This is a genomic window from uncultured Eubacterium sp., from assembly GCF_934295145.1.
In the GTDB taxonomy this organism is placed as follows: Bacteria; Bacillota; Clostridia; order Lachnospirales; family Lachnospiraceae; genus Eubacterium_I.
Genome location: NZ_CAKRAS010000010.1, coordinates 1 through 57671, shown reverse-complemented (window position 1 = coordinate 57671; position 57671 = coordinate 1). Strand labels below are relative to the sequence as shown.

Sequence of the window (57671 nt, the reverse complement as noted above, 5' to 3'; positions counted from 1 at the left end):
CCGGACTATGAGAAAATCAGGACAGCAACAACGTTTGAAGCAAGATATGGAGGAAGTGAAGCAAATGTGGCGCTTTCCCTTGCAAATCTTGGAATAGATGCATCATTTTTTACAGTAGTTCCGGGAAATAGTCTTGGAAAAAGCGCTGTTCGTATGATGCGAAGCAATGATGTAAATTGCGACAGTGTAGTTTATTCGACAGAAGAAGAGACACCGACACATCGTCTTGGAACATATTATCTGGAGACAGGTTACGGAATCCGCCCAAGTAAAGTAGTGTATGACAGAAAACATAGTGCGTTTTCTGAATATGACTTCAGCAAAACAGATGTAAAAAAACTTCTGGAAGGTTACACCTGGCTTCATTTGAGTGGTATCACACCTGCACTTGGCAAAAACTGTCAAGAATTGATTCTGACCTGTTTGAAAACGGCAAAAGAGAGTGGAATGACAGTCAGTTTTGACGGAAATTTCAGAAGTACATTATGGAGTTGGGAGGAAGCACGAGATTTCTGCACCCTTTGCCTTCCGTATGTAGATGTTCTTTTTGGAATTGAACCATATCATATCTGGAAAAACGAAGAAAATCATAACGCCGGTGATGTAAAAGATGACATCCCGTTTCAGCCGGATCGTGATCAGCAGGAAAAAGTTTTCAAAGCTTTTGTGGAGAGATATCCAAATATTAAATGCATTGCAAGACATGTGCGCTTTGCGCATAGCTGCAGTGAGAACAGTCTTTCAGCATATCTCTGGCTGAACGGACAGATTTATGAAAGTAACCGACTGACATTTCATATCCTTGACCGTGTCGGAGGTGGTGATGCATTTGTAAGTGGTATTATTTATGCTCTGATGAATGACTATACACCGGAAGATATTGTAAACTTTGGTGTCGCAGCAAGTGCAGTGAAACATACGATTCATGGCGATGGAAATATAACAGATGACGTTTCCCTGATCAGACACGTGATGGAAATGAATTTTGATATAAAAAGATAAAAATTGTGAGTGAAAGGAAATTTAAATGATGGATATAGCAGAGAAGTTTCAGAAACTTGGAGTTGTTCCGGTAGTTGTATTGGATGATACAAAAGATGCAGTACCGCTTGCAAAGGCACTTGTTGAAGGTGGTCTTCCGTGTGCGGAAGTGACTTTCCGTACAGAGGCAGCTGAAGAATCTATCCGTCTGATGACAGAACAGTTTCCGGAGATGCTTGTAGGAGCAGGAACTGTTCTTACAACAAAGCAGGTGGATGCAGCTGTTGCTTCCGGTGCAAAGTTCATTGTAAGTCCTGGATTTGATCCGGAGATCGTAGACTACTGTCTGGAAAAAGAAATTCCTGTTTTTCCAGGATGTATTTCACCATCTGAGGTTGCACAGGCAGTAAAAAGAGGTCTTAAAGTCGTAAAATTTTTCCCGGCAGAACCGGCAGGCGGAGTTGCTATGATCAAAGCGATGGCAGCACCTTATACAGATGTTAAGTTTATGCCAACCGGTGGGATCAATTCAAAAAATCTGGAAGAATATCTTTCCTGTGATAAGATCATCTGCTGTGGCGGCAGCTGGATGGTAAAAGCGGATCTTGTAAAATCAGGAGAATTTGATAAAATCAAAGATTTGACCGCAGAAGCACGAAAACTTGTTGATTCCATCCGGAAATAATCAAGTCTATTATTTAAACGAATAGCAGAATCTTGCGTTAATGCAGGGTTCTGCTTTTTTTGTTTGATAGGAAATTACGATGAATTTCCTATCAAACAAAAGCACTTCGTGCAAACGATGCGCACTCGCACGAGAAGAGATTCTTGCTTTGCAAGCGTGCTCGGCGCGGGCAAGAAAGATGTGCTATTGACAATTTTAAACGCGTAAGTGTGTGCTAGCACACTTTCTTGTTATTTTGCATAAAAATAATAAAAAACTGTTGAAATTTTGCGTAAAGTGTGCTAATTTACAATAAAATACAAACGAAACAACAAAACGTTTATGAAAACCATAAACGAATATATAAAACATAACTAAATAAGAGCGACATAAAGTGTATACAGTATATGGAAGAGAAAGGACGCCTGAATATGGAATTCAAAGAGCTTACGTTGGAGGAATTAACCAGGGGGTATGTCTGGTCGGAAGAAGAACAGCTATATCAGTGCATTTTCTGTGGGGATAAATTTGAAGAGGGACTGATTTATTCTTCCAGGGGCAAATCCGTGAATGCACATCGTGCGATGCAGGAGCATATTTTTGATGAGCACGGCAGTGTATTTGAGTGTCTTCTGGATCTGGACAAGCAAATGAACGGGCTTTCTGATGCGCAGAAGGATGTACTGGAAGGTTTATATTATGAAAAGGACAATAAAGAAATCGGTGAAGAAATGGGGATCAGCGATGCTACTGTCCGGACATATAAATTTAATCTGCAGAAAATGAAGAGGAGAGCAAGGATTTTTCTGGCGATGATGGAGCAGATTGAAAATGAAGAAATCATTGCCATGCGCAAACGTCTCGAACCGGAACAGAATATGGAGAATATCCGTAAACCACACTTTGATACACAATTTGGAGCAAATCTGCTTCATCCGTTTTTTACACAGTATAATCTCAAATAACTATTGAACGGCTTTTTACAGAAAAGGAAGGAAGAAATCATGAATGGGGACATACATATACAGCAGGTTCAACTCAGACAGAAAAGGAATTTGATTTTATTTATTATCAGTTATGTTATTAACAATCTTGCCAGCGGCATTTTGTATGATACTTATGTAAATTATCTGCAGGAAGTGTCATTGCCGACGGCGACATCTTTTTGGGCGTTTTACGGATATGCAACATTTTTGAGCGCATTGATTTTGCTGCTTGTTCCGAAAAGTGGATATAAAAAATTGCTGTTGTTCTGTGCGGCATCGACATCCGCAGCATTTTTCTGCGTTGTGTTTGTAAAGTCGGCAACAATTTTTTATCTGTCAACGCTTCTGGCACTGACCGGAGTACAGCTGCATTTCATTATGTTGGCTCCTTATGTGGCAGCCTATGCCGGCAGCGCAGGCGGCAAAAGTATTGATTGGTATACGCGTACATATTATATGGGATATGTTGGATATTTCCTGACGACATTCCTTGGTGGTGCAGCAACTGTTAAACTGTTTTCTTCGCATGCAGGTATTTCTTTTGAAAGAGCAAGAAAATTAACGGAATATATCGCAGATACGACTGGCAGCACCCGTGATGCTTACCTGGCTGGAAACAGAGATGTCTTGATCATTACCGGTGTTGTGACATTGCTGTCCATCATACCGATCCTCTTCATTCGTGAAGAAAAATCAGATTATATCTCTGTGGATGAAACGCAGACAAAGAAGCAGAGCCTGCCGGAGAGGGCACGCGATATCTTGAGCGTGCTGTTTCGGAAAGATGCCATGATGTATTTGATCTACTGGGCACTGATCTCCTTTGCAATGGGCTTATTTACTTCTTACTATACTGTATTCCTGAACCGCAACCTGCATATAGATAAAGCGACATCTTCTCTGCTGGTATCTATTTCTTACGCGGCAATCGTGTTATTTATGTTATTTACACCATTTGTCGTGAAAAAGTTGGGAACAGTGGGAACCATTTGTTTTACAGTGCTTTTATCGATACCGTTTATGCTGATCATTGCAAACGGCAATCATTTTGGAAAAGCCATGATCCCAATGGTAGGAATTGGTCTGTTTATGAGAGCAGGCCTTGCCAATCTCGGAAGTCCTGCAGACAGCGCACTTTCGATGATGCTTGCACCGAAAAATCTGCGTCCGGCTTTCACTTCGGTTGTGAACTTTATTGCCGGGATTGTCAGTATCATCAGCGGTCATTTTACAGGAAGCATCCTTTTTACGACACAGGAAGGATATCGGACAGCCTATTATATTGCTGCCGGTTTATATTTCGTCGCAGCGCTTGTAATCATTACTTTGTTTAAGAAATATAACAGAAAAGAGGCAGAAGAATGACCTATCAGTCACAGCTTACAGAGCTGAGGGGAATGATTGAAAAAATAGAATATTACAAATATACCACAGATGCGCTCATTTACTGGGATAAAATTACTTACATGCCCAGAAATGCGATTGAATATCGAAGCAAGGTCATGTCATTTCTGGCCGGAGAGCAGTATCGGCTGCTTTCCGATAGCAGGTTTCAGAAGCTCATTCGATATTTTAAAGGAAATGCGCAAAATGATTTTGTCACCAATGCCATGATCAGAAGATTAGTTCGCAATTCTGAAAGTATTCGTGCAGTTCCGGAAGCAGAGTATCAGAAGTATGTGGAGCTGATTGCAGTTTCAGAACAGGTATGGGCAGAAGCGAAGGAAAAGAATGACTTTGCCTGCTTTCGTCCGTATCTTGCCCGGATTTTCAAAACTTTCCGCAATTTTGCGGAATACTGGGGATATGAAAAAGATCCGTACGATGCACTTTTGGGCTATTATGCGGAGGAACTTACGACAGAAACGATCGATACGATGACCGCTCAGTTAAAGCCGGTTTTGATTGAACTTCTGAATCAGGTTGAGGAAAGAAATAAAAACGGGTCAGCACCGAAAAAGATTGATATCGGACCGGTCAGCCGTGAAAAACAGCAGGCCGTATGGACGATGATCTTAGAAAAAATAGGTTTCAACTTTGACAGCGGAAGGGTGGATATCGGTTCACATCCGACCATCCTGGCAAATTCTCCTGATGATATAAGAGTAGTAAATACATTTTCCGAAAATGGTTTCTGGGGAGGAATTTTTAATATATTACACTGTGGTGGACGAGGGGTCTATAAGCAGTCAATCAGCAGGGAACTTATGGGAACCCTGCTTGCCGAATCACCGACATTTGCGGTAGAGGAAGCAATCGGAAGATTTTACGAAAATATCATCGGACGGAGCAAGGGGTTCTGGCAATACATTTATGAGCCACTTACAGACATCCTTCCGCAGTTGAAAACATATACACCGCAGGATTTATTTGAGGCGGTCAATCATGCACAACCGTCTCTGATCCGGCTGGAAGCAGATGAGCTGACCTATCTGCTTCATATCATTATCCGATATGAATTGGAAAAGGATCTGATCAGTGGTGCGTTGGATATCGATGATCTGCCAGATGCATGGAGCAGCAAATATGAAGAATATCTTGGTATCCGACCGGAGCATGATGGGGAAGGCGTGCTGCAGGATATCCACTGGGCAGCTGGCTATGTTGGTTTTTTTCCATCATATTTTATGGCAAATGTTACAGCTGCACAGATGGCAGCAGTCATGTCACAGGAAATTGGAGATCTGGATCAACTAATGCAGCAGCAGTCATTTGATAAGATCAATGAATGGCTTACACAGAATATGTATCGCTATGGCGCAGTTTATTCTGGGCGGGAACTGATGGAAAATGTCTGCCGCGGAACTTTTTCATCCACTTATTATATTGATTACTTACGGAATAAATTTTCCGAAGTATATAAACTGTTCTAAAAATAAACAAAAAGGAGAAGAATTATGAACAAGTTACTTGCAAAAATTGGCTTGGGCGAAAAAATGTCCAAAAACTTTCTGGCAATCCTGATTGTTGCTTTTGGAGGTGCAATTATCTATGGATTACCGTATTTCCGTTTTGACTACTATGATGTTTATCTGGAAACTTACCACCTGACTAATACACAGATGGGTGTTTTCGGAAGCGTACTTGGAGTTTTCGGAATGATTTCTTACTTATTTGGTGGTGTCGTAGCTGACCGTATTTCCACACGAATTATCCTGACAGTATCTTTGATCGGAACAGGTCTCGGTGGATTCTTACATCTGCTTCCACTTGGCTTTAAAGCACTTGTATGTCTGTATGCATTCTGGGGAATCAGTTCTTTGTTTGCATTCTGGCCGGCTTGTGTAAAAGCAGTTCGTATCCTTTCAGATTCCGGAGATCAGGGAAAAGCGTTCGGTTTCTTTGAAGGTGGAAGAGGTATCGCTGCTGCTCTGATGGCAATCGCTGCTGTTGCTGCATTCAGAATTGGTGCTGGAAAAATGGAAAACCAGGCACAGGGTATGAGATATGTTATTATTTTCTATTCTGTACTGACAATTGTAATGGGTATTCTTGCATTCTTTACAGTAAAAGATCAGAAAATGGAAGCCAGCGAGAGAATTTCTTTCAAAGGAATTGGAGAGGTTCTGAAACTTCCGGCAGTTTGGATCATCGCATTTGTTACATTCTGCAACTATGTATTTACACTGTCTCTTTACTACTTCACACCATATGCAACAAGTATCCTTGGCGCAACTGTAACATTCGCAGCTACACTTGCAGCAATGAAGAGATGGTTCTCTCTGTTTGGTAATGTTGGTGGTGGTTTCATCACAGATAAAGTAGGTACAGGAAGAATGTTACTGATCTCCTTTATCGTTATGGCTGCAGGTACTCTGGGAATCGTACTCCTTCCGACAAATGCAGGAAGTATCATTGCATTTACAATTCTGTTTATTGTAATTTACATTTTCTATAACGTAAACTACGCAATGACATGGGCAATGATGGATGAAGGTGCTATTCCGGAGAAATACTCTGGTACAGCTGCAGGTATTATTTCAACCATCGGATTCCTTCCGGAAATCTTCTGCTCTCTGTTAGCAGGATCACTGATCGATGGTCATCCGGGCGTAACAGGATACAGACAGTATTTTGGATTCCTGATCGCAATGCTTGTTTTAGGTGTTGTTTTCGTATGTATCTGGATGAAATTTTTGAAAAAAAGAAAAGCAAAGGAAACAGATAAATAATATGAATCAAAAACCTTATATCATAGAAAAAGTATATGTTGAAACACCGGTAGATACCGATGGTGATGGAAAAAAAGATCTCATTGCCGTATATCTCAGACTTCCGAAAGAAGTAGAGGAAGGCAAGAAAGTTCCGGCAATTTATGTTGCAAATCCATATATGCTGACATGTAACGAAGACTGGTATGTGCCGCACAATGTAGATTGTGAAGTGAAAGCTTTTCCGGCACAGGATATCAAAGAAGAAGATATCTGCTTCGATTATGAGGCTTATGAGAAAAAAATTACATCCGCTGCATTTGAGGAACGTCCGACGATGGGGTGTGTAGAGCATGCTCCAATTGACGCAGAACCGGAATTTGAATGTGTATGCGAAGCATATGAATATTTCAATGAAAGAGGCTATGCGACTGTTCTTTGTGGTGGTCTCGGAACCCGTGATTCAGAAGGATTTACACTGACCGGATCCAGAGAAGAAGTACTTGCATTCAAATCTGTTATTGACTGGCTGAATGGCAGATGCCGCGCATTTACTAACAAGACAGACAATATTGAAATTTTGGCATCCTGGTGTACAGGAAGCGTGGCAATGACAGCAAAATCCTATCTTGGTACCATGTGTATCGGTGTAGCTGCAACAGGAGTAGAAGGGCTTAAAACAATTATTCCGGAAGCAGCCATTTCCAACTGGTATGCATATTATCGTACAGGAGGATTGAATCTTCCGGCTATTGGCTGGCAGGGAGATGACGTGAATATTCTTGCAAAATACTGTTTCAGCCGTGCAAAAGATCCAGAAGATTATGAAAGTATCAAAGAAGCATATGCAAAAGCTCAGGATGAAATGATCCAGGCACAGGATCGTGCAAGCGGAAATTATAACCGTTTCTGGGATGAGCGTAATTACCTGAATCTGGTTGATAAAATCAAAGCATCTGTTTTTATTGTTCATGGAATCAATGACTGGAATGTAAAGACAAATCAGTGTATCCCGTTCTTTGAGGCACTGGAGAAACAGGGAATTCCTGCAAAGATGATGTTGCATCAGGGAGAGCATGTTTATATCCACACATTGAAAGATTCCAACATGCTTGATATTATGTATCGCTGGCTGGAGCATTATCTGAAAGGGGTAGATAATGGTATTGAGAAAGAGCCTGCAGTTCTGGTAGAGAGCGGCAGTGACCAGTCCGTATGGATGGCATCTGATACATTTCCACCGAAAGGATGGGAGGCAGAGACATTCCCAATCAGTGAAACAGGTGAAGGCGTGATCGTGGATGATCTTTCCAGCACTGTTTATGACAGATCAGCAGATAATCTTGGGGAATGGCTTGATGAACTTGTATTAAATGAGGACGCTGAGTACAAAAACCGTATAAAATATATCTGGGATCCGTTTGCTGAAAAAGGAACATCTGCTCATACAAAAGAGGCAGGGGAGAATATCAGAATCTCCGGTACAGTAAAAGTATCCTTCGATGCTGCGATCGATCGGGAAACAGCTATCCTGAGTGCTATGTTGGTTGATCTGGGGGATGCAAAGCGTATTACCGCAGAAGAGATCAAACATCCGGACGGAACATATTCCTTTGGTCTTGAGGCAGAACCTTCAAAATATAAAGTAATTTCCCGCGGATGGATAAATGCACAGAACAGATCCTGCATCTGGAAAAAGGAAGAGATCAAACCGGGTGTATCTTATCATTATGAGATTGATATGGTTCCGACTGATCACGTTCTGGACGAAGGACATGAACTTGCATTGATCCTTTATGGTATTGATGCACAGGCAACACAGAGACCGGATACAGTAACAACGATTACCGTAGACCAGGCAAGCATTCATGCAATTGTGCCAATCATCAGATAGAATAACTGTATTTTTAAGAACGACTGACCATTTTTTTGCGGCAGTCGTTCTTTTATTTTCCCCTGCGCTTTTGATGATTTCATTATATTATATAAAATAAAAAAAGTAAAACGAATGTATCTTCTTGTTACATTAAGTAAAACTTAAGGAAAGAAGTGTTAACAGTTTGAGGGGCTTCTTTGAAATCATGTATTGATACCGGGAAACATAACTTTTTGTGTAAAAGAGATTGCATTTACCTGCAGACAGTTCTATAATAGCTGTATAACTGGTAAGACCAGATGGAAAGAAAAACAGAAGATACGGAAAATGAAGCGCAGCGGAAGAAAAAAATTCTAAAGCGCTATGATAAAACAGTTTCTGTATCTGACAGAATTGATAAGATGAAAAGATTGCTTGAGAGGAGAAGAACAATGAAGATCGTTGTGTGTATCAAACAGGTTCCGGGTACCAGTCAGGTAGAGATCGATCCGGAAACAGGTGTATTAAAACGTGATGGTGCAGCAGCCAAGATCAACCCATATGATCTGTATGCATTAGAGACTGCAATGCGCCTGAAAGAGCGCTGCGGTGGAACTGTAACCGCAGTTACAATGGGACCGCCTCAGGCAGAGGCTATGATGAAAGAAGCTTATATGATGGGGGTAGATCAGGCGTATGTATTTACAGACCGTACTTTTGCAGGTGCGGACGTGCTGGCAACTTCCTATACGTTGGCACAGGGGATTACATCCATTTGCAATTATGACATTATCATCTGTGGAAAACAGACCACAGACGGTGATACCGCTCAGGTAGGACCTGCCATGGCAGAGTACCTTGGAATTCCGTGTGCAGCATGGGTTGGCGAGATCGCTGATGTGAATGAAGACGCTGTTACTGTCGGACAGGATTTCGTTAATGTACGTCAGCTGGCAAAAATGAAACTGCCATGTCTGATCACTGTGGAAAAAGATATTTACACGCCGCGTCTTCCGTCCTACCGTCTGAAAGCAGCAACAAAAGACCGCAAAGTAGAGATGATCACATTTGCAGACTTCAAAGATCAGGATGTGACACATTACGGACTGAAAGGTTCCGCTACTTCTGTAGAGCGTATTTTCCCGCCGGAAAGTCACGACGGACAGATTTTTATGAAAGGATCTGCTGAACAGGCAGCCGGTGAACTGGCAGATATTTTTGCAGAGAGAAAATACATATAACAGTTCGAAAATAAAAGGAAGTCGGAAAAAGGCATGGATTGTAATGTATGAAAGCTATACGGAGGCTTATCATTCGGAGGAGTAAAAGATGGCAACATTAAATTTTAATCAGGATCAGTGTATCCTCTGTGGACAGTGTGTGGAAAAATGTCCCTTCGGAGCACTGGAGATCAAAGATAACAAAATAGAAATCAACGCATCCTGCAAGATGTGTAAATTGTGTGTAAAATCATGCCCGGTGCAGGCAGTTTCCCTGGTAGAGGATGAAGTGAAAAAGACCGTGGACAAAGATGCATGGAAAGGTGTCATGGTTTTTGTGGAGCAGGAAGAAAGCGGCATCCATCCGGTAGCGTTCGAACTGATCGGCAAAGCAAGAGAGCTGGCTGCAAAAATCAATCACCCGGTTTATGCGGTACTGATCGGTGGTGAGCAGGCCAAAGAGCAGGCGCAGAGCTTACTGGAGTACGGTGTGGATAAAGTATATGTGTATGCACATAAAGCGCTGGCACATTTCCGTGGCGATGTATATACAAACATTATGGAAGACTGTATCAAAACCGTAAAACCGACGGTTGTTCTGGTTGGAGCAACTTCTCTGGGACGTTCCCTGGCTCCGGCCTGTGCCACACGTTTTCGCACCGGTCTGACCGCAGACTGTACCGTACTTGATATGAAAGAAAATACTGATCTGGTGCAGATTCGTCCGGCTTTCGGTGGAAATATCATGGCACAGATCATCACAACAAATACAAGACCGCAGTTCGCAACTGTTCGTTATAAAGTGATGAATGTTGCAGAGAAAACAAAACCAAACGGTGAGGTCGTAACCTGTGAAGTGACCGATGAAATGCTGAAATCCGGTATGGAAGTGATCAGCACAGAGATCGTGGAAAAGACAAAAGGCATCGAGGAAGAAGATGTACTGGTTGTCGCAGGCCGTGGCGTGAAAAAACAGGAAGATCTTGCGATGCTGCAGGAGCTGGCAGATGCCCTTGGCGGACAGCTTGCAACCACACGTCCGCTGGTAGAAAAAGGATGGAATGACGTAACAAAACAGATCGGACTTTCCGGACGTACCGTAAAACCGAAACTGATCATTACCTGTGGGGTTTCCGGTGCGGTGCAGTTTGCCGCAGGTATGGACGGCGCTGAGTGCATCGTAGCCATCAACACCGATGCGGAAGCACCAATCTTTAAGATCGCAAACTATTGTATTACCGAAGATTTGTACAGTGTAGTACCGGCACTGACAGCAGCAGTGCAGGCAAAACAGCAGTAAAGGGGGACGTCGAAAATGGAATATCAGGTAATTACACCGGAAGGTGTGGAATATTTAAAAAGTGTGACAGCCCCGGACCGTGTTTTTTACGGGGATGAGATCGAGTCCGATTACGCGCATGATGAGATGCCGGATTTCGGAACCCATGCGCCGGATGTGCTGGTAGAGGTTTTGAGCACCGAGGAAGTATCTAAAGTGATGCGTTATGCTTACGAGCATTGTATTCCGGTCACTCCCCGGGGAGCCGGAACCGGTCTGTCCGGTGGTGCGGTACCGATTTACGGAGGCATCCTTCTCTGTACCGAAAAAATGAACAAAATTCTGGAGTGGGACCTGGATACTATGACGGTTGTCATCGAGCCGGGGGTGCTTGTTATGGAACTGGCCAATGCCGCACAGGAAAAAGGCGTCTTTTATCCGCCGGAGCCGGGAGAAAAGACAGCTTCCGTTGGTGGAAACGTTATGACAAATGCCGGTGGTATGAAAGCCGTAGGATATGGTGTTACAAGAAATTATGTTGTTTCCATGGAATGCGTGATGCCAAACGGAGATATCATGCAGTTTGGAAGTAATGTAGCAAAAAATACATCCGGATATGATATCAAAGATCTGGTGATCGGTTCTGAGGGAACTTTATGTATCGCAACAAAACTGCGTATGCGCGTCATTCCGCAGCCGAAAGTATCTTATACCTTGCTTGTACCGTATCCGTCACTGGATCAGTGCGTGGGAACGGTGCCGAAATTTATCAATTCCGATCTGAATCCGACCGCCATCGAGTATATGCCGAAGTCTCTGCTGGATGAAGCAGCAGAGTATCTGAACAAGATCATGCCGCACCGTACGGCAGATTCTTATCTGATCCTGATGTTTGACGGAAGTACCGTGGAAGATGTGGAGCGCAGATGTGACGCCGCTGCACAGATCTGTTTGGACAACGGAGCAGAGGACGTGTTCCTGTGCAATACCGATGAGCGAAAAGAAGCAGTATGGAGTGTGCGTGGTGCATCCCTTGAGGCACTGAAAGCATCCACAACGGATATGGATGAGTGTGATATCGTTGTTCCGAGAAATCGTATTGCAGACTTTTCCAAATTTGCGGGAACCAAGATGGAAGAGACTGGTATCCGCATTTCCATCCAGGGTCATGCCGGCGACGGAAACATGCATATCCAGCTGATGCGTGACGATATGGATAAAAAACTCTTCGAGGAGCGCTGCCCGAAACTGATGGAAGAGCTGTATGCACAGGCAAAAATCATGGGTGGCCAGGTATCCGGTGAGCATGGAATCGGTCATGCCCGCGTCGGTGCACTGGAAACATTCATGGGACCGCAGATGATTGCTTTGTATCAGGCAATTAAAAATGCGTTTGATGAGAAGCACATTCTGAATCCGGGGAAGGTTATTCGTTAGGATGTATTGAGTTTCAGAAAAGTTTTTCTTCAGATCCAGTCAGAGGGCTGCCTTTGACCGGGATAAAAATGGGTTAGGTTTATATAGGTGTAACGTGAAATGCAGAAATTCTCAGAGCGAGGATTTCTGCATTTTTTGTAGGAAATACTGGGATTGCAATGCTTTTTGTAACAGGTGGAATGATAAAATAATATATTAAGAAGATAACAAATGAGTTTAACAGGGAGAAGGAGCTGGGGAGAATGTCAAAGGGGAAAAATAATCTGAATACGATTTACATATCGGAACGGCTGCAGGAATCGCTTCGTCCCATTGCCCACTGTGCATTGACGACAGTGACAGCTCCCATGGGATATGGAAAAACAACCGCAGTAAATTGGTATCTGGCGCGCCAATCAAAAGCGGATGGGGCAGTGATCATCCGTATCAGTATTTATTCCGATAATCTGTCTATATTTTGGAAAAGTGTGCAGCAGGCCTTTGCATTTTCCGGTCTGACAGTTCTGGAAGATTATGATTGTCCGACAGACATGGCATCAGCGGGATTTCTGATGGATACACTTTGCTATATGTTGCTGGGAGAGACTCCATATTATATTTTTATTGATGATTTTCATCTGCTGGGGGATGCGCGGGTTACGATATTTTTGCGTGATCTGGCCAGAAGGTTACCGGGAAATGTGCATTTGGTCGTTGCCAGCCGTGGAACCGTTCTGCCGGGAGAAGCGGTTATGCAGCTTGGGGGAAAACTCTGCCAGATTGCAATGGAAAACCTGTGTCTGAATCATACGGAGCTTTCAGCTTATGTATATCGTTGCGGAATGGAATTGAATGACAGGCAGATTGAACAGCTGCTTCATACCAGTGAAGGATGGTTTTCAGCTGTCTATCTGAACCTGTGTGCTTTTTTGAAGTATGGGCAGCTGCCGGATAGTAAATCTGATATTTATGAAATGTTTGCGTCGGCTATGATTGATCCGTTGCCCGAAGAGCGGCGGGAATTTTTGATTGTTATGGGACTTGCAGACGAATTCACGCTCAGGATGGCGAAATATATTACCCAAAATACGCATGCGGAAGCAATTGTGGCGGCGTTGACGGAAAATAATGCTTTTGTCAGTCGACTGGCAGATCATCAGACGTTTCGCTTTCACCATATGATGAAGGAATGTGCGGAGCGTGCTTTTTTATCATTGTCCCCGCAAAAGCAGATAATGTACCGGAATCGATATGGTGCATGGTATGAGGCAGAAAAAATGTATCTGCATGCGCTGCGCTTTTACAGGGAAAATCAGAATTATGCTGCTGTTTTGCGTGTGATACAAAGTGATGCGGGAATTTTGCTGGCCTCAATGAAACCGAAGGAAGTGATGGCACTTCTGGAGCAGTGTCCGGTGGAGGTGTTAAAAGAGCATCCACTGGCGATTCTTGTGCTGATGCGCAGAATGTTTACATGGCATCAGGTGCCGAAGATGATGGAGTTAAAAGAAGTGCTGATGTCCTCAATTTTGGAGCATCCGGATATGACGCAGGAAGAGCGGGGAAACCTGTTGGGAGAATGTGATCTGATCATGAGTTTTCTCATGTACAATGATATTTCTAAAATGAGTCAGTTCCACCGCAGTGCCAGTGCCCAGATGTCGCGTCCGGCGATCAGTATCCGAAATGAAGGCGGCTGGACGTTTGGTTCACCATCGGTACTGATGATGTTTCACCGTACACCGGGAAGCCTGGAGAAGGAATTGCAGGAGATGAATGACTGTATGCCGCATTATTATCGGATCACGAATGGGCATGGGCAGGGCGCGGAACGGATCATGAGTGCGGAGGCAGCATTTATGCAGGGGCATTTTGTGGATGCACAAATCCGGTTGGAAAATACATATGCGCATATTGCGGAAAATGGACAGGAAAATATGGCGTTGTGTTGTGATTTCCTTGCATTGAGACTCTTACTTTGTACCGAACTGGATCTTTGCTATACAATTTCGGAGCGACGCAGTAATCTGAGGCGATGGCACAATATCACATGGGTAACACTGTTTGACAGTGCATGTGCCTACTATTATGCGCTGGCAGGGCAGACGGAACAGATTCCGGAGCTTTTCCGGGAACACAGACTTTCCACTGTGAATTTTCTGGCACCGGGCAGACCGATGATGGAGATGATTGAAAATCAGGTATATCTTGCACAGGGCGCATATACGAAAGTGGTTGGAAGAAGCGAACAATTGCTTGCTCTATGTGAAAACATGCATTATGCTCTGGTTGCATTGCATATCAGAATCCAGACTGCGGCTGCCTGTGAGCAGTTGGGCAAGCGCAGGGAGGCAAGAAAATTTCTGCGGACTGCGGTTGCGGACGCTTTGCAGGATCAGTTTTATCTGCCGTTTGCGGAAAATTATGGCTATATGCCTAAACTTCTGGAACAGGAAATCAGGACTTCAGAAGCAAAAACAGCTGTTTTTCTGGAAAAGGTGGCAGAACTTGGAAAAACCTGTCAGAGACGATATGCGTGCATGAAAAAAGAAGAGGCATATCCGGAGAAATTTGCAGAGCTGACTGAGCAGGAAAAACAGATAATAAAATTAGTGGGAGAAAGATTAAGCAACAAGGAAATTGCAGACAGAATGTTTTTTACAGAAGGGACCGTAAAGCAATATATTAACCGGATCTATGCAAAGTTACAGATCACCGGAGATGTGAGGACGAAGCGAAAGGAACTTCTGGAATTGCTGGAACATGATCAGAATGTGGAATAATGCATTCGATAAAAACTAACTTTTAGTTAATATTAATCTTAGTAAATCCATCGTACATTACAATTGTACGGTGGATTTTTTCTTTGCCGGGAAATTACGTCAAATCTCCTGGCAAACATATAATACTTCGTACAGACGATGTGCATCTGCACGGGAAAAAAACAGGGAGGAGGATGGTTCATGGAAGAAAAAAGAACCCTTTCCGATGAACAGCTTACATCGGAATTAAGAAATAAGCGAACCGTAGGAAGAAGCGGAAAGGCATTGGAAATAGTCGGCATTATCTTTGTGCTTATAGGATTTCTGACAACGCTGATTCCAGTTGCCATATTAGGAGGTATTCTCTGTCTGGTTGGTGTGCTTGTTATGAATAACGGCGAAAAAGCAATGAAACAGCAGATCGGTGATCAGCTGGTAAGAGGATTGCTGGAACAGACTTTTGAACAGGTGGAATATGAACCGACAGGGCATATTACTTCGTCTGCAATGGGGCGGGGGAGAACGATGCTGCCGACAGATTTTTCTGAGATAGAGGGCAGTAATCATGTCAAAGCACTTTATAAAGGAATGCACATTGAGATGAGTGCTATTTCACTGGTGCTGGAGGAAGATTATTATAATGATGATGCCGGTATGTGGGAAAAAATCAAGAAAACAGTGTTTAAGGGGCAGTGGCTGGTGTGTGATTTTGGTCATGAACTATCTACGGAGTTAAAGATTGTGGCGCGCAGTGGGCAAAACCGCCTGTTTTCCGGTTCAGTGATAAAAACCGGAAATGAGGAATTTGACCGAAGATTTATCATTCAGCCAGAGCAGGAGCAGGAGGCAGGGTATATTCTGACACCAAATATCATGGCGCACATTCTTCATATGTCATCCAAATATGGCGGAAAAATTTATATGAGTTTTCTGCGGGAAGGAAAACTGCATATTGCGATTGAAACAAATCGGGAATTTTTTGCAATTGGCAGAGGAAGCGTGGATGTGGAATTGCTGAGAAACCGCTATGCGGATGAGATTCGCTGGTTCACAGGTTTTATTGATCAATTGAGTTGGGTAGACACATTTTATCAGACTGGTGCAGGGGGCAGCAGAGAATGAGAGGAGAAAAGGTTATGAATAAGATACGAAAAATAATGACATTAATACTTTTGACGGTACTGAGTGTTATGCTGATCAGTTGTGGAAATCAGGAGGATGGCTCTGCAGATCCGGGAGCGATTTCTGCATATACCGGTTTCTGGAAATATGAGACGCAACCGATGTATTTGACAATTGACGAACAGTATCAGTGGACGATGACAGATTTTTATGGAAATCAGACAGATGGAGGAACCGTGGATGCCGAGGCAGATGCAATCACGCTGTACACAGAGGATGGTTCATTAAAGGAGATGATGACACTGTCGGATACAGGACTGATCGATGAATCAGGAAACACGCTGGTGGCCAGTGAAGCACTGGTATATTTGCCAACACCTTCCGATGAACTGAATCTGACAGCCACATTTCCGGGAAATTTTGCAAGTGTACAGATCAATTATCCGGTGCAGCTGATTTCATCCGTTCACGGAACCTATACAGATAGCCTTGGATTTGATGCACAGATGAAGGATGGAACAGATGATGCGCATACCAATATTATCATCGGATTTCAGCCGATTTCCGGTTATGATGACAATATGACAAAAGGAATTGAAGTAGCAAAACCGCAGATGGAGCAGATGATGCAGACTCTTTTGAACAATATGTATGGCGGCAATGTGATACAGATCATAGGATCTGAGTGCACAGACTGCGGAAGTTATTATCGTATCGTTGGATCTGTGTGGATGAACAGCGGTATTTTCGGGGATGGTTCCTCAGATCAGATCCGCGGAAATTTTGAGGTGCGCTATTATGGGCCAACTAATTATGCACTGGTGGCAATGACGATTGCACCGGAGAGTCGTATTGACAATTATGTAGGTATTACGAATAATATGCTGAATACATGTACGTATACTGCCGGATGGAGTACAGCACCGAAAGCGGTTCCGGAAGCTCCGCCACAGGACGCAAAGAAAAAGTCTGATGGCGCAAGTGATGATGGAGTTGCATATTACTGGTATGACAGTGATGGTGATCTCTGGTACTGGGATGGATCCGATAATTACTTTATCGGCTATGGAGATGCCGGTTACGATGCCGATTATTATGAGGCAAATGATTATGATCCATGGTCAGATCCGGGAGATTATGGCGACGATTATTATGATTACGATGATGATGATTATGACTATGGAGATGATGACTGGGATTATTATGATAATAATGATGATTATGCGTATGATGATGACGGCTGGGGAGATTATTTTGACTGAGACAGGTACAGCAGTGAGCAAGTAGCGAAAGCGGATTGCAAATGTCCGCTTTAGAAAACAGAAAAGCAGGGAAAAGAAAATGGATGTACGGAAACGGTACATCCGTTTTCTTTTCGGGTCATTTCACGAATTGCAAATTGCCTGAATGACTGCTTCATGGTATGATAATCATATTGAGTAAGAGATAGAAATTATTGATTATTATACATTGTGAAATAGGAGGCTGTTGCGATGAAAGAAATAAATATTCCTGTTGGAATTTCTGATTTTAAAGAGATTCGCAAGAATGGTTATTACTATGTAGATAAAACCTTTTTGATCAAAGAATTACTGAAGACAACAGCGACCAAAGTTACATTGATCACAAGACCGCGCCGCTTTGGAAAGACCATGGCAATGAGTATGCTGGCGGATTATTTTGATATAAGAGAAAACAGTCAGGATCTGTTTGATGGTCTTGAAATTTCAAAAGAAACGGATTTATGCAGAGAATGGATGAACCGGTGGCCGGTAGTATTTTTGTCTTTGAAAGACATTGATGGATTGAATTTTGAAGATGCTTATGAACGATTGGCTGTTCAGATTTCTAATTTATACAAAAATTACACATATCTGCTTGAATGCGACAAAATTGATCCGGATGATAGACAGATTTTCCTTGATCTGAAAGCTGGAAAAGCCGAAAAAGCACAGGTTTTTCAGGCACTTCGCACGCTGATGCGAATGTTGCAGATTTATCATCAGAAGAAAGTGATTTTGTTGTTGGATGAATATGATGTACCAATCGCAAAGGCAAGCAGTAATGGTTATTACAATCAGATGCTGGATGTGATGAAAGGTATTATGAGTACGGCATTAAAAGATAATACGTCACTGCAATTTTCAGTTGTGACAGGATGTCTGCGTATTGCGAAAGAAAGCGTTTTTACCGGAACGAATAATTTTGTGACAGACAGTATTACGGATTCCCGATATAATGAATTTTTTGGATTTACGCAGGCAGAGGTAGATCAAATTTTAGAATATGCAGATGCAGGCAGACAAGCAGAAAGTGTAAAACACTGGTATGATGGATATCATTTTGGAAATGTGGATGTTTATTGTCCATGGGATCTGATGAATTATCTGTGTGATCTGCAGCGTAATTCGGAAGCAAAACCAGATAGCTATTGGAAAAACACAAGTGATAATGCAATTATCCGTTCTTTTATTGATTATGCAGGAAGCAGCATTACGAAAAAACTGGAGACACTGCTTGCAGGTGGCTATATCGTAGAGCAGATTGATGAGAGTCTGACCTATGATTATCTGCATTCTTCAGAGGAAAATCTGTGGAGCATTTTGTATCTGACTGGTTATCTGACAACGGTACGAGAAGAAGATTTGTTAGTTTCTGTACCAGAAGGATTATCGGCGTTGGTGATTCCAAATGCGGAGATTCAGGAAATTTTCGAAACTACGGTAATGAAATGGTTCAGCGATAGTGCAAAAACATGGAGCCGTCAGACTTTGTTTGATGCTGTATGGAAAAATGACTGCGAATTACTGACACAGGAAATGAATAAACTGTTGCGAAAAACAATCAGTTATCACGACTATAAAGAGGATTTTTATCATGCGTTTCTTGCCGGTATTTTCGCAGGAGCAGGATATTCGGTAGAATCCAATAAAGAACATGGGGAAGGGCGCAGTGATATCGTAGTCAGTGACATTGTCAATGGGCGCGTGGCAGTGTTTGAAGTTAAAAAGTCAGATGTACTGGCAGATTTAATATCAGATTGTGAATCAGCACTTGCTCAGATTGATGATCGGATGTATGCGCGGGAATTTGAGGATGATTACGACGAGGTATTCTGTTATGGTATTTCATTTTTCAAGAAGCGGTGTCTGGTGAAAGGGATAAACTGTCAGCAATAATACGATTTGTAGCATAGATGATAGAACGATTTAGACAGGAGGAAATCATGTCAAAAGTATTCAATACAACTGCTGTATGTATACCAGAAGAACATTATATGGTAAACATTGCACAGCGTTTACAGGAGATAAAAGCACTTGTAGATGATGGGAAATACTTTACAATCAATAAAGCGCGTCAGTATGGAAAGACTACGACATTGATCGCATTAAAGCGTTTGCTGGAATCAGAATATTATGTTGTATTGATGGATTTTCAGACATTTGGCAGCGCTGATTTTGCAAACGAAAACGTTTTTGCACTTTCTTTCTGTAATTCATTTTTACGGCTGTTCAAAAAGTGCAAGCCAACATTAAATGGTGATTTAAAAGAAACACTGAATGATTTGAAAAATCATGTGGACAACAGGCATGGTTATTTTACATTAAAGCCATTATTTGAGGGACTGGGTGATATCTGTCAATTTTCTGATAAGCCGATTGTTTTGATGATCGATGAGGTAGACAGTGCATCGAATAATCAGGTTTTTCTGGATTTTTTAGGACAACTTCGTGCTCAGTATATCAATCGTTTTCAGCAAACCGCATTCAAATCAGTTATTTTAGCCGGAGTGTATGATGTGAAAAATCTCCGACATAAAATCAGACCAGATGAGGAACATAAATATAACAGTCCATGGAATATTGCGGCAGATTTTAAAATTGATATGAGTTTTTCAGAAACAGAAATTGCAGGTATGCTTAGAGATTACGAACAGGATCATCATACCGGAATGAATGTTGATGAAATAGCAGCATTGCTGTACCAATATACATCAGGATATCCGTTTCTCATTTCACGATTGTGCCAGATTATGGATGAAGATATTGATATAAATAATGGTGAAAACAGATTGAAAAATGTGTGGACCAGACATGGATTTTTTACAGCAGTCCGTATGTTGCTGGCGGAGAAGAATACATTGTTCGAATCATTGAGTGAGAAGCTGAATCGTTACCCGGAATTAAATGATATGTTACAGTCATTATTATTTACCGGAAAAGCAATTGCTTACAATTATTATGAACCGGCGATCAGTGTGGCAACTATGTTTGGATTTGTGAAAAATAATCATGGCGTGCTGGCGATTGCAAATCGTATTTTTGAAACATGGTTATATAATTTATATCTGTCAACTTCAGAAATGCAGAAGCAGCAGATTTATTCGGATGCTTTGTTGGACAAAAGCCAGTTTATTGTAAATGGTCATTTGAATATGCGTCAGATTTTGGACCGTTTTGTAATACATTTTAATGACTTATACGGAAATTGTGATGAGACGTTTATCGAACAGGAAGGTAGAAAATACTTTTTGTTGTATTTGCGTCCGATCATTAATGGCACTGGAAATTATTACATTGAAGCGGAAACCCGCGAACAGAAACGGACGGATGTGATCGTGGATTATCGTGGAGAACAATATATCATTGAAATGAAGATATGGCATGGTCAGGAATATAATACCAGAGGGGAGAAACAGCTGGCAGAATATCTGGATGCCTATCATGTGAACCAGGGATATATGATCAGTTTCAATTTCAATCAGAAAAAAGAAATCGGAGTACATGAGATTCTGATTGATGATAAAAAAATTATTGAAGCAGTGGTATAAAAAATATCGCAGAGTCAAAACCTGGATTCGGCTGCGAAAACTTAATTAAGGCTACCGGCAGTTACTGCCGGTAGCCTTAAAACATGAAGAGGGTTAAAATGTATAAAAAATGGTTAGGAAAATTTTTATGTTAGTTTTGCCTTGTTATCTCTGAACACGTCCGGCACCATCTGTATTCATCAGATTCAGAACTTCTTCTGCTGAGATAAAATTCAGATCTCCCGGAATGGTGTGCTTAATGGCAGCAGCAGCAAGTCCAAATTCAAGTGCCTTTTCGGCTCCCATCTCTGCGAGGATTCCGTGGAGCACACCGGCAGCAAAGGCATCGCCGCCACCGACACGGTCTACAATGTGCAGGTCGTAGGTTCTTCCATGGTAAAGTCCGGAATCGGTACAGATTGCTCCGGACCATCCGTTGTCAGAAGCGCTGATACTGTTTCGCAAGGTTGTGATCAGGTGCGTAAATCCATAATGTTTCATGACATTGGTCATATGAATTTCATCCACGCAGATGCTGTAATCACCATTGATAAAATCGATACCGTTTTCTGTATAGCCAAGGCATTTTGCTGCATCTCTGGCATTTCCAAAACAAATATCGACATATGGCATCATGTCGGAGAGCATCTGCTGTTTTTCTTCAATATGATCCGTCCATAATTTGGCACGGTAGTTTAAATCAAAGGAAACGGTAACGCCGTGTTCTTTTGCTTTTTTCAGTGCAGCTAAGGTAAGAACTGCAGCATCCTGACTTAATACAGGTGTGATTCCGGAAACATGGAATAAATCCACACCATCAAAAATCTCATCAAAATCAAATTCGTCCGCTTTTGCCTGTGTGACAGATGAATCGGCACGGTCATATACCACGCTGGAAGGACGGATAGAGGCACCGTTTTCCAGAAAATAAATGCCGAGGCGTTTTCCACCGCGTGCGATATATTGGCAATTTACACCAAGGCTTTTTAACGTGGCGATAGCGGCATCACCAATCGCATTTGCCGGGATTTTTGATAAAAAAGCAGCATCATTTCCAAACTGAGCCAGGGAAGCGGCTACATTTGCTTCTGCACCACCATAATTGATATCGAAGCTGGAGGCCTGCACAAAGCGTTCATATCCGGGCGGGGAGAGACGGAGCATGATTTCTCCGAGTGTGACAACTTTAGCCATTATTTCACCTCCCGTGCTGAACGGACAAGAGAAACAGCTTCTTTTGTTAAAGTAGTGATCTCATCAAATTTTCCTTCTTTGATAAGATCGCTTTTTACCATCCAGCTTCCACCGCACGCAATGATTTTGTCGTATTGTAGATAAGGTAAAGCATTTTTTGCGTTGATTCCGCCGGTTGGCATGAATCTTAATTTATTATATGGTGCGGCGACAGCCTTAATCATGGCGAGACCGCCGGATGGTTCAGCAGGGAAAAATTTTACAACATCAAGCCCTAATTCAATCGCTTTTGCGATTTCACTCGGTGTAACAACACCCGGAGTGATCGGTATATTTTTCTTGATGCAGTATGTTACAATTTTTGGATCAAGCCCCGGGCTTACGATAAATTTTGCACCGGCAGCAATTGCACGATCTACCTGATCGGTTGTAAGAACCGTTCCGGCACCGACAACCATATCAGGATATTCTGTTGTCATAATGCGGATGGATTCTTCGGCTGCAGCTGTACGGAACGTAACTTCCGCACAGGCAAGACCACCGTCATAGAGTGCTTTTGCCAGAGGAGCAGCATCTGCTGCATCATCCAGTACAACGACTGGGACAATACCAAATTGTTCAAGTTTTTGTAATGTAGCGTTCATTTTTATTCTCCTCGTATAACGATAAAACTGTGTTTATTTCAGTAAAGTTTTCATAGCGGCATAGGTGCCATTCTCATTAATCTGTGTCAGATAAGTGCATACAGCTGCTTCAAATCCTTCTAATTTTGTGAGATCCTCACCCCAGAAATCGGTATTTGTGCAGACAGCATGAACCAGATCTTTCACAGAGTCATCTTTGTGTGCCAGATAGAAATCCAGTACTGCCTGATCGTCTTTAATCGTATAATCATTTCCGGTTCTGCTGCCGGTGAGTCCGTCTGCAGTCATGGTATGACCGTTAAAGAATGCGATATAAAAGGCAAAAGATGCTGTGATGCAGGAAGGAAGTGTTCCTTTGCGTTTGATATATTCTTTCAGGGATGGCATAACACGTGCTTTCCATTTAGAGGTTGAGTTCAGGGAAATTGCAAGTAATGCGTGGTCGATAAATGGATTTTTAAATCGTTCGGTCACAGCTGCTGCAAATTCTTTTAATTCTTCCTGTGGAAGATCCAGGGTAGGGATGATCTCGTCATAAATGGTTTTATTCATAAATCCACAGATGACATCATCATTCATACAATCTCTTACGATATCCTGACCGGCAAGGTAAGCGCCCAGTACAAAAGAAGTGTGTGCTCCGTTTAAAATGCGGACTTTACGCTGTTTATACGGTTTGTGGTTGTCTGTGATCAGGATTGGAAGACCTGCTTTATCAACAGGGAATTCGTCTTTGATGGACTGCGGACCTTCAATCACCCAGAAACCGAAAATTTCTCCGGTATCGATCAGGTTGTCTTTGTATCCGAGTTCTTCGCAGATGGCATCAGCTTCACTGCGTGGGTAGCCAGTAACGATGCGGTCTACCAGGGTAGAACAGAACGTGTTTTCAGCTTTTACCCATGCGATGAAATCTTCACCGAGATTCCACTGTTTTGCATATTCTAATACACATTTCTCAAGTTCTTTTCCGTTGTCATCGATAAGTTCGCAGGAAAGAATGATAAAACCTTTTCCCGGAACGGTTCCGAATTTCTCAAATCTGCGATACAAAAACTGTGTCAGTTTTCCCGGATAAGAAGAAGCAGGGATATCTGTAAACTGACAGGAAGGATCATATGCGATACCGGCCTCTGTTGTGTTGCATGCGATAAATCTCAGATCCGGATTGGAAGCACAGTCAAGAACTGCATCAAAATCCTGATATGGGTTCAGGCAGCGGCTGACACAGGAAATGACACGTTTTTTGTTGACTTTCTGACCATCCTGAAATCCACGGAGAAATAAGGTATAAAGACCTTCCTGCTCATTGATCATGTCTGCAAGTCCCGGTGCGATTGGCTGACAGAGGACAACTTTGGAGTTAAATCCTGCTTTTTCATTCATGACATCGATAAAATAATCTACAAAAGCACGAAGAAAGTTTCCTTCGCCAAATTGAAGTACGCGTTCTGGCGCTGATTCCAGAAGATATCCGGAATAGTTCTGTTCTTTTAATGTTTGATAAGAGAGTTGTTTCATTTTTATACCACCTTTCAACTAGTGACAAAGATTACAGTGTTACACCCTGCTTGAAGATTGCCATATCATGGAATCCTGCTTCTTCGGATTTTGCCTGTTTTCCGGAAGCAATTTCAATTACAAAATCAAGTAACTGATCTGCAAGTTCATCTGCGGGAACGTCATCGACCAGAACACCGCAGTTAAAATCAATCCAGTTTTGCTTTTTTTGTGCAAGTGTATTATTAGAAGAAATTTTTACCGTCGGTACCGGACAGGCAAAAGGGGTTCCGCGTCCTGTGGTAAAAAGTACAATGTGTGCACCTGATGCAGCAAGGGCAGTTGCCGCGACAAGGTCATTTCCCGGGGCGCTCAACAGATTCAGACCTCTGGTGCTGACCGGTTCACCATAGGCAAGCACTCCTTTTACCGGGGCTGTACCGGATTTCTGTGTGCAGCCAAGTGATTTGTCTTCCAGTGTGGAAATGCCGCCTTTTTTATTTCCCGGAGAAGGATTTTCATAAATGGTCTGATCGTGACGCTTAAAATAAGCCTTAAAGTCATTGATCAGTGCCACTGTTTTCTGAAACAGAGACTCGTTTTCGCATCGATTCATGAGGAGTGTTTCAGCACCAAACATCTCAGGTACTTCGGTGAGGATCGTTGAGCCGCCCATGGCGATCAGGCGGTCGGAAAAACCACCAACGGTTGGATTTGCTGTGATGCCGGATAATCCATCGGATCCGCCGCACTTCATGCCGATTACCAGTTCACTGCAGCTGATGGGCTGTCTGCGAAATTGAGAAGCATAATCAATCAGTTCGCGAACAATTTCAGTTCCGGTCGCAATCTCATCTTCACATTCCTGTGCAACAAGAAATCGTACCCGTTCCGGATCATATTCACCGATATAATTTTTCAGGACATCAATATTGCTGTTTTCACAGCCAAGTCCGAGGACAAGAACTGCGGCTGCATTTGGATGATTGATCAGATCAGCAAGAATCTGTCTGGTATGTTCCTGATCATCACCCATCTGAGAACAACCATAAGGATGGGTAAAAGCAATGACACCGTCAACGTTATCTGCAATATCATTCTGGGCAGATTTTTCAATGGCCTGAGCAACATTGTTCACACAGCCGACGGTTGGGATGATCCAGACTTCATTTCGTACTGCGGCACGTCCGTCTTTGCGGCGATATCCCTGGAAATAGCGTTCCGGCTGTTTTTGCTCTGTGATATCTTCTTTCTGATAGGTATATGTCAGCAGGTCACCCAGACCTGTTTTCATATTATGGGTATGGATCCATGCACCTTTGCAGATGGGCTGAGTAGCAACGCCGATGGGATTTCCATATTTAATAATGGAAGAACCTTCTGCAAGATCGGCCAGTGCAAATTTGTGTCCCTGTGGAATATCTTCCGTTAATGTAATGGTAGTGTTGTCATCAATCGGAAGAACGCTGCCTTTTTTTAATGGAGTTAATGCAACGGCAACCGTATCTGTGGGATGGATTTTAATAAAGGTTTTCAATGGTTAAATACCGTCCTTTCATTTCTAAAGAAAGTTTGAATGTAATGTTCCTCACACAAAATGTAAGGGCTTACACAAAAAATACATCGGATGTTAGAATGTGTCAATGAAAAAATGTGAAAAAAAGCATGATTGTAAAAAGTGCATAAAAATGAGGTAAAAATATTGTTTAATAATAAGTGAAATAGAGGTTGCAACAGGGTGGTTACCAGTGATATACTGCAAACATCAATGTAAGGGCTTACACAAAAATGAAACAGGTAACATAAAAAATAAAGCTGAGCAAAATCAGATAGGCAGCTCAGAAATGAAAGGAAAGGTTATGAGAAACAAAATCAGAAAAATACTCTGTGTGGTTCTCTGTGTTGGGCTTATTGCTGGAATGACAACTGGATGCAGTGGAACCAAACAGGCAAGCGGAGGGAAAAAAATTATACGTGTTGCTCTTTCACAGTCAGAAACACATCCGGAATATACCGGAATGGAAAAGTTTAAAGAATATGTGGAAGAAAAACTAGGGGATAAATATGAAGTACAGATTTATCCGAATGAACTTCTTGGATCGCAGACAAAAGCAATTGAGCTTACACAGACAGGTGCAATTGATTTTGTTGTTGTAGGAACGCCGAATCTTGAAATTTTTGCAGATGTATATGAAGTATTCAGTATGCCATATTTATTTACTTCTCAGGAAGCTTATTATGCGGCTATGAATGATACAGATTATATGGAAAAAGTTTATGAATCAACGGATGAGACAGGACTTCGTGTTGTGACATGGTTTGATGTTGGTACAAGAAACTTTTATGCAAAAAAAGCAATCAATACACCAGATGATCTGAAAGGTTTGAAAATGCGTGTGCAGCAGAGCCCGGCCAGTGTAAAAATGGCAAATGCATTTGGCGCAGCAGCTTCCCCGATGAGTTTCGGAGAAGTGTATACCGCGATTCAGCAGGGCGTTATAGATGGAGCAGAAAATAATGAGCTTGCGTTAACGGACAATAAGCACGGTGAGGTTGCTAAATATTATTCTTATACAATGCATCAGATGATCCCGGATGTACTGATTGCGAATTTGAAGTTTTTAAATGGTTTGAGTGAAGAGGAACGTCAGGTGTTTTATGATGCAGCAGAAGTTGCAAGTGAGACAGAAAGAGATGCCTGGACTACAGAGGTAGAGAAGGCCAAGAAAACAGCAGAAGAGGATATGGGAGTTACGTTTATTTATCCGGATATCAGTCTGTTTAAGGAAAAAGTAAGCAACGTACAGAATGAAATGCTTGATGCAAACCCGGATATCCGTGATTTGTATGATCATATTCAGTTATATAATAAGCAGTACGCAGATACAAAGGAGGAAAATTAGATGGATGCATTACATCAACTCAGAAAAGGGATTAATAAAGTCCTCGGTACCGTCTGTATTGTGCTGTTTGCAATAATGGTAATCGTTGGAACTTATCAGATTGTAACACGTTTTGTTTTTAACAGTCCAAGTACTGTATCAGAAGAGCTTCTTACTTATACATTTGCATGGATGGCAATGTTTGCAACAGCATATGTATTTGGAAAACGCGATCATATGAAAATGACTTTTGTGGTAGACAAACTTTCATCGGAGAAAAGAAAAGTTCTGGATATTGCGATTGAAGTGCTTATTATTGTTTTTGCTGCTGCTGTGCTGATTTATGGAGGCTTTACAATTATGGATCTGACCATGACACAGAAAACAGCATCACTTGGAGTATCTATGGGTGTCATTTATTCTGTAATGCCGGTCAGCGGTATCCTGATCGCAGTGTATGGCGTACTGAACATTGCAGATATGTGTGCCGGAAATTATATACAGAAAACAGAGGAATAGGGGGAATTAGAAAATGAACATAGCAATTGTATCCGGATTAATTATTTTAGTCCTTTTGGTTGTCATGCTGATCGCAGGTGTACCGATTGCTGTAGCACTCGGAATATCTTCTGTATGTGCGATCCTTCCGGTAATGAACATGGATGTTGCGGTACTGACCGGTTCACAGCGTATCTTTTCCGGTATTTCAGTATTCAGTCTTCTTGCCATTCCGTTTTTTATTCTTGCCGGAAATATTATGAATAAAGGTGGAATTGCTGTTCGTCTGATTAATTTTGCAAAATTGATCACAGGACGTGCGCCGGGAGCTTTAGCGCAGACAAACGTCCTGGCGAATATGTTGTTTGGTTCCATTTCCGGATCTGGTACAGCAGCAGCGTCTGCAATGGGATCTATCATTGGACCAATTGAAAAAGAAGAGGGATATGATCCAAACTTTTCCGCAGCTGTAAATATCGCAACAGCGCCGACCGGTCTGCTTATTCCGCCGAGTAACGTAATGATCACATTTTCACTTGTAAGTGGAGGTACTTCCGTAGCAGCACTTTTTATGGCTGGTTATATTCCGGGAATTCTATGGGGACTTGCATGTATGCTGGTAATCTTTGTCATTGCAAAGAGAAAAGGGTACCGTGCAAAGGCAAAATTTACAGCAAAAGAAGCAGGAAAAGTAGTTCTTCAGGCAATTCCGTGTCTGCTGCTTATTGTAATTGTAATTGGTGGAATTATTTTGGGTATCTTTACAGCGACAGAGGGATCCGTTGTGGCAGTTGTATACAGTCTGATCCTCTCCCTGTTTGTATATAAATCTATCAAACTGAAAGATCTTCCGCAGATTTTTAAAGAAAGCGCAGAAATGACAGGAATCATTATTTTCCTGATCGGAGTATCAAGCATTATGTCATGGGTTATGGCATTTACAAATATCCCGGCTATTGTATCCGCAGGTCTCCTTTCCATCAGCAGTAATAAATATGTGATCTTCCTTCTGATCAATGTAATTCTTCTGCTTGTTGGTACCTTTATGGATATGACACCTGCCTGCCTGATTTTTACACCGATCTTCCTTCCGGTTTGTACTGCACTTGGAATGAATACTATTCATTTTGGAATTATGATGATATTCAATTTGTGTATCGGAACCATTACTCCGCCTGTTGGAACAACACTCTTTGTTGGAGTAAAAGTTGGCGGTGTAAAGATAGAGACAGTATTCCGTCAGTTATTAGTTTACTTTGCTGCGATTTTCGTAGTATTAATGCTTGTAACTTATATACCATCACTGAGTCTGACATTACCGAAGTTACTTGGTTACATTTAAAATGCATCATTGGATAACGTATCGTAATTTGTCAGTGGCCTAAGATAGTTAGTAAAAAAGGAGTTTAATTAATTATGAAAGCATTTATGGATCAGGATTTTTTATTATCCTCAGAAACATCACAGAAACTTTTTCATGAGTATGCAGAAAATATGCCGATCGTGGATTACCATTGCCATATCAATCCGCAGGAAATAGCAGAAGATCGTAAATTTGAAAATATTACACAGGTGTGGCTTGGCGGTGATCATTACAAATGGCGTCAGATGCGTTCAAATGGTGTAGATGAGTATTATATTACAGGAGATGCCAGTGATCGCGAAAAGTTCCAGAAGTGGGCTGAGACGTTAGAAAAAGCAATTGGAAATCCATTATATCACTGGAGTCATCTGGAATTACAGAGATACTTTGGCTATAATGGACATTTGTCCGGAGAGACAGCAGAAGAAGTTTGGAATTTATGTAATGCGAAACTGCAGGAAGATGGTATGTCTGTCCGTAATCTGATCCGTCAGTCAAACGTAAAGCTGATCTGTACAACAGATGATCCGGTAGATTCTCTGGAATGGCATAAAAAACTGGCAGAAGATGACAGCTTTGAAGTAAAAGTTCTTCCTGCATGGAGACCGGACAAGGCAATGAATCTGGAAAAACCGGATTATAAAGAGTATATCGAAAAACTGTCAGATGTGAGCGGAGTTGAGATTGTAGATTTTTCATCTATGAAAAAAGCAATTTTAAACAGAATGGATTTCTTTGCATCTATGGGATGCTCTGTTTCGGATCATGCACTGGAATATATTATGTATGCACCGGCTTCTGAGGCAGAAGTAGATGATATTTTCCAAAAAGCATTACAGGGATCTGAGATTACAAGAGAAGAAGAAATGAAGTTCAAAATGGCTTTTATGCAGTTTGTTGCGAAAGAATATCATAAGAGAAACTGGGTAATGCAGATTCATTATGGATGTAAACGTGATAATAATGCTCTTATGTATGCAAAACTAGGTCCGGATACAGGATATGATTGTATCAATAACTATGCTCCGAGTGCACAGACAGCAGATTTCTTAAATTCACTGATTGCCACAGATGAACTTCCAAAAACAATTTTATATTCATTGAATCCATGTGATAATGAAGCAATTGGAACAATTCTTGGATGTTTCCAGGGAACGGAAGCAGCAGGTAAGATCCAGCAGGGAAGTGCATGGTGGTTCAATGATAACAAAACAGGAATGATAGCACAGATGACATCACTGGCAAATCTTGGACTGTTATCTAATTTTGTGGGAATGTTGACGGATTCCAGAAGCTTTTTGTCTTATACAAGACATGAGTATTTCCGGAGAATTCTCTGTGAATTAATCGGTGGTTGGGTTGAAAATGGAGAATATCCGGCAGATTACAAAGCATTGGAGAAGATTGTAAAGGGAATTTCTTACGATAATGCTGTAAAATATTTTGCATTTGAGATTTGACCAGGAGTGATTTTGTGTGATAGAATACACACAATCAGAAATGGAAAATGATAATAAGTCTAACGCAATTAGATACCGCATGGGAAATTCCTGAGCGGTATCTTTCTGTATTATGGAAATTTTAAAGAGACATTTTTAATAAGGGAGAAATATGGCTGTTAATATTTATGATATAGCAAAATTGGCGGGAGTATCCATAGCAACCGTATCACGCGTAGTTAATGGAAGTCCGAAAGTCAGTGAAAAGACAAAGCAGAAAGTGCTTGCGGTAATGAAGGAATATGATTACACGCCAAATGTTTTTGCGAGAGGTCTGGGACTTGATTCTATGAAAACAGTAGGCATTTTATGCCCAAATATAGCAGACAATTATATGGCAAGAGCAGTTGCATATCTGGAAAGCAGCTTCCATGAACATGGGTATAATTGCATCCTTGGCTGTAGCGGATTTGCACAGGATGAGAAAGAAAAGTATGTCAATATGCTGTTGTCAAAACGTATTGATGCACTGGTATTGGTAGGTTCCACTTATGCAGGAACCGGAAGAGATGAATATGATACGGATTATATAAGGGAAGCAGCTGCACAGGTGCCGGTGTTTCTGATTAACGGACGTGTCAGCGGAGAGAATGTGTATTGTATATGTGCCGATGATTACCACGCGACCTATGAAGTGACACGGGCATTGATCCGGCGTGGAAGAAAAAAAATCCTGTTTTTATATGATTCAGATTCTTTCAGCGGCAAAATGAAAAGAGAAGGATATGAGGCAGCACTGACAGATGCAGATTATCCTGTGATCGGACAGTTGAAATTCCGGAGCAAAAACGATATTGAGTATACGAAAAATATGCTTCTGGAATATAATAGAACACTGGATTTTGACAGTGTGGTTGCCACGGATGACATGATGGCAGTCGGAGCATTGAAATATGCAAAAATACAGGAGATGAAAGTGCCGGAAGATCTTTCCGTGATAGGATATAATGATTCGCTGGTAGCTGTGAGCTGCGAACCGGAACTGACATCGGTAGATAGTAAGTTGGATGTGCTTTGCAGGACGACGGTGGAGCACATGATCGATCTCTTGGAAAAGCAAAAGCAAATAGAACAAAATAAGGTTGTTCCATGCGAAATTGTAAAACGTTGCACATCGGATTTTTAAAAAAGAGCAGGGTGCATGCATTTTATACGACAGCTGCAGAAAGCGGGGATGAAGTTATGTGGATTTTATTTGCATTTGGTTCTGCGATTTTTGCGGGATTGACAGCGATTCTTGCAAAATGCGGAATCAGAAAGACGGATTCGGATGCGGCAACCGCGATTCGAACAATCGTTGTATTGATTTTTTCCTGGATCATGGTGCTGATCACAGGATCCATCGGAACAATCGGCTCCTTAAGTGGAAAGACATGGATTTTTCTTGTTTTATCCGGTATGGCCACGGGAGCCTCATGGCTGTGTTATTTCAAAGCATTACAGCTGGGGGATGTCAATAAAGTTGTGCCGATTGACAAATCAAGCACGATTCTGACGATCATACTTGCCTTTATTTTCCTTGGTGAGCCGATCACGCTGGTGAAAGGTATTGCGGTGCTTCTGATCGGTGTCGGTACGTTTATGATGATTCAGAAAAAGGAAGTGACAGATGAGTCGGAGAAACCAAAGAGTCGTTCCTGGCTGATTTATGCATTACTTTCCACCGTGTTTGCCAGTCTGACTGCTATCCTTGGAAAAGTCGGCATCGAAGGCGTGGAATCAAACCTTGGAACGGCCATCAGAACCTGCGTTGTCCTGGTGATGGCATGGGTGGTTGTATTTGTCAAAGGCAAACAGCATACAATCCGGGAAATTCCGAAAAATGAGCTTGGATTTATCTGTTTGTCCGGTCTGGCAACCGGCGGATCCTGGCTGTGCTATTATAAGGCACTGCATGACGGAATGGCGAGCGTAGTCGTGCCGATCGACAAGCTGAGTATTTTGGTATCAATCGCGTTTTCCTTCATTGTATTTAAGGAGCATCTGACGAAAAAAGCAGTGGTTGGTTTGTGTCTGATCGTGGCAGGAACGCTGGTTATGCTATTGTAAAACTTTACATTGACATTTCCAAACGTAACTTTTATAATAATGGGCATGTGAAGACAATTGCAAATAGTAACAGCAATGACTGAAAGAAGTAAGTATGAGCGGAACATACAGAGAGCTGCCGGGTGGTGAGAGGCGCATGGAAAACTGATACCGAATACATTCACAAGCTGCGCATTGAACGTTATCAGAAATAATTTTGATGATCAGTAGGCTGCGCCGGGAGCAACCGTTATATTGCAGAAGTATTGTCAGATACTTGGTGAGGCGGATCGTGTGAGCGGTCTGTGAATTAAGGTGGTAACACGAGATTTTATCCCGTCCTTATGCATGTGCATTAGGATGGGGTTTTTTATTATGAAGAAGGAGAGCACATTATGACAGTTTATGACGAACTCGTAGCCCGTGGTCTGATCGCCCAGGTTACAGACGAAGAAGAGATCAAAGAATTAATCAATAACGGAAAAGCAACATTTTACATCGGATTTGATCCGACCGCAGACAGTCTTCATGTAGGACATTTCATGGCACTGTGTCTGATGAAGAGACTGCAGATGGCAGGAAACAAACCGATCGCACTGATCGGTGGTGGTACAGCTATGATCGGTGATCCGTCCGGACGTACTGACATGCGTCAGATGATGACAAAAGAAACAATCAACCACAACTGCGAATGTTTCAAAAAGCAGATGTCCCGTTTTATCGATTTTTCCGAGGGTAAAGCATTGATGGTAAACAATGCAGACTGGCTGCTTGACTTAAATTATGTCGAAGTACTGCGCGATATCGGACCGCATTTCTCTGTAAACCGTATGCTTTCCGCTGAGTGCTACAAACAGCGTATGGAGCGTGGATTAAGCTTCCTGGAGTTTAACTACATGATCATGCAGAGTTATGATTTCTATGAGTTATTCCAGAGATACGGCTGTAACATGCAGTTCGGTGGTGATGATCAGTGGTCCAACATGCTTGGCGGTACAGAGCTGATCCGTCGTAAACTTGGCAAAAATGCATGCGCGATGACGATCACACTGCTTTTGAATTCTGAAGGTAAAAAAATGGGTAAAACTCAGTCCGGCGCTGTATGGCTTGACCCGGAGAAGACTTCTCCATTTGAGTTCTACCAGTATTGGAGAAACGTTGGCGATGCTGATGTATTAAAATGCCTGCGTATGCTGACTTTCCTTCCGTTAGAGCAGATCGATGAGATGGATAAATGGGAAGGAAGCCAGTTAAATACTGCAAAAGAAATCCTTGCATTTGAGCTGACCAAACTGGTTCACGGAGAGGAAGAAGCTGCAAAAGCACAGGAGAGCGCACGTGCACTGTTCTCTGGTGGAAATGCAGCAAATATGCCGACTGCAACTATCACAGAAGAAAATCTGCGTGACGGCGAGATTGACATCATGGGTCTGCTGGTTGCTTCCGGATTATGTGCATCCCGTTCTGAGGCACGTCGTGCGGTACAGCAGGGCGGAGTTGCTGTAAACGGCGAGAAAGTCGCATCCATCGAAGTTTCCTACAAACCGGAAGATATCAACAAAGAGGACTTTGTATTACGCCGTGGTAAAAAGAACTACCGTAAAATTATCTTTGAGTAAGATTGGAACAATCAGATCAGAGTATTGTAACAGACAGGCAGAGCAGCATAGTAAATTCTATGTTCGCTCTGCCTTTTAAAGGAGAAATTTCATGAAAAAAATAGTAACACTATTCTTAAGTCTTTCTCTGGTTTTTGCTGTGGGTTGTGGAAATGCATCCGCTACATCGATCCGTTTTGGCTCAGCTGCTGTGGGCGGTATGTATTCGGCATTTGCAAATGCGTACACGCAGATAGTTTCTCAGGATGATGAGAATTTGCAATTTTCTGTGCGTTCCACTGCAGGTTCTGCGGCAAATATCCGTCTGCTTTCTGATGGTTATATTCAGATGGCGATCGCACAGGCAGATCTGACGGATGATGCGTATCATGGAACCGGAGATTTTGATAAAAAACCATTGCATGGCTACAGTGCGGTAGCGGCTTTGTATACCGAGGCCTGTCAGATTGTTGTCCGCGCAGATTCTGATATCCACAGCGTGGATGATCTGCTTGGAAAAAAGGTAAGTATCGGTGAGGAAGAGTCGGGAACTGAGAGAAATGCCAAGCAGATTTTTGAAGTTTACGGTCTTTCTAATGAACTGGTGGACTGTGAAAATCTGGATTATACACAGGCGGCAGAAGCTCTTGTTTCTGGAAAAATTGATGCTATGTTTTGTACCGCAGGTGTGCAGACAACTGTAATTGAGGAGCTGACCCGTCAGTGTGGCATCCGTCTGCTGTCGATGGATGAGACACATATCCAGAAACTGATGGCAGCATATGATTTTTATATGCTATATACAATTCCGGTGTATACATACAGCGGTCAATCCGAGGAAACAACGACAGTTGGTGTAAAATCACTTCTGCTTGTCAGTGATGAACTGAGTGATAAAACAGTGGAACATCTGACAGAACAACTATTCAGTCATGTGCAGGATATTCAATATTCCCTGCCATTGAATTTGCAGATGGATGAAACCAGTGCGACGCAAAACGTGACGATCCCGTTCCATGATGGGGCAGCCGCTTATTATGAGAAGCACGGAATTACGGTAAATGCGGAGTAATTCTTGCTGACAAGTTTGAAAGGATTTTTATGGAACTACATTTAAATATGTATCAGACCCTTGCCATCGCGGTTCTGGTTCTGTTACTTGGTAAATTCTTAAAGAAAAAAATAAATTTTCTGGAAAAATTCTGTATTCCGGCGCCAGTTGTCGGGGGATTGCTTTTTGCAATCCTGACTTGTGTACTGTACGCCACAGGAATTGCAGAAGTTTCCTTTGATGATACGCTGCGTGAAGTCTGCATGGTATTTTTCTTTACTTCTGTAGGTTTTCAGGCGAACCTTAAAGTGTTGAAAAGCGGTGGTAAATCGCTGGTTGTATTTTTGGGACTGGTTGTAGGACTGATCCTTTGCCAGAATTTTCTCGCAGTAGGAATGTCAAAAGTTCTGAACTTAGATCCGTTGATCGGATTGTGTACCGGCTCTATTCCAATGGTCGGCGGTCATGGTACAGCAGGTGCTTTTGGACCGGTTCTGGAAGATTTTAATATTTCCGGTGCAACGACACTTTGTACGGCAGCAGCAACCTTTGGCCTGATCACAGGAAGCCTGATCGGGGGTCCGATCGGTAAATCACTGGTGGAGAAAAAGAACCTGATTTCCACAGCGGTGGCAGAGGATGACAGTATTCTGGTAGAAGATGAGAAAAAGCATACCCGTCATACGTCTATGTATGCGACAGCGGTATTTCAGCTGATCCTGGCGATTGGTCTTGGAACCGTATTTTCCTGGCTGCTGACCAAAACCGGCATGACATTCCCAATTTATATTGGAGCCATGATCGCAGCAGCATTATTTAGAAATATTGGTGAATATTCCGGAAAGTTTACAATTTATATGGGTGAGATCAATGATATCGGCGGTATCTGTCTGTCCCTGTTCCTTGGTATTGCTATGATCACATTGAAATTGTGGCAGTTGGCAGCGTTAGCATTACCGTTGGTAATTCTGCTGTCCGTTCAGGTACTTTTGATGTTTATCTTTGCCAGATTCATTGTATTCAACGTTATGGGACGTGATTATGATGCGGCAGTACTTGCAGCCGGAACCTGCGGATTTGGTATGGGAGCGACACCGAATGCCATGGCAAACATGCAGGCTATCTGCGACCGATACGCACCATCCGTAAAAGCTTATCTGCTCATTCCGTTGATTGGAAGCCTTTTTGCAGATTTTTTGAACAGTCTTATCATTACATTTTTTATAAACCTGCTATAATGATTTCTGGCAAACATGAAAAAAACAGGGTAGACAATTTTGTGTATAAGAGCGTTGAATCGTTATTAAAATAATCACATATTCAGGAGATGCGCAATGTTTTGGAAAAAGAAAAAACAACAGAACAAAAAGAAAACAACACATGAAGCCTATGATGTAAAATACGAAAACCTTGCTGTTCCGGAGGTTCATACTGAGCCGGAAGTGGAAGAAGAGGATGAGGAAGAAAAAGAATCGATCACGTATGAATCAGTGGCGATTCCTGAAATTCATATCCGGAAAAAGAAAAAATAAGAGACTGTAACACTGTCTGTGGAATGATGCCAAATAAATACAGCAAAAAATATTGTAATTCGAAAAATACAGTGTTATAATATCGTCAGTCAACAGAAGAAGTCTGAACAAAAGCGTCAGATAATTGTCAGTTGGATGTTTGGTAAAACATGACAAAAGAATAGGATAAAAGGGGAGCTTGCCGATAGCAGGCTGAGAGCGGACTAAGTGGTCTGGACCCGTAACCTGATTTGGGTAATGCCAACGTAGGGATATAGCGGATGCAGTATTTTTTATATTGTTTATTAAGCGGATATACCGATTTTGGTATATCCGTTTTTGCTTGCACAAAATCTGTGCAAACAAAAACGAGCCCTGCTTTTAAGCTGTTATTTTATATTAAGGAGAAAAATAAGATGTTAGGAACATGTCTGGAAAATGTAAGAAGACAGGTACCTTTGGTACACAACATTACGAATTATGTCACTGTAAATGATGTGGCAAATGTATTATTAGCCTGTGGCGGAAGCCCGATCATGGCAGATGAAGCAGAGGAAGTAGAAGAAATCACATCCATCTGTGGAGGTCTGAATATCAATATCGGTACATTAAATAAACGCACGATCGCAGGAATGCTGCTTGCAGGAAAACGTGCAAATGAGCTGGGACATCCGGTTTTACTTGATCCGGTTGGCGCAGGTGCATCCACACTTCGTACGAATACGGCCATCGAACTGATGGAAAACTTACATCCGACCGTGATTCGCGGCAATATTTCTGAGATTAAGACACTGGCTTCTGGCAGTGGCACCACAAAAGGTGTCGATGCAGATGTGGCAGATGCAGTGACAGAGGATACTTTGGATCAGGCAGTTGCATTTGTCAAAGATTTTGCGAAACAGAGCGGTTCTATCGTAGCCATCACCGGAGCGATTGATCTGGTGAGCGACGGAGAAAAATGCTATGTCATCCGCAACGGCAGACCGGAGATGGGAAAAATCACGGGAACCGGCTGTCAGTTATCCGGCGTGATGACAGCATATATTACAGCAAATCCGGATAACAAACTGGAAGCGGCAGCAGCAGCGGTCTGTGTCATGGGACTTGCAGGAGAGATCGGTTGGAGCAACATGCAGGTTGGCGATGGAAATTCTACATATCGTAATCGTATCATTGATGCCATTTACAACATGAGCGCACAGATGTTAGATCAGGGGGCAAAATATGAAATTCGATAGAAATACATTGACAAAGGATCAGTTACTTTTATATGCGGTGACAGACAGTCACTGGTTAAATGGCAGAACCTTACATTCTGTAGTAAAAGAAAGTCTGGATGGTGGAGTAACCTTTGTACAGTTAAGAGAAAAAAAGCTGGATGAAGTGCATTTTATGGAAGAGGCAAAGGATTTACAGATGCTTTGCCGTGAATATAATGTACCGTTTATCATTAATGACAATGTGGATATCGCACTGGCCATGGATGCAGATGGTGTGCATGTGGGACAGAGTGATATGGAAGCCGGGGATGTCCGTGCAAAATTAGGCCCGGATAAGATCATCGGTGTGTCAGCTCAGACAGTAGAGCAGGCAATTCTGGCAGAAAAACACGGTGCGGATTATCTGGGTGTTGGTGCAGTCTTTCCAACCGGTTCTAAGGATGATGCAACAGAGGTGCCGCATGAGACGTTGAAAGCAATCTGTGAAGCAGTATCCATTCCTGTTATTGCCATCGGCGGCATCACACAGGAAAATGTGTCCACACTGGCTGGAAGTGGTATTTGCGGTATTGCAGTGATCAGTGCGATCTATGCGCAGCCGGATATCAGAAAAGCAGCACAAGATCTGAAAACTGCTACGACAGAAATGGTGAAGGCATGATTCACAAAAAGGTAATGCAGAAAAATTTGGAGCGGAAAGATACAGGGCAAAAAGATGTGCTTCAATGGAATATGATGCAGAAAAAGGAAGTTCAAAAAAATGTAATCTGCGGAGCAATTTTTGATCTGGATGGCGTATTACTGGATTCCATGGCAGTCTGGAATGACCTTGGAGTTCGGTATCTGCAAAAATGTGGTATTCAGCCAGAAGCAGGCTTGAGTCAGATCCTGTTTTCCATGAGCATGGAGCAGGGTGCGGATTATCTGAAAGCAAAGTATCAGCTTCCGGATACACCACAGGAAATTTTAAATGGGATTGAGCAGATGATCCGGGACTTTTATTTTTACGAAGTGCAGCCCAAAGAAGGTGCGAGAGAACTGTTGCAGTTTTTGCAGGATCAGGCTGTAAAAATGATCGCGGCAACTTCCAGTCCGCGGGAGCATGTGACGAAGGCATTGCAGCGAAATGGTCTGTATGATTATCTGCAGCAGATTTATACTACCGGAGAAGTAGGCGTCAGCAAACATGAACCGGTGATTTATCAGCTGGCAGCAAATAGTCTTGGCACAAAACCAGAAGAAACACTGGTTTTTGAAGATTCTCTCTATGCATTGAAAACTGCAAAGAATGCAGGTTTTCGAGCAATTGGCGTATACGATGCTGACGGTGAGACCGATCAGGAAGGCGTGCGTCAGACCGGGGAGCTGTATTTGACTTCATTGCTGGAATTCCGGCAATACTGGATGGATCTGTAACTAGTTGCGCTTTACGAAATGGAAAACGAAGGAGAGGTGATGAAGTATATGAAAACAGCAGTAACGATCGCCGGAAGTGATTCCAGCGGAGGCGCCGGCATTCAGGCAGATATCAAGACAATGATGGCAAATGGCGTATATGCCATGAGTGCGATCACTGCCCTGACCGCCCAGAACACAACCGGTGTCATGGGAATCTTAAATGCAACGCCGGAGTTTCTGGGGCAGGAGCTTGATTGCATTTTTACAGATATTTTTCCGGATGCGGTTAAGATAGGTATGGTTTCTGAAAAAGAACTGATTTCTGTGATCGCTGAAAAACTGGAGCAGTATCAGGCAAAAAATATCGTGGTGGATCCGGTCATGGTAGCGACCAGCGGAGCACGGCTTATCAGCGAGGATGCTATTGATACTTTAAAACAGAAATTATTTTCACTTGCTACAGTGCTGACGCCGAACATTCCGGAAGCAGAAGTGCTGACGGGGCTGGAAATCAAAAGTGCCGAAGATATGATCAAAGCAGCAGAGCTGATTTCAAAAGAATACGACTGTGCAGTGCTTTGCAAGGGTGGACATCAGTTAAATGATGCCAATGATCTGCTTTTTGCAGAGGGTAACTATCACTGGTTTAAAGGCAAGCGCATTGATAATCCGAATACCCATGGAACCGGATGTACACTTTCTTCTGCCATCGCTTCTAATCTGGCCAAAGGCTATGATCTGCAGACAGCAGTGGAACGTGCAAAAGAGTATATTTCCAGCGCACTGGCAGCCATGCTGGATTTGGGTGCAGGCAGCGGCCCGATGGATCATGGTTTTGCCATTGAAAATGAATTTACGAAAGAACAGGGGGAGTAAGTGATGGAAAAGAGAACTTCCCTTCTGGAAAACGGCCTGATCTGGTTTGGGGCCGGCGTGTCCATTGCTGAAATCCTGACAGGAACCTATTTTTCTTCTCTTGGATTTCAGAAAGGTCTGGCTGCGATTTTGATTGGTCATGTCATCGGATGTGTCATGCTGTTTCTGGCAGGCGTGATCGGTGGAAAAAGCCGACTCAGCGCCATGGAGACGGTAAAGAGCAGCTTTGGAAATAAAGGCGGTCAGTTTTTTGCCATTTTAAATGTCCTTCAGCTGGTAGGATGGACCGCTATCATGATCTACGATGGAGCACTGGCAGTAGATGGCATGGTTTCGACCGGAAGATGGCTCTGGTGTCTGATCATTGGTGCGCTGATCGTTGTATGGATTTTGATCGGCATCACAAATCTTGGAAAAATCAATACGGCAGCGATGATATTGCTGTTTATTCTTACACTGGTTTTGTGTAAAGTGATTTTCTTTGACGGAAATGTCATTCAAAGCACCGCAGATGACAGTCTTTCTTTTGGCGCAGCGGTGGAACTTGCAGTAGCGATGCCACTTTCCTGGCTTCCTTTGATCAGTGATTACACCAGAGAAGCAGAAAAGCCGGTGAAAGCAACGGCGGTCAGTGCCATTGTATACGGTATCGTGAGCTGCTGGATGTACGTCATTGGAATGGGTGCAGCGTTGTTTACCGGTGAATCCGATATCGCACAGATTTTGCTGAAAGCGGGACTCAGTATTGCCGGCCTGTTGATCATTGTATTTTCCACGGTTACTACCACGTTTCTGGATGCTTATTCCGCCGGCATTTCCAGCGAATCCATTTTCAGTAAGATCAAAGGAAAATACGCAGCTATTGTGGTGACGATCATTGGAACGGTGGGAGCGATTTTGTTCTCGATGGACGATATTACAGACTTTCTGTATCTGATTGGATCGGTATTTGCACCGATGATTGCGATTCAGATCGCAGATTTCTTCCTGTTACACAGGGACAGACGTAAAAACGCTTTCGACTGGCGTAATCTCATCATCTGGGTGATCGGTTTTGTACTTTATCGACTGCTCATGCGGGTGGATCTGCCGGTTGGAAATACATTGCCGGACATGGTGATCACCATTGTAATCTGCGTGATCATTGGCAAACTTGTGGGTGAGAAGTCCACAGAAAAGTAGAGTCAAACATATGTGAGACTTAAGATACGATTCTGGTCAGTATGAGGAGACTTATAAAAGAAAACTCATTTCGTGACAGAAGATTCGTAAAAAGAAGAGAGTTGAAAAGGAGGTTAAGAGAAAATGAAACAGAGTGACACAGTGAAAAAACTTGCGATGGCGGGTGTTCTGACAGCAGTTGCTGTGGTAGGAAGCCTGCTCAGTTTCCCGATTTTTGGAAGCAAATGTGCACCGGTGCAGCATATGGTAAATATTCTGGCAGCGGTTGTGCTTGGCCCGGGATGGGGCGTCGGCATTGCATTTTGTGCAAGCCTGATCCGTAATCTGCTGGGACTGGGAAGCCTGATGGCATTTCCGGGAAGTATGATCGGCGCATTATGCTGTGGTCTGGCTTATATGGCATTCCGAAAACTGTGGCTGACCTGTATCGCAGAGGCATCCGGAACCGGAATTCTTGGCGGTCTGGCTGCGTATCCCGTTGCAAAACTGATGATGGGATTGAATCCGGGAGGTTTGTTTGTATACATTGTGCCATTTCTTGTTTCCACAGTAGTAGGAAGTATCCTTGCATATTTTCTGGTAACTGCGCTGCAGAAAGGCGGCGTGATCAGTATGTACAGACATTCGGCGAAAAAAGAAATGAAAATGAGCCAATAAAAATAAGAAAATACGCATGCAAGTATGCGCAAGTAGCGAAAGCGGATTGAAAATGTCCGTTTTACTACATGTGATGAGTGAAAGGTAATGCAAAATAGGTAATGCATAGCGGCAGATTGGGAGCACCACCTTCTGTCGCATAAGAAAAATGTTGTGAAAACAACTCTGCCTAAAAAGGCAATCTGCCACCAGAGTTGTTATGAAAATCCATAAAATGGAAGAAGGAGAATAAGATGAGAAATTACACAACACAGATGGACGCAGCAAGAAAAGGAATCGTGACACCGGAGATTGAGGCTGTTGCGAAGAAAGAACATATGACGTCCGAGGCGCTGATGAAGCTGGTAGCAGAGGGAAAAGTAGCCATCTGCGCAAACAGGAACCATACCTGCTTGAATCCGGAGGGAGTCGGCAGCATGCTGCGTACCAAGATCAACGTAAATCTGGGAGTTTCCAGAGACTGTAAAGATTACGATATCGAGATGCAGAAAGTAATGAGCGCGGTAAATCTGGGCGCTGAGGCGATCATGGATCTGTCCAGCCACGGAAATACCCAGCCATTCAGAAGAAAGCTGACAAGTGAATGTCCGGCCATGATTGGTACCGTTCCGGTTTATGACAGCGTCATCCATTATCAGAGAGATCTGGCTACATTGACAGCCAAAGATTTCATTGATGTCATTCGGATGCATGCCGAAGATGGAGTGGATTTTGTGACACTCCACTGTGGAATTACAAGAAAGACCATTGAACAGATCAAAAAACATAAACGTAAAATGAACATCGTAAGCCGTGGCGGAAGTCTGGTATTTGCATGGATGAGCATGACCGGAGAGGAAAATCCGTTTTACGAGTATTATGATGAAATCCTTGATATTTGTGAAGAATACGATGTGACGGTTTCTCTGGGTGATGCCTGCAGACCGGGTTGCCTGGCAGATGCCACAGACGTATGTCAGATTGAAGAGCTGGTAAGACTTGGAGAACTGACGAAAAGAGCATGGGATCACAACGTACAGGTTATGGTAGAAGGCCCGGGTCACGTGCCGCTTGATCAGGTAGCTGCAAATATGAAAGTACAGCAGAGTATCTGCATGGGCGCACCGTTCTATGTATTAGGACCGATCGTAACCGATATCGCACCGGGATATGACCATATTACAAGTGCCATCGGTGGAGCAGTTGCAGCAATGAGTGGAGCAGCATTCCTTTGCTATGTCACACCGGCAGAGCATCTGGCACTTCCAAACGTAGAAGATGTAAAACAGGGAATTATCGCATCTAAAATTGCAGCGCATGCAGCAGATATTGCAAAAGGTGTTCCTGGAGCCCGTGATATCGATGACAAGATGGCAGAGGCCCGTCAGAAACTTGACTGGGATGCACAGTATGCATGTGCACTGGATCCGGAGACTGCAAAAGCCATCCGTGACAGCAGAAGTCCGGAAGAAGATCACAGTGACACATGTAGTATGTGTGGTAAATTCTGTGCAGTGCGCAGTATGAATAAAGCACTTGCAGGGGAGTATATTGATATTTTATAATCATGGGTAGAATTGTGGGAGTACGAAGTACGGAACAATTCGTAAGGCATCTTTTGCCCCCAACATCTAATCATTTATAATCACAAGATTTAGAAAAAATAAGAGAAGCTGTCTTTCGTATGAGAGACAGCTTCTTTCAAAGTCTACACTATATATTTCCATGAACAGGATTATTTATTCGCACTGTCTGCATCAATGACAGACTGAATCTGTTTCATCAAAGTATCATAGTTTTCCTGATCATCAATTCCACCAAGCATAGGCTCACCTACAATATTGCCATTTCTGTCGACCAGGATTGTGGTAGGAAATGCCATAATGTCGGAGGCATATTTGCCTGCATCGGAAGTAGAATCAACGGAAAGATTGCGATATTTGGCACCCTGGCTTTTCAGGACATCTGCCGCTTCTTTTATAGCGGTTTCGTTTCCGTCAAAGGTTTCTGTGTTGATTCCTACTACTTCACCACCAGATGCTTTGATGGCATCGTTTAACTCGTTAAGTTTAGATAATTCTGCAACACAAGGCTTGCATCCGGTAAACCAGAAATTAACGACAGTTACTGCGTTTTGAGAAAAAAGGCTCTCATCAACAGAATTGCCATCGAAATCCTTCGCGGAAAAATCTTTGAAAGGACATACATCGTCGGAATTGTTTTTCTCGTTGTTGCTGTCGGATGCAGCATTTTTCTTTTCGATTGCATCAATTTTTTCTTCAATTTTTCTGATCGTTTCAATATCATCATTAAGTATTTTCAGCTCATCCTCTGTGAAGGAGTCTTTGTTTGATTCCACAGTTCCTGCCAGATAATCAGCATAATTTCCACTCGGGTCAGCAGTGCTTTTATTCATCATGCCAAATGCCTTATCCCATACATCTTTATGATCTGCAAAGAGCTGGTTTTCCTGCTGATATAAATCATCAAGTTCCGAACTGGAATCATCAGAAGAGGCTGCGCTGGATTCTGTCTGTGTATCCTGCGGTTTTTCCGTGTTTGCTGGTTGTTTTCCGTTACATGCAGTAAGTGATAATGCTGCGCAGAGTGTAAAAATAAGTAATAAAGATCTTTTTGTTTTCATGAGTAATTGCTCCTTTTCGTAATGATATGATGTGCAGTGATTCTGCAAAGATTCAAGTCGAACGCACGTGAGACTTGGTGCGTGATTCTGGTCAGTGAAAGCTGACATATTCTTCTCAGAATCACTGCACTCTACACGTAGTTACCGGTTGTCTGTTACTGGATGTTGTGCTTCTTTTTCTGACAGGTTTTTCCCATAAACTGATAGTGGATGGCATCTTTCGGACAAGCCTTTATACAGGCTCCGCATCGTATGCATTCCGGATGATCTGGCGTCTTACATACATCCACATCCATTTTACATGCGCTTACACATTGATTACATCCGACACATTTGCTGTCCTCAACTTTGATCGTAAGAAAGCTTATCTTATTAAACAATGAGTAGATTGCACCAAGAGGACAGATCCATTTACAGAAAGGTCTGTAAAACAAAATACTTAGTACAACAACCGTAATTAAAATAAGGCATTTAAAGGAAAAAAGAGTTCCCAGTGCAGACCGTATCGCAGCGTTTCCAAGTGAAAGTGGGATAGCTCCCTCCAGAACACCCTGTGGACAAATGTATTTACAGAAGAACGGGTCTCCCATTCCGATTGAGTTCGTTACAAGCATCGGCAGAAGGATAACGAAAACAATAAGGATGATGTATTTCAGGTATCTGAGTGGCTTCAATCGGGCTGTTGAAAACTTTTTCCCGGGGATTTTATGAAGCAGATCCTGAAACCATCCAAAGGGACACAAAAAACCACATATAAATCTTCCAAGTGTCACACCGAGTAAAATAAAAAAGCCGGTGATGTAGTATGAAAATTTAAATCTGGATGATCCAACGACCGCCTGAAAGGCACCGATCGGACATGCTCCCGTTGCAGCGGGACAGGAATAACAGTTTAATCCCGGTACACATACTGCTTTCACATTCCCCTGATAAATTTTGCCCTTAAATAAATTTGGAATGTGGATATTGGTAAACAGCGTGGCAACTGCCTGTATCCATCCACGTATTCCGGCTATTTTTTTTGATCGTAATTTCTTTTTCTTATCCAATTCCGACACACTCCAGACATAATTTTATTGCTTTCCCAAGCACAGTAGCTGCTTCCCCACGGATCGCACCATAGCTCACCATAGTGATTCCTGCGATGAGCACAAACATTTGACCTATTTTTTTGCATTTCAAGATATTGTTGCTCCTTTGTTTGTTGTATTTATTGACCAGCTGACTTTGGTATTATACAATAGCTGTTGTAAAATCTTTGTTAAGAAACAGGTGAATGCATTTTGAGATTATTAATAGTTGAAGATGAAAAACAAATATGTGACACGGTTGCAAAAAGCCTGTATGATGCCGGATATGAAGTGGATACCTGCTATGATGGGGAAGAGGCTTTTGAATGTATTCTGGTGGAGAATTATGATCTGATCGTTCTGGATCTGAATCTGCCCGGGATGGATGGAATGGAGATCCTGAAGGAACTCAGACAGAGAAATGAGGAGACAAAGGTTCTCATATTATCGGCAAGAGGACAGATTGCAGATAAAGTGGAAGGACTGGATGCAGGAGCAAATGATTATATGGAAAAACCATTCCATCTGCAGGAGCTTGAGGCACGCATCAGAAGTCTGACAAGAAGAAAATTTGTGCAGAAGAATGTATGTCTGGAAAGTGGCGAGATAAGGTTTGATACGGTAAAACGCGAGGCATATGCAAAAGGACAACGGATCTCTCTGACAAGAAAAGAAAGTGGTATTTTGGAATATTTGCTTCTGAATCTGGGCAGACCGGTGAGCCAGGAGGAACTGATCGAGCATGTCTGGGATGCAACCGCGGACAGTTTTAGTGGATCCATCCGGGTGCATATGTCTTCCCTTAGAAGAAAGCTTAAGGCTGTGCTGGAATATGACCCGATTTTGAACAAGGTGGGTGAGGGCTATAAAATACGAGAGGAGTTCGATCGATGAAAAAAATGTCGCTGCAGTGGAGACTGACCTGTATCATTACATTATATATTGCAGTCATATGTGGCTGCCTGACCATGTTTGTCTATAAAAATGGTGTGTATTATATCGACTCCCTGCAAGAGGCTGTTGATGCTCAGGAAGATGATAATGAAAATAATTCGGATGAAATATATATCAGCATTCCTGAGGATAAGTGGGATGAGTTTGCAAGTGACTTTTCCCTGCAGGTGTACAATAATAAAGCTGACTATAAAAGAAACAGTTTTATAATCTCAGGCGTGCTGGCGCTTATGGGTGGGGTAGTCACCTATTTTATCAGTGGGCATGCTCTCAGACCAATCCGGGAGTTTTCTGATAAAATCGAGGAGGTAGAGGCACAGAATCTGGCCGATTCACAAATAGAAGAAAACAAAGTGAAAGAACTTAATCAGCTTAGTATTTCGTACAACAAGATGCTTACGCGTCTCTCGGATGCATTTGAGATACAGAGACAATTTACCGCAAATGCAGCGCATGAGCTCAGAACGCCGTTGTCTCTGATGCAGGTACAGCTTGATTTATATAATGCAACCCGGCATCCGGGAAATGATGCAGATACTATGCAAACAATAAAAATGGTTACCGAACAGAACGACAGACTCAACAAAATGGTAAAGACGCTTCTTGACATGAGTGAACTTCAGACTGTGGGGCGGGATGAAGTAATTGCAGTGGATGCTCTTGTGGATGAGGTTTTGGCAGATTTGGAACCGCTCGCACAGGAAAAAAATATAACACTGGTTGAAAACTGTAAAAATATAACGATGCGGGGAAGTGATATTCTTATTTACAGGATGGTATACAATCTTGTTGAGAATGCCATAAAGTATAATCATTTCGGCGGGCAGGTTACAGTAACTGCAGACCAGGAGGAAAACCATGTTCATTTGTCCGTGGAGGATACGGGGAGCGGAATCCCGGAAGAACTTAAGGAGCGCGTGTTTGAACCATTCTTTCGCGTGGATAAATCCAGAAGCCGGGAACTTGGCGGTGTAGGACTTGGACTGGCCCTGGTCCGAGAAATCGTGCGTGTGCATGATGGCAGCATTACGGTCAGCTCTAATCCGTCCGGAGGAACGGTTTTTGATGTCGTTTTATAATAAAACGGATAAAAACATTGACAAATCATCCTCATTACGCTATAGTTGAAAGAACTTCGTGAGGGAGTAGTTTGCACAGTAAGAATTGTGTGATTTGTCAACAACCTGTTTATCATTTTTAGGATAATCTGGCAAATCTTAATGAATGAGACTCATGTATGTCATAAGGATTATTATTTGATTCTATGGCATACCTGGGTCTCTTTTTTCGTTTGATAGGAAATTACGATGAATTTCCTATCAAACAAAAGCACTTCGTGCAAACGATGCGCACTCGCACGAGAAGAGATTCTTGCTTCGCAAGCGTGCTCGGCGCGGGCAAGAAAGATGTGCTATTGACAATTTTAAACGCGTAAGTGTGTGATAGCACACTTTCTTGTTTGACAGGAAATGATTCCCTTATGCGAGTAGTTAAATCATACATTATGGAGGAAATAGAATTATGGGTTACTTGGAATTGGCACTGATCGGTGTCGGTCTTTCTATGGATGCCTTTGCGGTATCTGTCTGTAAAGGCTTGAGCATGCGAAAAGTAGATAAAAAGTATATGTTTGTGCTGGCAGTATTTTTTGGAGGATTTCAGGCGTTGATGCCGGCATTGGGATGGCTTCTTGGAAGTCAGTTCCAGTCTTATATTACGGCTATTGATCATTGGATCGCATTTATACTGCTTGCACTGATTGGTGGAAAAATGATCCTGGATGTGATCAAAGAAAAAGGAGAAAACGAAGAAGTCTGTCCGGAGGACAGTGTGCGGATCGATCTGAGAGAATTTTTCCTGCTGGCAATTGCCACAAGTATCGATGCACTGGCGATCGGTATCACATTTGCTTTTCTGCAGGTGAGACTGATCACATCGGTAACAATCATCGGATGCATTACCTTTTGCTTTACAATCGCAGGTGTGCTGATCGGAAATGTATTTGGAAGCAAATTCAAGGATAAGGCAACGATTCTGGGTGGCATTATACTGATCGGGATCGGTGTGAAAATCTTAATCGAACATCTTGGAATTTTAGGATGAATGGCGCGTGTGAACAGTAACGCTGAATGAAAAGGAATATTGTGGAAAACAATATGGAATATAGAATCAGCAGAAACGTGATAGAATAGATAAGATGCAGTATATAGTGAAATAACATGAACGCAGAAGAACACAAAGCGACTGCATTCATGAGCAAGTAGGGAAAGCGGATTGCGAATGTCCGCTTTACGTAAGAAAGGAAGATAGATATGATATTAGCAATTGTAGGTGTCATTATTGGATTTGTACTGTTGGTTAAGGGCGCAGATTTCTTTGTGGAAGGCAGTGGTTCTGTTGCAAAGAAATTTAATGTTCCGGTTTTTATCATCGGTATGACAATTGTGGCTATGGGGACGAGTGCACCGGAATGTGCAGTCAGTATTTCCGCATCCTTACATGGAAGTAATGGAATGGCCATCAGTAACGTCATCGGATCAAATATTTTTAACCTGCTGGTAGTATGCGGCGTCTGCGCCTTATTTCAGCCACTGGAGATAAAAAAGGAGACATTAAAAAGAGAGTTTCCGTTTTCTGTACTGGTTGCTGTGATCATCGGAATTATGGGAGTGATCGGAATGAAAGTCGGACATGTGGACGGTATCATTCTGGTTGTGCTTTTTGCAGTATTTTTGTATGGTATGGTTCGGATTGCCAGAAATACGAGAAAAGCAGGAGAAGTGGTCGAAGAAGAAGAAATCAAAGATCTTCCGTTATGGAAATGTCTTGTATTTATTGGTGGAGGTCTGGTAGCAATTGTGATCGGCGGACAGGTTGTTGTAAATTGCTCGGAAACAATTGCCCGCGGATTTGGACTGAGTGAGACGTTGATCGGCCTGACAATCTGTTCTATTGGAACATCTCTTCCGGAGCTTGTGACATCTGTGGTTGCTGCAAAGAAAAATCAGGCTGGAATGGCACTTGGAAACGTCATTGGCTCCAATATTTTCAATATATTGCTGGTAGGTGGACTTGCATCCGCGATCAGCCCGATTGCAATGAACATGAATAATCTGATCGATATTGTGATATTGGTGATTGTCAGCGTATATATTATGGCTCTTGTATGGAAAAAGCAGCTTCTGACACGGGCAGGCGGTGTGAGTATGCTTGCTGTCTATGCCGCGTATATGGTTTATATTTGCGTCAGAGAAGTACTGTAATCCTGGATTTTACGGATCACAGTCTGCATTCCGTGAAAACGATCCGTGGAGATCTGTTCTTTTAACGGAGTTTTTTCAAGAAAATCAATATGTGCCCCGCAGATTTCCTGCGGGGTACGTTTGTCAAAAAGGGCAACGATGACAGCGACAATGCCTTTCACGATCAGAGAATCACTGTCGGCACGGATGTGAACAATTCCGTTTTCAAAGGAAAGGATGATCCACAGATCGGCCTGACAGCCGGAGATTTTATTTTGCTCATTTTTTTCCTCATCTGACACCGGTTCCATGTCTGCGGTTAATTCCAACAGACAGCTGTACTGCATCATCCAGTCATCAATTTCGTTAAAATCATTAATAAATTCTGCCTGTTCTTCTGCGACGGAAAGTCGTTGTTCTGTCATGTTGTACTCTCTTTCTGCCAATGCCGGCTATATAAGTCGGTACTGGCTGTTTATTACCTATCCTATGTGTTGATATTTATTTCTGCAATTCTTTTGTAAATGCTTCCGCTTCGCTTTCGGTCATAAAATCACGATTGTACTGATGCTCATTGATGAAAAGTACAATGATAACGACAACGATAGAAGCAATGGCTGCAATGACATAAGACATACGCAGATTTCCGGTTGCGTTTAATACATTTCCATTGACACAGAATCCGAAAGAAGATACCAGTGCCTGAATCGGGAAAAGTACGGAGTTTACCTTTTTAAATCCATGACGTCCGAATACAGCTGCAGGCAGGGAAGTTGTAAAGTTTGCGGAACCGCCCAGAGCCAGTGCGAACATGATCAGGAAAACGATGACCAGCGGACGTTTTTCGGTAACTTCCAGAAGCAGGGCAACTGCATACCAGATACCAAAGAAAATCATGGTTTTCTTTGTGCCGAGTTTCTGATCCATAGCACCGATGATCCAGGAACCGACGATACCGGCGAAGGCAAGGATTGTCATAATGGTAAGTGCCTGAGCCTGTGTAAATCCTACTTCCTGGTTACGAACAACAAGCTGTGTAATAATGATGGTAGATACAAACTGGAATCCTCCGGAAGCAACTGCAACCAGCCAGAATGTTTTCTTGGAGAATAATTTCTTTATTGTCCAGCCGCCATCTTCATCAATTTCTTCGTTAAAATATTCTTTCTGATATTCTTCATCAGATACGTTATCTGGGTTAATGCCGCGTTCCTGCGGAGTATTTCTCATAAATACAAGTCCGACAAAGGCGAGGATCACAATTAAAATTACCGGAAATACAACAGCATTTGTAACACCCATTCTGGCAACCAGCATAGTGATCAGCGGTACAAAGAAACCGGTGGACATGTTGTGGCCCATGGTTGTGTAACCCATAACGATACCTTTTTTCTTAGGAAACCACTGTGCCACAAAAGCACCGCCGGAAATATAACCGGCACTCATACATCCGATGGTACAGATACATAATGCGATGGCATACTGAGCCAGGCTGTTGGCATGTCCCATGCCGAAGTATCCGACACCACCAAGGATCAGACAGATAAAACTTGTCACACGCGGTCCGATCTTACGGTTTACCGCACCCATGACGAAGAAGAAGATGACGCCGACCATGGCAGCCACAGTACCCATATTTAATACATTACCGGCAGGAATGCCAAGTTTTTCTGCAACTGCAGGAGCGACAACATTGGAACTGTCATTTACCATTCCGGCGTAAAACCAGAACATCAGCAGACAGAAAATAATGGTTCCCCAACCTTTTCCGAAATTAAATAATTCGTTTTTATTCCTTTTTTTCATTTTTTGACCTTTCTCCCAGTAAAACACTAGGCTTTCCCTTAGCGTAAGAAACACAATCTGCCTCTGGTGGAGACACATTGTGTTTCAAGAAATTCAAGAATGCCCTCGGCATTCTTGTTGCGAGATGCACGTCATGCAATGCATGACATATTTTTCTGTGTATCTCTGCAATATAATGGTTTTGGTATTTATTTGGTTTTTATAAGTTAAGTAATTTCCAGACTTCCTGTGCAATGAGCCGGGTATCTGTCAGATCAGCAGTCTTTTGTGCTGAAAATTTTATATTCAGCCCCTTTTGCAGAGCCATGAGAAGCAGTACTTTCTTATTCATGGCGGAGGTGGTTCCCTCACAGGAATGTGCGCCATCCAACTGTTTACTGTCTTCTTTTGGCATCTGAATAGTTTTTGCGACACTTAATTCAGCAAGTTCTGTCAGATCATAAATATCAGTGACATCACCAAGCAGTATATATTTGCTCAGGATAAATCCGTACAGATCCTGATGCAGAGATTCCCAGTCCGGATAAGGCGTGGTTTTTAATTTTTCCATATATTCAGCAGACTTTTTCTGATACATAAGAAGTCCGCTTTTTTTCTTGATGATGGACATTGCTCGTTCCTCTTTCTGTCAGATAATCATAAATTCAAGTCTCATGTGCGTTCGGCTTGATCTAGGCTGTTACAACTTCCAGTCCGAGGCTCTCACCGAGAAGCTGTAATTCCTTAATGTAATCGCCGTATGTAACAACCAGGTGATTACCAAAATTAATATGTTTGTAGAAGAAGTCTTCCTGGTTTGCAATTTTCATGAAAAATCCTTCGTCACAGTTTGTGCGCTCTGCACCGGAACCTGCAAGGATGGTTCCTTTTGCTGCAAACAGCTTTTTCGCATCCGGTGAGATACGAAGCAGAGTTACTTCCTGACCTGCATCCTGTGTAAAGTCATAACGGATAGTTGCACCGAATCCCTGGTCGTTTGCAAATGGAGCAAGGCTGTACTCTGCTTTAGACTCCTCTTTGTAACCGTGCAGTTTACGGTTTGGAGTGGAGTGGAATACCAGATACAGATCATCACGCTCATCGGTAGCAGCTGCCAGCTGATCCTGACCGAATCCCTGCATAGTAACCATTTTGCCGTCGCGGTACAGTACCGGATTGGAGTTACCCATGTAAACTGCTTTGTCAGACAGGTTTTCCATGATTGCCATAGCCAGTACGGAGTTGATATCCATCTCACAGGAGGAAGGAACCTGATTCTCGTTGTTCAGAGAATGTGTCAGACAGAAAGTAAGCTGATCATGGTTTAATCTTCTTGTGGAACAGCAGTCCGGACATGGCATGGTGTATGCGTTACATCCGTTGCGATCAAGCAGTTTCCGGACTAATACATATCCCTTTAAGGATTTTTCAAGCATCTCACGTTCCATGCGGACCTCTTTGGCACCGGCGATCAGCTCGTCTGCCAGACGCTCAACTTCTTTCATATCTTCCTCTGTCAGATTGCATGCTTCACGTCCCGGAAGTGTCGGGTTTGTCTTCGGATCTCTGACTGTCAGCATATCCATCAGTTCGTGGAAGTTCTGATAACGGAACTGTACACCGAATTTTTCTGTTACGTAATTCAGATCTACCAGGTTGTCGGAAGAACTGAAGGAGCGGGAGGAGTTGAAACGAGTCACAACCATAACACGGGTGCTTGCCAGTGCTTTTCTCGCTCTTAATACACGCATATGTCTTCCTAATTCTTCCCAGCTGCGGTATGCATAAGCTTCCAGACCTCTTGCGCGGACAGCGGAAGTATTTACAGTTGCCTCACAGCACTGAGCTGGCATAACGCCCTGCGGTTTGCGATATCTCTGAGCAAACTCCAGATAAATGTCGCCACGGCCGATACCGAAGGAAAACAGGTAGTAATCAACCTGGTCAATATCTTTTGCCATTGTGCGGAACATGTCTTCGTCTGTTAAAAACCAGTCATCACGCTCTACATAGATTGGCTCCATCATATTGACTGCGTCCAGTGGCATGTTTTCTGCAACATCTTTCTGGAACTGGCGGTACAGCTCGGAGTTCATAAATACATCATAGTCTTTCTCAAGTTCTTCGCCTTTTCCGAAACGGCATGGCCCTTCATAGTAGTACTGGTGTACAAGGCCGATAAACACCGGACGGACATTCAGTTTCACATCAGTAATTTTTTCAATCATGATTCTTCTCCTTTACATTGTGTTTTTTAATGTTATAATGATACTAATTTTAAAATGCAGGAAAGAAAAGCGAATAAAACCGCTGATATCATTCGAAAATGGAATAGATAAGATGAAAGAACGATAAAATGTATCAAAAAACAACATATATTCGAAAATGGAATCATATGTGGCATTTTTTTCCTTGTTTGGAATAAAACATACAATTTTACTATGAATACACAGTTAAAGGGGGAGACATATGGCGCCGAAAGAATATCCCAAAATTAATATGCTGCAGATCCATTATTTTCTCGAAGTGGCGGAGAAAGGCAGTTTTACCAGTGCGGCGAAGCAGTTGTATACGACACAGTCGACGCTGAGCAAGACAATTATCTCAATAGAGCAGACGTTGGGACTTACGCTTTTTATCCGCAGCCACAAGCGGCTGATTCTGACAGACGCAGGAAAACATCTGTATAAGAAGTGGAAGCAAGTGTTGGAAGATTTTGATCATTCTGTGGAGGAATGTCGGATTTTGCAGAGTGGATATCAGAGTATGCTGTCCATCGGTATGCTGGATTCTCATGATCCGGAGAAATTTGCCCTGCCGCAGATCCGGAATTTTATGCGGCACAAACCGGATGTGTATCTGAGTATTCACAGCAATCCCGTAGAGGCAATCCGGTCAGAAGTACTGACCGGACATCTGGATCTGGGCTACACGGTATTGTACGATGTGGAACAGCTGCAGGCGGAGGAACTGGATTATTGCGTAATCAATGTCTGTCCTCACAATGTAGGTATGCTATCTAAAAATCCGTTGGCGAAGGAGGAACTGATAGAAATAAAAGACTTAGCGAAATACAAGTTTGTTTCTATTTCACCACTTTATACGCCAAGTTATAATGGTATGATTGACGAACTGTGTCATCAGGCGGGATTTGAACCCGATTATGTGCGATATACGAATAATGCCACATCACTGCCTTTTAACCTGATGTCAGAGCAGGATATATTTTTGTGCGACCGTAATTTCAGGGGATATGCAAATCCGAGTTTTGGGGAAATACAGTTCCGACCGATTGCAAATACCAGAAGCGGTGTGGCATTGATCTGGCGAAAGGCGAATAACAAACCGGAGTTAAAGGAGTTTATTGACAGACTGGATGTCAATCCGGATATGTGGTTTTAATAAATGTTATGAAGGAGAGAAAACATGCGTACATGGGAGGAAATACGGGAAGATTTTCCGATTCTAAAAGAAAAAATACATGGAAAAGAACTGATCTATCTGGACAATGCGGCGACGACACAGCTTCCGCAGCAGGTGCTGGATCGTTTTGTGGAGCATTACACAAAGTATAATGCGAATGTGCATCGTGGGATCCATTATTTAAGTGAACAGTCCACCATGCATATGGAAGCAGTGAGGGATAAGCTAAAAGCTTTTTTGCATGCAGAGGATCAGGGAGAGATCATCTTTACGTCCGGAGCGACGGACTCGGCAAATCTGGTGGCGCAGAGCTTCCTGCGTCATGTATTGCAGCCGGGCGATGTGGTGCTTTCTACAGAACTGGAGCATCATGCCAACTTTGTTGTGTGGCAGCAGGTCTGTCAGGAATGCGGAGCAGAGTTTCACATGATTCCAACCGTGGATGGTGAATTGGATATGGATGCGGCACACAAGATGCTGTCAGATAAAGTGAAATTACTGGCTGTCACCGCTGTATCAAATGTAACGGGAACCGTGGTTGATATCGAAACACTGATCGCATGGGCAAAAGAATATGAGATTCCGGTGTATATTGATGCTGCACAGGCGGTGCGCCACCGAACCTTTGATCTGGCAGAACTGCAATGCGATTTTCTTGGGTTTTCCGCCCATAAAATGATGGGACCGACGGGTGTCGGCTGTCTGTTTGTACGTGAAAAATGGCTGAATGAAATGCAGCCGTATCGTTACGGTGGCGGTATGATCGATATTGTGACAGAAGAAAAAACAACGTTTGCCAAACTTCCGGCGCGGCTGGAAGCAGGAACACCGAATTACAGTGGGATCATCACCTGGGGCGCAGCGCTGGATTATCTGATGGACATCGGAATTGGGCGAATGGCTTCCTATGAAGAAGAGCTGATAAAGAAAGCAGAAGAAGTTTTAGAGACTATTCCACAGGTGAACATATTGGGGCATCCAAAACAGCGGGCAGGCTGTATTTCCATTCAGATTGAGGGCGTGCATCCTTACGATTTTGCAAGTATGATCGACAAATATGGTGTGGCGGTGCGAACCGGAAGCATGTGTGCGCAGCCAATCGTAAATAAAATGGGATTAGATACGGTGATTCGTATTTCTCCGGCATTTTATAACACGATGGAAGAAATGGAAAAACTGGGCGAATACACAGAAAAAGTAATTGCTTTTTTTGAGAGGATAAAACGATAGAATAGTATTGGAATGTTTTTTAGAATCTATCGGATTGTAATTAATAAAAAGTTTATAGAAAATTCCTTGTGTCATGGCGAAATTGCGGTATAATATAGAAAAAGTTATCACAATTAATGCAGAATTTCACAGATTTTTCATACTGTTTGAATCTGCAATAACGCAATGAACGTACACAGAAAGGGGTTTTGAAAATGGCTTTTTTTGACAAGTTAGGAAACACAATTTCAGCAGCAGGAAAGACAGGATTAAGCAAAGCAAAGGAAATTAAAGATACAGCGAGAATCGCATTAGATATCCAGGAACGTGAAGGTGCAATCCGTAAACTTTATCAGGATCTGGGTCAGGCATATTATCATGCACATAAGGATGATGAGGATTCCGAATATACACAGATTGACGAGATTAAAGCAGCGTTTGAAGAAATCGGTGAACTGAAAGCAGCGAAAGATGGTATTCGTGGAATCAGAAGATGCCCGGAGTGTGGTGCAGCTATTGCTGATGATGCGAATTTCTGTTCTTCCTGTGGCGCAAAATGCGAGAAACCGGAGCCGGAAGTATATGAAGGCGAAGTAGTAGACTCTGAGGAAGAAGCAGATAAGGAAACTGCGGAATCAGAGGAAGAGGATGCTCCGGTAGAAGAGGAAGCATTTGAAGACGAAGAGAAGACAGAAGAATAAAAAGTGATGCAAAAATCTGTTTGCCTTTTAGAAAAACAGGAAATATAATGACAACGAACGAGTAGCGAGTAAGCGTAAATCCAGTTTACCAGCTACTCGTTTTTTTATGCAGTAAAAATGTGAATAATTTGTGAAATTAGCACTCGGGTGTTGTTATTGTGACGTTGGTTTTGTCTAGTTTCATATAGTCCCGTAACGCCCTAGTTACAAGGGTTTCACGGATTTTGAAAATTTGTAGCCGTTCATCAAAAATCGTCATTTTTCAGAAATTTGGGGTCAAAATTGGCGTCAGATAGCACACCAGAGAGAAAAATTAA

General features: G+C 42.6%; 50 protein-coding genes, 1 riboswitch and 1 other annotated feature (1 of these 52 running past the window's edge). Of the genes, 39 read left to right on the top strand and 11 right to left on the bottom strand.

Annotated features, from left to right (window positions below; translation table 11 throughout):
- The 15 genes from Q0I54_RS03415 to Q0I54_RS03345 form a co-directional block, all read left to right on the top strand.
- Window positions 1–1002 carry the 3' portion of a sugar kinase gene (locus Q0I54_RS03415; RefSeq protein WP_296116452.1) on the top strand. The gene continues 51 nt to the left of window position 1, outside the view, so only the last 1002 of its 1053 coding nucleotides appear in the window; the start codon falls outside the window, past its left edge; its stop codon occupies window positions 1000–1002.
- A 25-nt stretch (window positions 1003–1027) separates the two neighbouring features.
- Window positions 1028–1666, top strand: coding sequence for a bifunctional 4-hydroxy-2-oxoglutarate aldolase/2-dehydro-3-deoxy-phosphogluconate aldolase (locus Q0I54_RS03410; protein ID WP_296116451.1), 639 nt, complete (start codon window positions 1028–1030; stop codon window positions 1664–1666).
- Window positions 1667–2052: 386 nt separating this feature from the next.
- Window positions 2053–2610 (top strand): LuxR C-terminal-related transcriptional regulator, encoded by a 558-nt coding sequence (locus Q0I54_RS03405; RefSeq protein ID WP_296116449.1) that lies wholly within the window; start codon window positions 2053–2055, stop codon window positions 2608–2610.
- A gap of 39 nt (window positions 2611–2649) precedes the next feature.
- On the top strand, window positions 2650–3996 hold the full coding sequence (locus tag Q0I54_RS03400) for an MFS transporter (protein ID WP_296116447.1): 1347 nt from the start codon (window positions 2650–2652) through the stop codon (window positions 3994–3996).
- Window positions 3993–5504 (top strand): carboxypeptidase M32, encoded by a 1512-nt coding sequence (locus Q0I54_RS03395; RefSeq protein WP_296116445.1) that lies wholly within the window; start codon window positions 3993–3995, stop codon window positions 5502–5504. The genes Q0I54_RS03400 and Q0I54_RS03395 overlap by 4 nt, the downstream gene beginning before the upstream one ends.
- 24 nt (window positions 5505–5528) lie before the next feature.
- Window positions 5529–6803, top strand: coding sequence for a nitrate/nitrite transporter (locus tag Q0I54_RS03390; RefSeq protein WP_296116444.1), 1275 nt, complete (start codon window positions 5529–5531; stop codon window positions 6801–6803).
- A gap of 1 nt (window position 6804) precedes the next feature.
- On the top strand, window positions 6805–8676 hold the full coding sequence (locus Q0I54_RS03385) for a Xaa-Pro dipeptidyl-peptidase (RefSeq protein ID WP_296116442.1): 1872 nt from the start codon (window positions 6805–6807) through the stop codon (window positions 8674–8676).
- A 413-nt stretch (window positions 8677–9089) separates the two neighbouring features.
- Window positions 9090–9878: an electron transfer flavoprotein subunit beta/FixA family protein gene (locus Q0I54_RS03380; RefSeq protein ID WP_296116440.1), complete on the top strand. Its 789-nt coding sequence runs from the start codon at window positions 9090–9092 to the stop codon at window positions 9876–9878.
- A gap of 88 nt (window positions 9879–9966) precedes the next feature.
- Window positions 9967–11157, top strand: coding sequence for an electron transfer flavoprotein subunit alpha (locus tag Q0I54_RS03375; protein WP_296116439.1), 1191 nt, complete (start codon window positions 9967–9969; stop codon window positions 11155–11157).
- Between the two features lie 15 nt (window positions 11158–11172).
- Entirely contained in the window at window positions 11173–12573 is a 1401-nt protein-coding gene (locus Q0I54_RS03370; RefSeq protein WP_296116437.1) for an FAD-binding oxidoreductase, read from the top strand.
- A 242-nt stretch (window positions 12574–12815) separates the two neighbouring features.
- A complete protein-coding gene (locus Q0I54_RS03365) occupies window positions 12816–15335 on the top strand; it encodes a LuxR C-terminal-related transcriptional regulator (protein ID WP_296116435.1) in 2520 nt (839 codons plus the stop codon).
- Window positions 15336–15515: 180 nt separating this feature from the next.
- Window positions 15516–16436, top strand: coding sequence for a DUF3137 domain-containing protein (locus Q0I54_RS03360; protein ID WP_296116433.1), 921 nt, complete (start codon window positions 15516–15518; stop codon window positions 16434–16436).
- 14 nt (window positions 16437–16450) lie between these two features.
- The gene (locus tag Q0I54_RS03355; RefSeq protein ID WP_296116432.1) at window positions 16451–17698 is read left to right on the top strand and encodes a hypothetical protein; all 1248 of its coding nucleotides are present in this window, start codon (window positions 16451–16453) and stop codon (window positions 17696–17698) included.
- A 231-nt stretch (window positions 17699–17929) separates the two neighbouring features.
- A complete protein-coding gene (locus Q0I54_RS03350; protein WP_296116431.1) occupies window positions 17930–19615 on the top strand; it encodes an AAA family ATPase in 1686 nt (561 codons plus the stop codon).
- Window positions 19616–19662: 47 nt separating this feature from the next.
- On the top strand, window positions 19663–21267 hold the full coding sequence (locus Q0I54_RS03345; protein WP_296116430.1) for an AAA-like domain-containing protein: 1605 nt from the start codon (window positions 19663–19665) through the stop codon (window positions 21265–21267).
- Window positions 21268–21411: 144 nt separating this feature from the next.
- On the opposite strand, the gene Q0I54_RS03340 is transcribed toward Q0I54_RS03345, so the two are convergent.
- Genes Q0I54_RS03340 through Q0I54_RS03325 form a run of 4 tightly spaced genes read right to left on the bottom strand, consistent with a single transcriptional unit; the run spans window position 21412 to window position 26121 of the window.
- Entirely contained in the window at window positions 21412–22440 is a 1029-nt protein-coding gene (locus Q0I54_RS03340) for a sugar kinase (RefSeq protein ID WP_296116428.1), read from the bottom strand.
- A complete protein-coding gene (eda, locus tag Q0I54_RS03335) occupies window positions 22440–23084 on the bottom strand; it encodes a bifunctional 4-hydroxy-2-oxoglutarate aldolase/2-dehydro-3-deoxy-phosphogluconate aldolase (protein WP_296116427.1) in 645 nt (214 codons plus the stop codon). The genes Q0I54_RS03340 and eda overlap by 1 nt, the downstream gene beginning before the upstream one ends.
- Window positions 23085–23117: 33 nt before the next feature.
- Window positions 23118–24605 (bottom strand): tagaturonate reductase, encoded by a 1488-nt coding sequence (locus Q0I54_RS03330; RefSeq protein WP_296116425.1) that lies wholly within the window; start codon window positions 24603–24605, stop codon window positions 23118–23120.
- A 31-nt stretch (window positions 24606–24636) separates the two neighbouring features.
- Window positions 24637–26121: a UxaA family hydrolase gene (locus Q0I54_RS03325; protein WP_296116423.1), complete on the bottom strand. Its 1485-nt coding sequence runs from the start codon at window positions 26119–26121 to the stop codon at window positions 24637–24639.
- Between the two features lie 322 nt (window positions 26122–26443).
- Here Q0I54_RS03325 and Q0I54_RS03320 point away from each other — a divergent pair, with 322 nt between their 5' ends.
- The 17 genes from Q0I54_RS03320 (at window position 26444) to thiC (ending at window position 43891) form a co-directional block, all read left to right on the top strand.
- Window positions 26444–27487 (top strand): TRAP transporter substrate-binding protein, encoded by a 1044-nt coding sequence (locus Q0I54_RS03320; protein ID WP_367270776.1) that lies wholly within the window; start codon window positions 26444–26446, stop codon window positions 27485–27487.
- On the top strand, window positions 27488–27985 hold the full coding sequence (locus Q0I54_RS03315; protein ID WP_296116421.1) for a TRAP transporter small permease: 498 nt from the start codon (window positions 27488–27490) through the stop codon (window positions 27983–27985). It begins immediately after the preceding gene.
- Between the two features lie 13 nt (window positions 27986–27998).
- A complete protein-coding gene (locus Q0I54_RS03310) occupies window positions 27999–29306 on the top strand; it encodes a TRAP transporter large permease (protein ID WP_296116420.1) in 1308 nt (435 codons plus the stop codon).
- Between the two features lie 74 nt (window positions 29307–29380).
- Window positions 29381–30787, top strand: coding sequence for a glucuronate isomerase (gene uxaC / locus Q0I54_RS03305; protein WP_296116418.1), 1407 nt, complete (start codon window positions 29381–29383; stop codon window positions 30785–30787).
- Between the two features lie 151 nt (window positions 30788–30938).
- The gene (locus Q0I54_RS03300; RefSeq protein WP_296116416.1) at window positions 30939–31952 is read left to right on the top strand and encodes a LacI family DNA-binding transcriptional regulator; all 1014 of its coding nucleotides are present in this window, start codon (window positions 30939–30941) and stop codon (window positions 31950–31952) included.
- A gap of 56 nt (window positions 31953–32008) precedes the next feature.
- A complete protein-coding gene (locus Q0I54_RS03295; protein ID WP_296116413.1) occupies window positions 32009–32875 on the top strand; it encodes an EamA family transporter in 867 nt (288 codons plus the stop codon).
- A 66-nt stretch (window positions 32876–32941) separates the two neighbouring features.
- Window positions 32942–33201, top strand: a binding site (T-box leader).
- A 48-nt stretch (window positions 33202–33249) separates the two neighbouring features.
- Window positions 33250–34473: a tyrosine--tRNA ligase gene (tyrS, locus tag Q0I54_RS03290; RefSeq protein WP_296116410.1), complete on the top strand. Its 1224-nt coding sequence runs from the start codon at window positions 33250–33252 to the stop codon at window positions 34471–34473.
- A gap of 91 nt (window positions 34474–34564) precedes the next feature.
- A complete protein-coding gene (locus Q0I54_RS03285) occupies window positions 34565–35524 on the top strand; it encodes a TAXI family TRAP transporter solute-binding subunit (protein WP_296116409.1) in 960 nt (319 codons plus the stop codon).
- A 29-nt stretch (window positions 35525–35553) separates the two neighbouring features.
- A complete protein-coding gene (gltS, locus tag Q0I54_RS03280) occupies window positions 35554–36741 on the top strand; it encodes a sodium/glutamate symporter (RefSeq protein ID WP_296116407.1) in 1188 nt (395 codons plus the stop codon).
- Window positions 36742–36837: 96 nt separating this feature from the next.
- Complete coding sequence (locus tag Q0I54_RS03275; protein ID WP_294784921.1) at window positions 36838–37035, top strand: hypothetical protein; 198 nt, start codon at window positions 36838–36840, stop codon at window positions 37033–37035.
- A gap of 160 nt (window positions 37036–37195) precedes the next feature.
- Window positions 37196–37304, top strand: a riboswitch (TPP riboswitch).
- Between the two features lie 126 nt (window positions 37305–37430).
- Entirely contained in the window at window positions 37431–38252 is an 822-nt protein-coding gene (gene thiM, locus Q0I54_RS03270; protein ID WP_296116405.1) for a hydroxyethylthiazole kinase, read from the top strand.
- The gene (gene thiE / locus Q0I54_RS03265) at window positions 38239–38895 is read left to right on the top strand and encodes a thiamine phosphate synthase (protein WP_296116403.1); all 657 of its coding nucleotides are present in this window, start codon (window positions 38239–38241) and stop codon (window positions 38893–38895) included. The genes thiM and thiE overlap by 14 nt, the downstream gene beginning before the upstream one ends.
- The gene (locus Q0I54_RS03260; RefSeq protein ID WP_296116401.1) at window positions 38892–39650 is read left to right on the top strand and encodes an HAD family phosphatase; all 759 of its coding nucleotides are present in this window, start codon (window positions 38892–38894) and stop codon (window positions 39648–39650) included. Before thiE ends, Q0I54_RS03260 begins: the two co-directional genes overlap by 4 nt.
- Window positions 39651–39698: 48 nt before the next feature.
- The gene (gene thiD / locus Q0I54_RS03255) at window positions 39699–40508 is read left to right on the top strand and encodes a bifunctional hydroxymethylpyrimidine kinase/phosphomethylpyrimidine kinase (protein WP_296116462.1); all 810 of its coding nucleotides are present in this window, start codon (window positions 39699–39701) and stop codon (window positions 40506–40508) included.
- A gap of 3 nt (window positions 40509–40511) precedes the next feature.
- Complete coding sequence (gene cytX, locus Q0I54_RS03250) at window positions 40512–41690, top strand: putative hydroxymethylpyrimidine transporter CytX (protein ID WP_367270775.1); 1179 nt, start codon at window positions 40512–40514, stop codon at window positions 41688–41690.
- Between the two features lie 123 nt (window positions 41691–41813).
- Window positions 41814–42347, top strand: a complete 534-nt coding sequence (gene thiW, locus Q0I54_RS03245; RefSeq protein ID WP_296116397.1) for an energy coupling factor transporter S component ThiW — start codon at window positions 41814–41816, stop codon at window positions 42345–42347.
- Between the two features lie 233 nt (window positions 42348–42580).
- Window positions 42581–43891 (top strand): phosphomethylpyrimidine synthase ThiC, encoded by a 1311-nt coding sequence (gene thiC, locus Q0I54_RS03240; RefSeq protein WP_296116396.1) that lies wholly within the window; start codon window positions 42581–42583, stop codon window positions 43889–43891.
- A gap of 170 nt (window positions 43892–44061) precedes the next feature.
- Here the strand turns inward: thiC and Q0I54_RS03235 are convergent, their stop codons facing one another.
- From Q0I54_RS03235 to Q0I54_RS03225, 3 genes are all read right to left on the bottom strand, one after another.
- Window positions 44062–44970 carry a TlpA disulfide reductase family protein gene (locus tag Q0I54_RS03235; protein ID WP_296116394.1) on the bottom strand — a complete coding sequence of 303 codons (909 nt, stop codon included), beginning with the start codon at window positions 44968–44970 and terminating at the stop codon, window positions 44062–44064.
- Window positions 44971–45125: 155 nt separating this feature from the next.
- Window positions 45126–46019, bottom strand: a complete 894-nt coding sequence (locus tag Q0I54_RS03230; RefSeq protein ID WP_296116393.1) for a 4Fe-4S binding protein — start codon at window positions 46017–46019, stop codon at window positions 45126–45128.
- Complete coding sequence (locus tag Q0I54_RS03225) at window positions 46012–46128, bottom strand: CD1871A family CXXC motif-containing protein (protein ID WP_288775827.1); 117 nt, start codon at window positions 46126–46128, stop codon at window positions 46012–46014. The genes Q0I54_RS03230 and Q0I54_RS03225 overlap by 8 nt, the downstream gene beginning before the upstream one ends.
- Window positions 46129–46253: 125 nt before the next feature.
- Here Q0I54_RS03225 and Q0I54_RS03220 point away from each other — a divergent pair, with 125 nt between their 5' ends.
- The 4 genes from Q0I54_RS03220 to Q0I54_RS03205 all read left to right on the top strand — a co-directional run bounded on the left by Q0I54_RS03220 (window position 46254) and on the right by Q0I54_RS03205 (window position 50257).
- Window positions 46254–46934: a response regulator transcription factor gene (locus Q0I54_RS03220; RefSeq protein ID WP_288775800.1), complete on the top strand. Its 681-nt coding sequence runs from the start codon at window positions 46254–46256 to the stop codon at window positions 46932–46934.
- Window positions 46931–48073 (top strand): cell wall metabolism sensor histidine kinase WalK, encoded by a 1143-nt coding sequence (locus tag Q0I54_RS03215; protein ID WP_296116390.1) that lies wholly within the window; start codon window positions 46931–46933, stop codon window positions 48071–48073. Before Q0I54_RS03220 ends, Q0I54_RS03215 begins: the two co-directional genes overlap by 4 nt.
- 442 nt (window positions 48074–48515) lie before the next feature.
- Window positions 48516–49097: a manganese efflux pump MntP family protein gene (locus Q0I54_RS03210; protein WP_296116388.1), complete on the top strand. Its 582-nt coding sequence runs from the start codon at window positions 48516–48518 to the stop codon at window positions 49095–49097.
- A gap of 209 nt (window positions 49098–49306) precedes the next feature.
- Window positions 49307–50257, top strand: coding sequence for a calcium/sodium antiporter (locus Q0I54_RS03205; protein WP_296116386.1), 951 nt, complete (start codon window positions 49307–49309; stop codon window positions 50255–50257).
- On the opposite strand, the gene Q0I54_RS03200 is transcribed toward Q0I54_RS03205, so the two are convergent.
- The 4 genes from Q0I54_RS03200 to Q0I54_RS03185 all read right to left on the bottom strand — a co-directional run bounded on the left by Q0I54_RS03200 (window position 50230) and on the right by Q0I54_RS03185 (window position 54249).
- Entirely contained in the window at window positions 50230–50661 is a 432-nt protein-coding gene (locus tag Q0I54_RS03200) for a SufE family protein (RefSeq protein ID WP_296116385.1), read from the bottom strand. The genes Q0I54_RS03205 and Q0I54_RS03200 overlap by 28 nt on opposite strands.
- Before the next feature lie 76 nt (window positions 50662–50737).
- Window positions 50738–52042 (bottom strand): nitrate/nitrite transporter, encoded by a 1305-nt coding sequence (locus Q0I54_RS03195; RefSeq protein WP_296116383.1) that lies wholly within the window; start codon window positions 52040–52042, stop codon window positions 50738–50740.
- Window positions 52043–52241: 199 nt separating this feature from the next.
- A complete protein-coding gene (locus Q0I54_RS03190; RefSeq protein WP_296116381.1) occupies window positions 52242–52652 on the bottom strand; it encodes a hypothetical protein in 411 nt (136 codons plus the stop codon).
- 61 nt (window positions 52653–52713) lie between these two features.
- Window positions 52714–54249, bottom strand: coding sequence for a fucose isomerase (locus Q0I54_RS03185; protein WP_296116379.1), 1536 nt, complete (start codon window positions 54247–54249; stop codon window positions 52714–52716).
- Window positions 54250–54490: 241 nt separating this feature from the next.
- Here Q0I54_RS03185 and Q0I54_RS03180 point away from each other — a divergent pair, with 241 nt between their 5' ends.
- From Q0I54_RS03180 to Q0I54_RS03170, 3 genes are all read left to right on the top strand, one after another.
- Window positions 54491–55423 carry a LysR family transcriptional regulator gene (locus Q0I54_RS03180; protein ID WP_296116378.1) on the top strand — a complete coding sequence of 311 codons (933 nt, stop codon included), beginning with the start codon at window positions 54491–54493 and terminating at the stop codon, window positions 55421–55423.
- 24 nt (window positions 55424–55447) lie between these two features.
- A complete protein-coding gene (locus tag Q0I54_RS03175; RefSeq protein ID WP_296116376.1) occupies window positions 55448–56674 on the top strand; it encodes an aminotransferase class V-fold PLP-dependent enzyme in 1227 nt (408 codons plus the stop codon).
- A 194-nt stretch (window positions 56675–56868) separates the two neighbouring features.
- A complete protein-coding gene (locus Q0I54_RS03170) occupies window positions 56869–57354 on the top strand; it encodes a zinc ribbon domain-containing protein (RefSeq protein ID WP_296116375.1) in 486 nt (161 codons plus the stop codon).
- The last annotated feature ends 317 nt before the right edge of the window (window positions 57355–57671 follow it).

Bases quoted from the DNA above. Each gene is read 5' to 3' on its own strand.
- thiW (WP_296116397.1), top strand. From the start codon at position 41,814: ATGAAACAGAGTGACACAGTGAAAAAACTTGCGATGGCGGGTGTTCTG.
- Q0I54_RS03195 (WP_296116383.1), bottom strand. From the start codon at position 52,042: ATGAAAAAAAGGAATAAAAACGAATTATTTAATTTCGGAAAAGGTTGG.
- Q0I54_RS03275 (WP_294784921.1), top strand. From the start codon at position 36,838: ATGTTTTGGAAAAAGAAAAAACAACAGAACAAAAAGAAAACAACACAT.
- Q0I54_RS03350 (WP_296116431.1), top strand. From the start codon at position 17,930: ATGAAAGAAATAAATATTCCTGTTGGAATTTCTGATTTTAAAGAGATT.
- Q0I54_RS03355 (WP_296116432.1), top strand. From the start codon at position 16,451: ATGAATAAGATACGAAAAATAATGACATTAATACTTTTGACGGTACTG.
- Q0I54_RS03360 (WP_296116433.1), top strand. From the start codon at position 15,516: ATGGAAGAAAAAAGAACCCTTTCCGATGAACAGCTTACATCGGAATTA.
- Q0I54_RS03400 (WP_296116447.1), top strand. From the start codon at position 2,650: ATGAATGGGGACATACATATACAGCAGGTTCAACTCAGACAGAAAAGG.
- thiM (WP_296116405.1), top strand. From the start codon at position 37,431: ATGTTAGGAACATGTCTGGAAAATGTAAGAAGACAGGTACCTTTGGTA.
- Q0I54_RS03190 (WP_296116381.1), bottom strand. From the start codon at position 52,652: ATGTCCATCATCAAGAAAAAAAGCGGACTTCTTATGTATCAGAAAAAG.
- thiC (WP_296116396.1), top strand. From the start codon at position 42,581: ATGAGAAATTACACAACACAGATGGACGCAGCAAGAAAAGGAATCGTG.
- Q0I54_RS03395 (WP_296116445.1), top strand. From the start codon at position 3,993: ATGACCTATCAGTCACAGCTTACAGAGCTGAGGGGAATGATTGAAAAA.
- Q0I54_RS03310 (WP_296116420.1), top strand. From the start codon at position 27,999: ATGAACATAGCAATTGTATCCGGATTAATTATTTTAGTCCTTTTGGTT.
- Q0I54_RS03365 (WP_296116435.1), top strand. From the start codon at position 12,816: ATGTCAAAGGGGAAAAATAATCTGAATACGATTTACATATCGGAACGG.
- Q0I54_RS03320 (WP_367270776.1), top strand. From the start codon at position 26,444: ATGAGAAACAAAATCAGAAAAATACTCTGTGTGGTTCTCTGTGTTGGG.
- Q0I54_RS03170 (WP_296116375.1), top strand. From the start codon at position 56,869: ATGGCTTTTTTTGACAAGTTAGGAAACACAATTTCAGCAGCAGGAAAG.
- eda (WP_296116427.1), bottom strand. From the start codon at position 23,084: ATGAACGCTACATTACAAAAACTTGAACAATTTGGTATTGTCCCAGTC.
- Q0I54_RS03385 (WP_296116442.1), top strand. From the start codon at position 6,805: ATGAATCAAAAACCTTATATCATAGAAAAAGTATATGTTGAAACACCG.
- Q0I54_RS03215 (WP_296116390.1), top strand. From the start codon at position 46,931: ATGAAAAAAATGTCGCTGCAGTGGAGACTGACCTGTATCATTACATTA.
- Q0I54_RS03210 (WP_296116388.1), top strand. From the start codon at position 48,516: ATGGGTTACTTGGAATTGGCACTGATCGGTGTCGGTCTTTCTATGGAT.
- Q0I54_RS03300 (WP_296116416.1), top strand. From the start codon at position 30,939: ATGGCTGTTAATATTTATGATATAGCAAAATTGGCGGGAGTATCCATA.
- Q0I54_RS03235 (WP_296116394.1), bottom strand. From the start codon at position 44,970: ATGAAAACAAAAAGATCTTTATTACTTATTTTTACACTCTGCGCAGCA.
- Q0I54_RS03200 (WP_296116385.1), bottom strand. From the start codon at position 50,661: ATGACAGAACAACGACTTTCCGTCGCAGAAGAACAGGCAGAATTTATT.
- Q0I54_RS03340 (WP_296116428.1), bottom strand. From the start codon at position 22,440: ATGGCTAAAGTTGTCACACTCGGAGAAATCATGCTCCGTCTCTCCCCG.
- Q0I54_RS03260 (WP_296116401.1), top strand. From the start codon at position 38,892: ATGATTCACAAAAAGGTAATGCAGAAAAATTTGGAGCGGAAAGATACA.
- Q0I54_RS03175 (WP_296116376.1), top strand. From the start codon at position 55,448: ATGCGTACATGGGAGGAAATACGGGAAGATTTTCCGATTCTAAAAGAA.
- tyrS (WP_296116410.1), top strand. From the start codon at position 33,250: ATGACAGTTTATGACGAACTCGTAGCCCGTGGTCTGATCGCCCAGGTT.
- Q0I54_RS03285 (WP_296116409.1), top strand. From the start codon at position 34,565: ATGAAAAAAATAGTAACACTATTCTTAAGTCTTTCTCTGGTTTTTGCT.
- Q0I54_RS03345 (WP_296116430.1), top strand. From the start codon at position 19,663: ATGTCAAAAGTATTCAATACAACTGCTGTATGTATACCAGAAGAACAT.
- Q0I54_RS03295 (WP_296116413.1), top strand. From the start codon at position 32,009: ATGTGGATTTTATTTGCATTTGGTTCTGCGATTTTTGCGGGATTGACA.
- thiD (WP_296116462.1), top strand. From the start codon at position 39,699: ATGAAAACAGCAGTAACGATCGCCGGAAGTGATTCCAGCGGAGGCGCC.
- Q0I54_RS03370 (WP_296116437.1), top strand. From the start codon at position 11,173: ATGGAATATCAGGTAATTACACCGGAAGGTGTGGAATATTTAAAAAGT.
- Q0I54_RS03315 (WP_296116421.1), top strand. From the start codon at position 27,488: ATGGATGCATTACATCAACTCAGAAAAGGGATTAATAAAGTCCTCGGT.
- Q0I54_RS03405 (WP_296116449.1), top strand. From the start codon at position 2,053: ATGGAAGAGAAAGGACGCCTGAATATGGAATTCAAAGAGCTTACGTTG.
- Q0I54_RS03225 (WP_288775827.1), bottom strand. From the start codon at position 46,128: ATGTTTGTGCTCATCGCAGGAATCACTATGGTGAGCTATGGTGCGATC.
- Q0I54_RS03380 (WP_296116440.1), top strand. From the start codon at position 9,090: ATGAAGATCGTTGTGTGTATCAAACAGGTTCCGGGTACCAGTCAGGTA.
- Q0I54_RS03205 (WP_296116386.1), top strand. From the start codon at position 49,307: ATGATATTAGCAATTGTAGGTGTCATTATTGGATTTGTACTGTTGGTT.
- thiE (WP_296116403.1), top strand. From the start codon at position 38,239: ATGAAATTCGATAGAAATACATTGACAAAGGATCAGTTACTTTTATAT.
- Q0I54_RS03185 (WP_296116379.1), bottom strand. From the start codon at position 54,249: ATGATTGAAAAAATTACTGATGTGAAACTGAATGTCCGTCCGGTGTTT.
- uxaC (WP_296116418.1), top strand. From the start codon at position 29,381: ATGAAAGCATTTATGGATCAGGATTTTTTATTATCCTCAGAAACATCA.
- Q0I54_RS03410 (WP_296116451.1), top strand. From the start codon at position 1,028: ATGATGGATATAGCAGAGAAGTTTCAGAAACTTGGAGTTGTTCCGGTA.
- Q0I54_RS03375 (WP_296116439.1), top strand. From the start codon at position 9,967: ATGGCAACATTAAATTTTAATCAGGATCAGTGTATCCTCTGTGGACAG.
- Q0I54_RS03390 (WP_296116444.1), top strand. From the start codon at position 5,529: ATGAACAAGTTACTTGCAAAAATTGGCTTGGGCGAAAAAATGTCCAAA.
- gltS (WP_296116407.1), top strand. From the start codon at position 35,554: ATGGAACTACATTTAAATATGTATCAGACCCTTGCCATCGCGGTTCTG.
- cytX (WP_367270775.1), top strand. From the start codon at position 40,512: ATGGAAAAGAGAACTTCCCTTCTGGAAAACGGCCTGATCTGGTTTGGG.
- Q0I54_RS03180 (WP_296116378.1), top strand. From the start codon at position 54,491: ATGGCGCCGAAAGAATATCCCAAAATTAATATGCTGCAGATCCATTAT.
- Q0I54_RS03330 (WP_296116425.1), bottom strand. From the start codon at position 24,605: ATGAAACAACTCTCTTATCAAACATTAAAAGAACAGAACTATTCCGGA.